At 51.6% G+C, this 57,671-nt stretch carries 58 protein-coding genes and 1 tRNA gene (1 of these 59 running past the window's edge); 5 read left to right on the top strand and 54 right to left on the bottom strand.

The window, feature by feature from the left end; translation table 11 throughout:
• The 40 genes from fliM to JW814_10155 form a co-directional block, all read right to left on the bottom strand.
• Positions 1-650, bottom strand: partial view of a flagellar motor switch protein FliM gene (gene fliM, locus JW814_10350; protein MBN2071845.1) — the 5' portion only. The gene continues 355 nt to the left of window position 1, outside the view; the window shows 650 of its 1,005 coding nt (coding positions 1-650); the start codon lies at positions 648-650; its stop codon lies off the left edge, out of view.
• 10 nt (positions 651-660) lie between these two features.
• The gene (locus JW814_10345; protein MBN2071844.1) at positions 661-1,167 is read right to left on the bottom strand and encodes a flagellar basal body-associated FliL family protein; all 507 of its coding nucleotides are present in this window, start codon (positions 1,165-1,167) and stop codon (positions 661-663) included.
• Positions 1,168-1,169: 2 nt separating this feature from the next.
• Positions 1,170-1,913 (bottom strand): flagellar motor protein MotB, encoded by a 744-nt coding sequence (locus JW814_10340; protein ID MBN2071843.1) that lies wholly within the window; start codon positions 1,911-1,913, stop codon positions 1,170-1,172.
• Positions 1,910-2,689, bottom strand: coding sequence for a motility protein A (locus tag JW814_10335; GenBank protein MBN2071842.1), 780 nt, complete (start codon positions 2,687-2,689; stop codon positions 1,910-1,912). The genes JW814_10340 and JW814_10335 overlap by 4 nt, the downstream gene beginning before the upstream one ends.
• 33 nt (positions 2,690-2,722) lie before the next feature.
• Positions 2,723-2,965: a flagellar FlbD family protein gene (locus tag JW814_10330; protein ID MBN2071841.1), complete on the bottom strand. Its 243-nt coding sequence runs from the start codon at positions 2,963-2,965 to the stop codon at positions 2,723-2,725.
• Positions 2,966-2,973: 8 nt separating this feature from the next.
• The gene (locus JW814_10325; protein ID MBN2071840.1) at positions 2,974-4,977 is read right to left on the bottom strand and encodes a flagellar hook-basal body complex protein; all 2,004 of its coding nucleotides are present in this window, start codon (positions 4,975-4,977) and stop codon (positions 2,974-2,976) included.
• A 50-nt stretch (positions 4,978-5,027) separates the two neighbouring features.
• Positions 5,028-5,675 carry a hypothetical protein gene (locus tag JW814_10320; protein MBN2071839.1) on the bottom strand — a complete coding sequence of 216 codons (648 nt, stop codon included), beginning with the start codon at positions 5,673-5,675 and terminating at the stop codon, positions 5,028-5,030.
• A gap of 11 nt (positions 5,676-5,686) precedes the next feature.
• On the bottom strand, positions 5,687-7,162 hold the full coding sequence (locus JW814_10315) for a flagellar hook-length control protein FliK (GenBank protein MBN2071838.1): 1,476 nt from the start codon (positions 7,160-7,162) through the stop codon (positions 5,687-5,689).
• Complete coding sequence (locus JW814_10310; GenBank protein MBN2071837.1) at positions 7,159-7,686, bottom strand: hypothetical protein; 528 nt, start codon at positions 7,684-7,686, stop codon at positions 7,159-7,161. The genes JW814_10315 and JW814_10310 overlap by 4 nt, the downstream gene beginning before the upstream one ends.
• Positions 7,687-7,946: 260 nt before the next feature.
• Positions 7,947-8,399: a flagellar FliJ family protein gene (locus JW814_10305; protein ID MBN2071836.1), complete on the bottom strand. Its 453-nt coding sequence runs from the start codon at positions 8,397-8,399 to the stop codon at positions 7,947-7,949.
• A 1-nt stretch (position 8,400) separates the two neighbouring features.
• A complete protein-coding gene (locus JW814_10300; GenBank protein ID MBN2071835.1) occupies positions 8,401-9,738 on the bottom strand; it encodes a FliI/YscN family ATPase in 1,338 nt (445 codons plus the stop codon).
• A complete protein-coding gene (locus JW814_10295; protein MBN2071834.1) occupies positions 9,689-10,366 on the bottom strand; it encodes a hypothetical protein in 678 nt (225 codons plus the stop codon). The genes JW814_10300 and JW814_10295 overlap by 50 nt, the downstream gene beginning before the upstream one ends.
• Positions 10,367-10,385: 19 nt before the next feature.
• Positions 10,386-11,429, bottom strand: a complete 1,044-nt coding sequence (fliG, locus tag JW814_10290; GenBank protein MBN2071833.1) for a flagellar motor switch protein FliG — start codon at positions 11,427-11,429, stop codon at positions 10,386-10,388.
• Between the two features lie 5 nt (positions 11,430-11,434).
• Positions 11,435-12,955 carry a flagellar M-ring protein FliF gene (gene fliF / locus JW814_10285; GenBank protein ID MBN2071832.1) on the bottom strand — a complete coding sequence of 507 codons (1,521 nt, stop codon included), beginning with the start codon at positions 12,953-12,955 and terminating at the stop codon, positions 11,435-11,437.
• A gap of 28 nt (positions 12,956-12,983) precedes the next feature.
• Entirely contained in the window at positions 12,984-13,271 is a 288-nt protein-coding gene (gene fliE / locus JW814_10280) for a flagellar hook-basal body complex protein FliE (protein ID MBN2071831.1), read from the bottom strand.
• Positions 13,272-13,293: 22 nt separating this feature from the next.
• On the bottom strand, positions 13,294-13,785 hold the full coding sequence (gene flgC, locus JW814_10275; protein ID MBN2071830.1) for a flagellar basal body rod protein FlgC: 492 nt from the start codon (positions 13,783-13,785) through the stop codon (positions 13,294-13,296).
• A gap of 24 nt (positions 13,786-13,809) precedes the next feature.
• On the bottom strand, positions 13,810-14,223 hold the full coding sequence (gene flgB / locus JW814_10270; GenBank protein ID MBN2071829.1) for a flagellar basal body rod protein FlgB: 414 nt from the start codon (positions 14,221-14,223) through the stop codon (positions 13,810-13,812).
• Positions 14,220-14,633 (bottom strand): hypothetical protein, encoded by a 414-nt coding sequence (locus JW814_10265; protein ID MBN2071828.1) that lies wholly within the window; start codon positions 14,631-14,633, stop codon positions 14,220-14,222. Before JW814_10265 ends, flgB begins: the two co-directional genes overlap by 4 nt.
• Entirely contained in the window at positions 14,620-15,585 is a 966-nt protein-coding gene (locus JW814_10260; protein ID MBN2071827.1) for a hypothetical protein, read from the bottom strand. The genes JW814_10265 and JW814_10260 overlap by 14 nt, the downstream gene beginning before the upstream one ends.
• Positions 15,586-15,970: 385 nt before the next feature.
• Entirely contained in the window at positions 15,971-16,291 is a 321-nt protein-coding gene (locus JW814_10255) for a flagellar biosynthesis anti-sigma factor FlgM (GenBank protein ID MBN2071826.1), read from the bottom strand.
• Positions 16,292-16,335: 44 nt separating this feature from the next.
• Positions 16,336-16,665, bottom strand: coding sequence for a hypothetical protein (locus JW814_10250; protein MBN2071825.1), 330 nt, complete (start codon positions 16,663-16,665; stop codon positions 16,336-16,338).
• Complete coding sequence (gene fliS / locus JW814_10245; GenBank protein ID MBN2071824.1) at positions 16,652-17,065, bottom strand: flagellar export chaperone FliS; 414 nt, start codon at positions 17,063-17,065, stop codon at positions 16,652-16,654. The genes JW814_10250 and fliS overlap by 14 nt, the downstream gene beginning before the upstream one ends.
• 19 nt (positions 17,066-17,084) lie before the next feature.
• On the bottom strand, positions 17,085-19,424 hold the full coding sequence (gene fliD, locus JW814_10240) for a flagellar filament capping protein FliD (protein MBN2071823.1): 2,340 nt from the start codon (positions 19,422-19,424) through the stop codon (positions 17,085-17,087).
• Positions 19,425-19,594: 170 nt separating this feature from the next.
• A complete protein-coding gene (locus JW814_10235) occupies positions 19,595-19,972 on the bottom strand; it encodes a flagellar protein FlaG (GenBank protein MBN2071822.1) in 378 nt (125 codons plus the stop codon).
• 96 nt (positions 19,973-20,068) lie between these two features.
• The gene (locus JW814_10230) at positions 20,069-21,460 is read right to left on the bottom strand and encodes a flagellin (GenBank protein ID MBN2071821.1); all 1,392 of its coding nucleotides are present in this window, start codon (positions 21,458-21,460) and stop codon (positions 20,069-20,071) included.
• 299 nt (positions 21,461-21,759) lie between these two features.
• Positions 21,760-23,154: a flagellin gene (locus tag JW814_10225; GenBank protein ID MBN2071820.1), complete on the bottom strand. Its 1,395-nt coding sequence runs from the start codon at positions 23,152-23,154 to the stop codon at positions 21,760-21,762.
• Between the two features lie 170 nt (positions 23,155-23,324).
• Positions 23,325-23,573: a carbon storage regulator CsrA gene (gene csrA, locus JW814_10220; GenBank protein ID MBN2071819.1), complete on the bottom strand. Its 249-nt coding sequence runs from the start codon at positions 23,571-23,573 to the stop codon at positions 23,325-23,327.
• A gap of 8 nt (positions 23,574-23,581) precedes the next feature.
• Positions 23,582-24,052, bottom strand: a complete 471-nt coding sequence (locus JW814_10215) for a flagellar assembly protein FliW (GenBank protein ID MBN2071818.1) — start codon at positions 24,050-24,052, stop codon at positions 23,582-23,584.
• Positions 24,053-24,079: 27 nt separating this feature from the next.
• Positions 24,080-25,639 (bottom strand): hypothetical protein, encoded by a 1,560-nt coding sequence (locus JW814_10210; GenBank protein MBN2071817.1) that lies wholly within the window; start codon positions 25,637-25,639, stop codon positions 24,080-24,082.
• A gap of 14 nt (positions 25,640-25,653) precedes the next feature.
• Entirely contained in the window at positions 25,654-27,021 is a 1,368-nt protein-coding gene (gene flgK, locus JW814_10205; GenBank protein ID MBN2071816.1) for a flagellar hook-associated protein FlgK, read from the bottom strand.
• Between the two features lie 23 nt (positions 27,022-27,044).
• Complete coding sequence (flgN, locus tag JW814_10200; protein ID MBN2071815.1) at positions 27,045-27,578, bottom strand: flagellar export chaperone FlgN; 534 nt, start codon at positions 27,576-27,578, stop codon at positions 27,045-27,047.
• Positions 27,579-27,589: 11 nt separating this feature from the next.
• Positions 27,590-28,054: a rod-binding protein gene (locus JW814_10195; GenBank protein MBN2071814.1), complete on the bottom strand. Its 465-nt coding sequence runs from the start codon at positions 28,052-28,054 to the stop codon at positions 27,590-27,592.
• Positions 28,055-28,067: 13 nt separating this feature from the next.
• The gene (locus tag JW814_10190) at positions 28,068-29,126 is read right to left on the bottom strand and encodes a flagellar basal body P-ring protein FlgI (protein MBN2071813.1); all 1,059 of its coding nucleotides are present in this window, start codon (positions 29,124-29,126) and stop codon (positions 28,068-28,070) included.
• 89 nt (positions 29,127-29,215) lie between these two features.
• Entirely contained in the window at positions 29,216-29,791 is a 576-nt protein-coding gene (locus tag JW814_10185; protein ID MBN2071812.1) for a flagellar basal body L-ring protein FlgH, read from the bottom strand.
• A 5-nt stretch (positions 29,792-29,796) separates the two neighbouring features.
• The gene (gene flgA / locus JW814_10180; protein ID MBN2071811.1) at positions 29,797-30,750 is read right to left on the bottom strand and encodes a flagellar basal body P-ring formation protein FlgA; all 954 of its coding nucleotides are present in this window, start codon (positions 30,748-30,750) and stop codon (positions 29,797-29,799) included.
• 12 nt (positions 30,751-30,762) lie between these two features.
• On the bottom strand, positions 30,763-31,551 hold the full coding sequence (flgG, locus tag JW814_10175) for a flagellar basal-body rod protein FlgG (GenBank protein MBN2071810.1): 789 nt from the start codon (positions 31,549-31,551) through the stop codon (positions 30,763-30,765).
• A gap of 55 nt (positions 31,552-31,606) precedes the next feature.
• Positions 31,607-32,305, bottom strand: coding sequence for a flagellar hook-basal body protein (locus JW814_10170; protein MBN2071809.1), 699 nt, complete (start codon positions 32,303-32,305; stop codon positions 31,607-31,609).
• A 227-nt stretch (positions 32,306-32,532) separates the two neighbouring features.
• On the bottom strand, positions 32,533-34,020 hold the full coding sequence (locus JW814_10165; GenBank protein MBN2071808.1) for a response regulator: 1,488 nt from the start codon (positions 34,018-34,020) through the stop codon (positions 32,533-32,535).
• An 80-nt stretch (positions 34,021-34,100) separates the two neighbouring features.
• Positions 34,101-35,981 carry a tetratricopeptide repeat protein gene (locus JW814_10160; protein MBN2071807.1) on the bottom strand — a complete coding sequence of 627 codons (1,881 nt, stop codon included), beginning with the start codon at positions 35,979-35,981 and terminating at the stop codon, positions 34,101-34,103.
• Positions 35,982-36,040: 59 nt separating this feature from the next.
• On the bottom strand, positions 36,041-37,099 hold the full coding sequence (locus JW814_10155; GenBank protein MBN2071806.1) for a class I SAM-dependent methyltransferase: 1,059 nt from the start codon (positions 37,097-37,099) through the stop codon (positions 36,041-36,043).
• 357 nt (positions 37,100-37,456) lie between these two features.
• Here JW814_10155 and JW814_10150 point away from each other — a divergent pair, with 357 nt between their 5' ends.
• Positions 37,457-37,960 (top strand): YfcE family phosphodiesterase, encoded by a 504-nt coding sequence (locus tag JW814_10150; GenBank protein MBN2071805.1) that lies wholly within the window; start codon positions 37,457-37,459, stop codon positions 37,958-37,960.
• A gap of 27 nt (positions 37,961-37,987) precedes the next feature.
• Here the strand turns inward: JW814_10150 and JW814_10145 are convergent, their stop codons facing one another.
• From JW814_10145 to JW814_10135, 3 genes are read right to left on the bottom strand one after another with little or no spacing between them, the layout of a single operon-like run.
• The gene (locus JW814_10145; protein MBN2071804.1) at positions 37,988-38,962 is read right to left on the bottom strand and encodes a sugar kinase; all 975 of its coding nucleotides are present in this window, start codon (positions 38,960-38,962) and stop codon (positions 37,988-37,990) included.
• A gap of 30 nt (positions 38,963-38,992) precedes the next feature.
• Positions 38,993-40,660, bottom strand: a complete 1,668-nt coding sequence (locus JW814_10140; protein MBN2071803.1) for a carbon starvation protein A — start codon at positions 40,658-40,660, stop codon at positions 38,993-38,995.
• Entirely contained in the window at positions 40,657-40,854 is a 198-nt protein-coding gene (locus JW814_10135) for a hypothetical protein (GenBank protein ID MBN2071802.1), read from the bottom strand. Before JW814_10135 ends, JW814_10140 begins: the two co-directional genes overlap by 4 nt.
• Before the next feature lie 55 nt (positions 40,855-40,909).
• Between JW814_10135 and JW814_10130 the strand changes: the two genes are divergently transcribed.
• Entirely contained in the window at positions 40,910-41,416 is a 507-nt protein-coding gene (locus JW814_10130) for an NUDIX hydrolase (GenBank protein ID MBN2071801.1), read from the top strand.
• Between the two features lie 17 nt (positions 41,417-41,433).
• Here JW814_10130 and JW814_10125 read toward each other — a convergent pair whose 3' ends face one another.
• The 7 genes from JW814_10125 to JW814_10095 all read right to left on the bottom strand — a co-directional run bounded on the left by JW814_10125 (position 41,434) and on the right by JW814_10095 (position 50,166).
• Entirely contained in the window at positions 41,434-42,480 is a 1,047-nt protein-coding gene (locus JW814_10125) for a thiamine biosynthesis protein (GenBank protein ID MBN2071800.1), read from the bottom strand.
• A gap of 57 nt (positions 42,481-42,537) precedes the next feature.
• A complete protein-coding gene (locus JW814_10120) occupies positions 42,538-43,434 on the bottom strand; it encodes an ABC transporter permease (GenBank protein MBN2071799.1) in 897 nt (298 codons plus the stop codon).
• Between the two features lie 20 nt (positions 43,435-43,454).
• Entirely contained in the window at positions 43,455-44,468 is a 1,014-nt protein-coding gene (locus JW814_10115) for an ABC transporter permease (GenBank protein ID MBN2071798.1), read from the bottom strand.
• Positions 44,465-46,084, bottom strand: coding sequence for an MBL fold metallo-hydrolase (locus JW814_10110; protein ID MBN2071797.1), 1,620 nt, complete (start codon positions 46,082-46,084; stop codon positions 44,465-44,467). Before JW814_10110 ends, JW814_10115 begins: the two co-directional genes overlap by 4 nt.
• 12 nt (positions 46,085-46,096) lie before the next feature.
• Complete coding sequence (locus tag JW814_10105) at positions 46,097-47,617, bottom strand: peptide ABC transporter substrate-binding protein (protein MBN2071796.1); 1,521 nt, start codon at positions 47,615-47,617, stop codon at positions 46,097-46,099.
• Between the two features lie 258 nt (positions 47,618-47,875).
• The gene (gene ccsB / locus JW814_10100; GenBank protein MBN2071795.1) at positions 47,876-48,685 is read right to left on the bottom strand and encodes a c-type cytochrome biogenesis protein CcsB; all 810 of its coding nucleotides are present in this window, start codon (positions 48,683-48,685) and stop codon (positions 47,876-47,878) included.
• Positions 48,686-48,699: 14 nt separating this feature from the next.
• A complete protein-coding gene (locus JW814_10095; GenBank protein ID MBN2071794.1) occupies positions 48,700-50,166 on the bottom strand; it encodes a cytochrome c biogenesis protein ResB in 1,467 nt (488 codons plus the stop codon).
• A 133-nt stretch (positions 50,167-50,299) separates the two neighbouring features.
• On the opposite strand from JW814_10095, the gene JW814_10090 reads away from it, so the two are divergent.
• Together JW814_10090 and JW814_10085 are read left to right on the top strand one after the other, a co-directional pair.
• On the top strand, positions 50,300-52,054 hold the full coding sequence (locus JW814_10090) for a DUF885 family protein (GenBank protein MBN2071793.1): 1,755 nt from the start codon (positions 50,300-50,302) through the stop codon (positions 52,052-52,054).
• A gap of 89 nt (positions 52,055-52,143) precedes the next feature.
• Positions 52,144-53,142 (top strand): DUF4097 family beta strand repeat protein, encoded by a 999-nt coding sequence (locus JW814_10085; GenBank protein ID MBN2071792.1) that lies wholly within the window; start codon positions 52,144-52,146, stop codon positions 53,140-53,142.
• A gap of 3 nt (positions 53,143-53,145) precedes the next feature.
• Here the strand turns inward: JW814_10085 and JW814_10080 are convergent, their stop codons facing one another.
• Positions 53,146-54,855: an amidohydrolase gene (locus tag JW814_10080; GenBank protein MBN2071791.1), complete on the bottom strand. Its 1,710-nt coding sequence runs from the start codon at positions 54,853-54,855 to the stop codon at positions 53,146-53,148.
• Positions 54,856-54,900: 45 nt separating this feature from the next.
• Complete coding sequence (locus JW814_10075; protein ID MBN2071790.1) at positions 54,901-55,794, bottom strand: right-handed parallel beta-helix repeat-containing protein; 894 nt, start codon at positions 55,792-55,794, stop codon at positions 54,901-54,903.
• A gap of 209 nt (positions 55,795-56,003) precedes the next feature.
• On the opposite strand from JW814_10075, the gene JW814_10070 reads away from it, so the two are divergent.
• The gene (locus JW814_10070) at positions 56,004-56,813 is read left to right on the top strand and encodes a rhomboid family intramembrane serine protease (protein ID MBN2071789.1); all 810 of its coding nucleotides are present in this window, start codon (positions 56,004-56,006) and stop codon (positions 56,811-56,813) included.
• A gap of 48 nt (positions 56,814-56,861) precedes the next feature.
• Here JW814_10070 and JW814_10065 read toward each other — a convergent pair whose 3' ends face one another.
• Positions 56,862-57,365 carry a DUF4446 family protein gene (locus JW814_10065; protein ID MBN2071788.1) on the bottom strand — a complete coding sequence of 168 codons (504 nt, stop codon included), beginning with the start codon at positions 57,363-57,365 and terminating at the stop codon, positions 56,862-56,864.
• Positions 57,366-57,588: 223 nt separating this feature from the next.
• Positions 57,589-57,671 (bottom strand) — tRNA-Leu (locus tag JW814_10060).

Below are 57,671 nucleotides of genomic sequence, written 5' to 3'. Positions count from 1 at the left end.
GGGATACAGAATGTGATCTCTCCCGTGAAGGAACCCATGTTTATATCAAAATGCAGGGCGATCACCCGCTCACTTCCGGCGCATATATTTACGAATTCAGGATTGTTCTCTATCCTTGAGACGCTCGGCTCGAGTTTTATGAACCTGTCTCCCCCGATTCTCAGGTCATCCAGAAGCCTTTTCATGATCCTCTGCGCCACATTTGACTCGATCTCGGTAAATTCGCGCTCTTCCCCGAGCGGCTCACCCCTTCCACCCATCAGCTTGTCTACGAGCGAGAAGACGATCGATGGATCTATCTTCATCACGCTCTGCCCTCTCAGCGGGGAAAGGTTCACGATTCCCAGGCAGGAGAGCATCTTCGTCATCCCTATGAATTCCTGGAAGAGCAGGTGGCTCGATCCACGGGGTGTGACAGTAATGGTACCGCGGAAATATGTCGAAAGCGTCATCGATGCCGCTTTTGAGAATCCATCGCTCAGAGTGGCCAGATTATTGATGAAACCCCTCGAAAGAGAGTGTGGTTTCGAAAAATCGTACGGTACCGCCCTGGCAGCTGATCCGAAGTCGAACGATTCGAGATCGATATATCCGCTCTTTATCGAATCGATCAGCTGATCCGCACTCTCCTGTGTAAGCACCTCTACCACGATCACTCCTCTACTGGATCACGAAATCCGAAAAATACAACTGGATAAGATCTCCGGACAGCAAAGAGGCGTTTATCCGCCTTGTCAATTCCGCCTTCAGCAGGTTCCGGTCCTCGAGCGAATCGATATCGCTGACGCTTTTCCCCGAGATCATGGCGATAACATCGTCCCTGAGCTGGGGAGTCCTCTCGGTGACCTCCGCCTTCACGTCGCTGTCGGGGACCTCAAGTCCTATCGTGACCTTCAGGAAGAAGAGCTTGTCCTTTTCCTTCAGGTTTATCACGATGTCGCTCATCAGAATGATCTCGCCTCTCGGGTCGGAATCCTCCACGACCTTCTCGACCTTCGGTTCGACATCAGTCGCTTCCGCCTGCTTGGGGGCAAGCATCTTTATCATCATGAAAGCTATTGCCGCCTGGAACACGATTATTATGGCGACCATGATCATAGGATTTCCGAGTAATGGTTTTTTCACCTTCTCCGGAGCTTTCTCTTCAGTCTTTTCCTCGTCACCCATTTTTATCCCTCCTGAATGGAAAAATGCCTGATATCCTGCTTTTTCAATTCCTTCTTATAGTCAACAAATATCTCGACACGCCTGTTCTGGCTCCTGTGTTCTTCAGTATCGTTTTCAACGAGCGGGCTGTATTCACCTCTGCCGATCGCGGTGAATTTCTTCCCGGGGATCCCGAACCTGTTGAGATATTTCAATACCTTCACAGCTCTTTCAGCGGAAAGCTCCCAGTTTGAAGGGAATTTCTCCGTATGGATCGGTACGTTGTCGGTGTGTCCCTCTATTCTTATATCGGCATCGAACTCAAGCAGGATATCGGCTACCCTCGCGAGAAGTTCAAGCCCCGATTCGTTCATCTCCGCCTCACCCGATGAAAAGAGCAGCGTATTTTCCATTCTTATCAGCATTCCCTCATCAGTCTCGACGATCTCGATCGATTCCTCAAGCCCTTCATCAATCACGTACGACTTGAAATCATCGAACTCTTTGACTATCCTCTTTACCTCTTCCTGGTACTTGCCGCTGAGATTCGGATTTTCAAGTTCCATTATCGAAGAATCAAATTTCATGACTCCAAGCGCTCCGAGCAGCGATCCCATCGCCTGTTTAAACTTCGATTCAGACATCGACGACATGCTTACAAGCATGACGAAGAAACATAGAAGCAGAGACATAAGGTCTCCGTACGTCACCATCCATGCCGGCGCTCCTCCATCTCCTCCACTGTCAGACTTTTTCTTCCTTCTCATTCCTTGTCGTCATCCTTCTCCATGCCAAGCCTGTCTTTCGGGGAGATGAACGATTTTAATTTCTCTCCGACGACTCTCGGAGTATCGCCCGACTTAATAGCCATTATCCCTTCGACGATCAGTTCCATCCTCTGGACCTCGCTCGTCGATCTGCTCTTGAGTTTTTCCGCCAGGGGAAGGCAGAAAAGGTTCGCCGCCAGGGCGCCGTAAAAAGTAGTCAGCAGAGCGACCGCCATGCCCGGACCGATCTTGCTCGGGTCGTTCATCTGGCTGAGCATCTGGACCAACCCGACAAGCGTCCCTATCATTCCAAAGGCGGGGAAAAAGGTCGCCATCGTCTTGAAGAGGCCCTGTCCTTCTTCATGCCGCGCTTCGACGGCGTTGATCTCGTTTGCCATTATCGTATTGAGCAGTTCCGATTCAGTCCCGTCTACTGCCAGCATGAGCCCCTTCTTCAGGAACTGGTCCTCTTCATTCTCAGCTTCCTCTTCGAGCGATAGCATCCCTTCTTTTCTCGCCTTCTCGGCGTACTTTATGATCACTCCTATCGACTCCGACAGGGATTTATCCTTGTGGAAAATAGTCTTCAGGGTGATGCTCGTCACTTTCATCATCGTCTTGAGAGGGAAACTTATTAGCGTGGCGGACAAGGCGCCGCCCACCGTCGTCAACAGCGACGGGACGTTGACGAACCCGGCGGCATTCCCTCCCATAATGATCGAGAATGCCACCAGTCCGAACCCGACCAGAAGGCCTATAATAGTCGCCAGATCCACTTCAGTCCCCTGTATCCTCTATATAACCCATTGTCAACTCTCGTTCCGGTCATGCCTGTTGTGATCGATTTTCTGTTCACCTGCAGGAATGGCGTACATCGGAAATCTGCTTCTGTATTCCATTACAAGATTCAACACTTCTTCCAGCTTCTCCCTTACCATCATCTTCCTGCCTGTCGTGAAGCTCAGGATCGTATCGGGGGTCTCCTCGATACTTTCGATAAGATCGGAGTTAATTATTATCTGTCTTCCGTCGAGTCTTGTAAGCTTGATCATCCTTCATCCTATTTCTTCAGATTGACAAGTTCTGTCAGCATCTGGTCGCCAACCGAAATGATCCTAGCGTTCGCCTGGAACCCTCTCTGCGCGATTATCATCTCGGTAAATTCGCCGGCGAGGTCGACGTTGGACATCTCCAGCTCACCGGGAGTTATCATCCCGCGAGCGTTCGTTCCCGCGAAGACAAGGTTCGGCATCCCGCTGTTCGGGCTTGCTATGAACATATTCTCTCCGACCCTGTTCAATCCGCTAGGATTGTTGAAATCTCCCATCGCGATCTGCGCGAGGTCCCTGTTCGTCCCGTTGGAGAACTGCCCGTTGATCACTCCGTTCCGGTCTATCGAGACTGTCTCGAGCGTCCCCATAGCCATCCCGTCCATATCGTTCATTCTTCCCGAGAAACTGGCATTGAACTGCGAGAGGCTCGATGTCGCTCCGATCTCTCCGGGATCGATCGTTATGGCGAGGTTTTCCGCCTCATTATGCAGATCGATCAGGATTCCTTCGGCCGTTCCGCTTATCGAGAAGGAGGAAAGAAGGCCGTCGGACGTGAATCTCGCGATGCCTGAACCGCCGGAGAGGATCTCGCCCACTCCATCTATCGCCGCGTCCCAGTTCCACGCGTTCTCGCCGTCGATCTTCGTAAAGGTAAGGGTAAGAGTGTGCGTCGTTCCGAGGGAATCGTAGATCATCGAAGTCATGTCGAACGATCCGCCGTCGGAAGCGTTCTGGATCGAGGAAAAAGAAAAGGCCGGCAGGTTTTCTCCCGCCGAAGAGATATCTATATTACTGATCTCCCTGTCAGAACCGACGTCGCCGGTGATGATCATCCTGCCCAGGTCATCTATCTCCACGCTGCCGAATGTGATCCTGAAAGATTCGTCGATCATCGCGGCGAGGTCACCAAGCGTTGTCACGCCTGGAACGAATTCGAGAGTGGATGAATCGATCTTGGTCGCTCCAAGGTCTCCGCCGATAGTCAGGTCGCCGCTTATCCCGACCGGAAGTCCGCCGGAATAGAGGTTCTCGAGAAGGTCATCCGAGGTCGCCGGAGCCCTGAGAGCGTCATTTGTAGTTCCGGTCTCACCGGCGAGGATCAGATCGTCATTCAGAAAAGCGTTGTTGAAAACGGTGTTCCCGCTGACCTGCAAAGAGAGGTTAGCGATCTGGTCTGTATTGGCCGTGACCTCGATCTGACCGTTCGCGTTCAGATCGACGGTGATTCCGGCATCCTCCGCCCCGAGAAACGCCTGGAGGCTGTCAAGGAGATCCTGTATCGAACTTCCCCGATCGATAGTGAATGATGTCTCGATATGGGTGCCTCCGACATCGGCCGAGATCATTATCTCCTCTCCTTCGCGAAGCCCCACCCTTGTCCCTGATTCATTGTAGAGTGACATCAGGAGATCGGAAGCCTGGGATGCCGCCATGAACGGTTCGCTCCTCGTTATCGTGCAGAGGGAATCCGATTCGACCGGCAGGTTCCCTGTCAGCCTGATCTCGCTCGTCGCCCTTGCCGGTACGATCATCGAAGTCGGGATCGCTATATCCTCGATCCCTTGTCCCTGCTGGATCACGCCGTAATCGTTGGCCAGGATCCCCTGGAGTTTGTACCCGTTCCCGGGATTTACCATGAAACCGCTGCCATCGAGAGTGAATGCCCCGCCCCTGGTGTAATGCTGCGTGTATCCATCGCTGAGGATGAAGAAACCGTCTCCTTCGATCGCGAGATCGGTCATGATCCCGGTGATCTGCATATTGCCCTGGGAAAAATCGGTGTCTATGCTTCCGACAGAGGAGCCGAGACCGATCTGCTGGGGGTTCGTTCCACCGATACCGTCGCTGGGCCTGGAGGCGCCGCTTATAGTCTGGGTCAACATCTCCCGGAACGTGACCCTGCTCGCCTTGAACCCAAGCGTGTTGATGTTGGCAATATTATTGCCTATCACGTCGAGCTTGAGCTGATGGTTCGTCAGCCCCGTCACTCCGGCGAATAATGATCTCAGCATTTTACTGTCTCCTTCCTTGACTGCCGGTTTCCGCCCGGCATCCTGTCCTTTTACTCGGAAATCTCGATTACCTGCGCCAGGTTGTACTCATGCCCCCCCACTGTAAGATAGGCGTTGCCGTCATAGAACTTCAGCGAGGTGACCCGGCCGTTAAGGAACGGCAGGGCCATTGCCTGAACTCCATCCTCTCCGGTGAATTCTATGCTGAGATAGAACTCGCCGTCTGATACGTCGTTTCCCTGATTGTCCTTCGCGTCCCATTCGATATCGATAAACCCTTTCTCCGTGACATCGACGTTGAGCGTGCGCACTGTCTCTCCATTTGAATCCGTGATCGTCACAAAAGCCGTCCCTGCCTTGTCGGTATAGAAACCGCTCCCCATCGACTCTCCTCCGGTGACATCGACGACATTGCTCTGGAGAATGACGTTTCGTCCGATAAGAGTCGTGGAAAGGGCGTTGTTCATCGATTGCGAGAGCATAAGCTCCGAATCGACCGACGCGTTGATATTCTCAAGCTTTTCCAGTGAACTGAACTGGGTCATCTGGGCTATGAACTCATTATTATCCAGAGGTTCCATCGGGTCCTGATGACTCAACTGGGCAGTAAGCAGTTTGAGGAAGTCGTCCTTGCCGAGGATATCATTATTTACTTCCGTTAAATGCTGGATATTCGAACTGGCGCCTCTGATAATCACGATATTCCTCCTTATACAAGGATATTTATTCCATTTTCATTCATCTGCCCGCGGTGATCCTGACGCGGCGATTTCCGCGCGGTCTCCTCACGGATTACGACATCTTCTTCCTGGAATAACGATCGGCCACCGTGCCCCGGATCCTCGACAGAGACGTCGAGGTTCTCCAGGACGTACCCTTCCTGCGAAATCGCTTCGCTAAGACGCGCCGTATCGCTATTGATAATATTCTTGACCGAAAGTGAATCGACTATTATCTCCGCTTCCACTTTCTTTCCATCCATCCTGACCTTTATCTTCATCTCCCCGAGTTCGGGCGGATCGAGACGGATACTGATCTCGCTTGAGCCTCCCGCGGGGCCGAGATGGACGATCTGTTCAACGATCCCGCTCTGAGCGACGGAAATTACCTGCGCGACCTGGACAGGCAGATGGACCTTCCCGGCGGCCGATTTTGCCGAAGAGAGTTGCGCCGCGCTGATATCATGCCGGTCTATTATCAGATTGTCGCTACGCTCGCGATTCCCGGCCGCTTCATCGGTCTTCACCGTTATTTCTTTTATTTCCCTCACGTCATTGCCAGCCGGCCTGTTTTCCTTTTCGGCATCGATATTCTTAAGAGAGGCGGCCTGCCCGGCCGTGGATACAGCATCCTGCCCTATCGCGCGAGGTGCCGCGGCCACGACATTTTTGACCTGCTTTTTGATCCTGCTCTCCTCTGCCGCGTTCTTTCGGTCCCTTATACCGGAAAGTTCTTCCGCACGAGGCGCCTGCCGCATGGCAGCTTCGAATATATACCTTTGCTCCAGGCCAGCCGTATCCGTTTTCGGAGTATTATGATCGAGATGTCTCTGGCCGGATTCCTTCGCGCCAGGTAAGGCGATCTTCATTCCAGCAGTCTCATCCGCCTCATCCATCGTGCGGGATGAGCCCGGCGGCAGATCCTGTTTTTCTGTTTCTACATTTCGCGAAGTATCACCCGTCAGCATCTCACGCCTCCTGCTTACCGGAATGGAAGGAGCAGTTTTCAGAGCTGACCTGTCATCGCGGACTGTCCGGGCAGCCTGTTTATCGACGGAGGCGGGATTTTTAATCACGCCTGGCCGGCGATCGAGAGCCTCCACTGTCACTGATTCAGCAACGCGGATCCCAGGGATATCCACCGCCCTCTCCGCCGGAGGGGTTAAAAGAGCGGTGGCTTCATTATCTTCCCGGCAAATCTTTTTCTCATCGACATGAGATGGGAGTTTTCCATCGATGATACCTTCCGGCACGGAGCGCTTTCGCGCGTCCTGCTCTTTTTTGAGACTGCCGGCAGAGAGGTTTCTCAGCTTCGATGAACCAGCGGCAAGGGGAGTGAGAAGATCGATAAATCCACCCGATCCGAATAGGCTTTTGCCGTTTTGCCGGGCGGTCGGGGCGAAAAGACCGGCCTTCTTGCCTGAAGCCTGTCCTTTGATCGATATTGGCTGATTTACAATGTTCATATCGTCGTATTCTTTCCCATCCTCCGGCTGATCTCGGCAGAGATCGACGGAGGGAGCGCCGCCATGAGTTTTGCCGCTTTTTTATCCTTCATGTTCGTTATGATCTTCTCGAGAAGATCGAGTTTCAGCGCCGCCGCTATCGGCGCGGCACTTTCCGCTTTCATCGAATCGTAGAGCTTGGCCAGCCTGGTGATCTTCTCCTGATCGCTTTCATCGAGTTTTCCATATGCTGTCTCTATCCTGGAAAGGTAATCCTGAAGCTCGTTTCTCATCTCCACGATGATCCTCTTCTCCATCTCCAGGTCATTCTGAAGAGAGAGTATCTTCGCCTTTTCCCTCTCCATGTTGATTTTCTGTGCTTCAAGCGCTTCAAGTTGAGTCTTGGCGATCGACACTTTTTCCGATTCGGTGACTATTTCCGCTTCGATCGGGTTGGGAGCGAATTTTAGAAATCCCATCGAATAGAGTGCGCCCATCGAGATCAGAACGAAGCTGAGGGCTGATATTGCGATTATGTCTTTCATTTTTACCTCGATGATGAGATATATCTCCGGCTTTCCGGAGCTTCTTTATACAATCTTTCAGGTGAGAATGACCGCAAGTGATATGCCACGGGGCTGTTATAGATACCGCTGAATATCGATTGATGTAACCGGATTATTTTAAAAATAGTTAAAGTCGCGGGGATCTTCTGCCGATAAGATATTGATAGGCCGTTCTGGCGGTCCTGAGGAAATTTTTACCCCCGGGGCGGGACGATTATTTCCTCTTTTTTTGTGGCATGTCATTTGTTTTTTTCATTCAGGTGGATGTGCACCAGGGCAAGATCATCCGATGTTTTCTGCTCTTTTTCTTCAGTATGCTTTCTGAAAGCCTTCATATTCTCGTCAACCACCTTTTCCCATATCCTGTGTGTAGTCGAAGCTTGAACGACTTCCACCCGCCGTTCCCTTTCCGTTTTCTCCGACACCTCGAGATTTTTCTGCCTTCTTCTGATGTTGTCTCTTAGAAACCTCGTTTCGCCTTCGAATCTCTCCAGGCTGGAGCGATCGATAGCGCCTGTGAGCCGCGCGGCGCACCTGCTGTTATATTCGTCCCTGGACGATCTGGCCGAATCAAGATCGCTCTCCCTTCGGAGCCTGTCCCTGGAAGCTTTCTGCAGATCGACGACCTTTAAAGTCTTCTTCTGCTCGAAGTACCTCGTTATCTTCTGAAGTTTAATCACTCTTTTTTTCATCTTACGCCTTCACCTGGTCGACGATCGACGAAAGAAGCGATTCAGCCTGTTCAAAGACGACCCTCTCTCCCATATCCTGGCGGAAATATTCATTCAACTTCCCGTTCATCTCCATGGCACTGTCTATTGCCGGATTGCTCCCCTTCTCATACGCGCCTATATTTATCAGGTCTTCAGCTTCCCTGTAGTCTGCAAACCATTTAAGGACCTTGTCCCTCCTCTTTTTCTGGTCCTCTGCCAGAAATACGGGAGCGAGTCTCGATATGCTCTCGAGGATATCTATCGCCGGGAAATGATTTGTATTGGCCAGGCGCCTGGAGAGGACTATATGTCCGTCGAGTATCGCCCTGATGGCGTCGGTCAGGGGATCGGCGCTGATGTCGTCCCCTTCGACAAGGACAGTATAAAAACCGGTTATGCTTCCCGTGGAGCCGTTTCCCGCCCTCTCGAGCAGGGCTGGTAGCCTGGCGAATACCGACGGGGTATATCCCCTTGCCGTGGGAGGTTCACCGACGGCAAGCCCTATCTCTCTCTGGGCCATCGCGTACCTGGTAACCGAATCCATCATGAAAAGCACATTCTTGCCCTGGTCGCGGAAGTACTCGGCGATCGCCATAGCCGTCTCCGCCCCCTTCACCCTCATCACGGGACTCCGGTCGGAAGTGACGGCGACGATTACCGATTTTTTAAGCCCTTCCTCCCCAAGGATATTCTCCACAAATTCCCTGACCTCGCGGCCTCTCTCACCTATCAGCGCTATCACGTTGACATCGCTGACGGCGTTGCGGCATATCATTCCCAGGAGGACGCTTTTCCCGACCCCACTCCCGGAGAATATTCCCATTCTCTGGCCCATGCCGCAGGGATGGATCGAATCGATCGCCTTGATACCTGTCTCGATCATATGGTTTATCGGTTTTCTTTCCAGCGGGGAGGGGGCGAGATTATCAAGAGACCTCCATTCTCCCGTCGAGATCTCTCCCTTTCCATCTACAGGTTCCCCGAGAGCGCCGATCACCCGTCCGAGAAGCGATTCACCGACCGGTATGCTCACCGGTTTGCTTCCAGGGTGGACTATGCTTCCCGCGCCTATTCCCTTCACCTGGCTGAACGGCATCAACAGGAGCCTGTTATCCCTGAAACCGACTACCTCGGCTATCAGATCCTCATCCCTGGCCCTCGTCTCTATCCTGCAGATATCGCCGACCGAGGCGCGGACTCCCACTGCCTCGACTACAAGCCCGACCATGGCGGCGACCCGTCCTGTCGATTGTATCGGTTCAGCCCTCTCAAGCGCCTGTTGAAGCCGGTTCCATCTCGCTTCTATCTGATTTTCCATGTTCACTCCGCAGGACTTCGGATAGCTGTTCGATCTGTCCTGAGATCGTCGCTCGCAGAGTCCCTCCCTCTGTCTCAATTATGCATCCTCCGCGTTCGATCTCCGGGTCCTCCTCGATGATGGTCTTTTCGAATATCGAGTGGAGAGTCTGATCGATCCCAAAAAGCTCCGATATCAGCCGGATATCTGAATGATTCAATTTAAGTTTTATAATTGTTTCTCTGTCTATTAGTTTCAGGCATGACTTAATGTGTTTTCCAAGCGTTTCGACGGTTTCTGCCGCCACTTCGCGCCTGATGACCTTTTCCGCGATCCCGACGGCGAGCCGGAGCAGCTCTCTCTCGTAGACGTTCTGGAAAGAATGTATCACGGCGGCGGCATTATCGACAAGCTCTCTCACTTCCCGCATCGACTGCTCTTTCCACACCCTCGCCTCTTCAAGACCCTTCTGGTATCCCTTGACATACGAAGCGGCCACGCACCTGTTCAAATGCTCTCCCGCGCACCGTTCATCCCTCCCCGGATCTGCCAGTCCATAAACCGACCTGTCACCCATCCCCGGCAGCAGTTCGAATTCACCATCTCCAAAGCCGGCATTGTACTGCCGGGCGCTCTGTTTGAAAGGCATCCTGCCCCTTTTCAGCCGATTATTCGACGATCACTGAAGTGGTTCCGCCTCTACCGGCGATTACTATCCTGCCTTCTCCCTCGAGGTTCCTGACAACGTCGGCGACACGCTGCTGCATCGCTTCGACCTCGACCAGCCTCATCGGCCCGAGATACTCGATCTCTTCCTTGAGCCCCTCGGCAGCCCTCTTCGACATATTGGAAAAGATCATATCCTTGATAACATCGCTTGACGCTTTCAGGGCTATCGCCAGTTCCTTGCTTTCGACTTCCTTGAGGACTTCCTGGATGCTCCTGTTATCGAGAAGCTCGATGTCCTTGAAGACGAACATGTTGTTCTTTACTTCCTGGGCGACATCGGGATCGATATCTTCGACCCCTTCGAGGATGTCCTGCCACAGCTCCGAATCTATCTCGTTGAGAGCGTCAGCGACAGACTTCGTCCCCCCGACCGACCCCCTGACTTGCTCGAATTCACTTGAGATATGTTTCGCAAGTACTTCTTCTATAGACTTTAACATCTCAGGATTCGGTTTATCCATGGTAGCGATACGGTATGCCACGTCAGACTGGATATCGGGAGAGAGTTTAGCCAGGACAGGTCCCGTCAGGGCGGGATCAAGGTTGGCAAGGACAAGGGCTATCGTCTGGACATGTTCGTTCTTGAGGAAATTCGCCAGGGTCAGCGGTTCGACCTTTCGAAGCATCTCGAACGAACTCCCCTCTCCAAAACCCATCACCCTGTTGAGCATCCTCTCCGTCTTTGTATCACCGAGAGCCTTTCTCAGCACATTCTCGGCAAAGCTCAACCCTCCCTGGGAGATATACCCCCTCAGGCTCATCATCTCGTAGAACTCCTCGAGAACCTTCTGTTTTTCCTCGGCGGTCACAGTCCCCGTCTGGGCGATCTCGGCGCTGAGCGCTTCGATATTATAGTCGGAGAGTTTCTTGAATATCTTGCTCGATACCTCTTCGCCGAGAGAGATAAGCAGTATCGCCGATTTTCTTAAGCCTGATATATCATCGGCAACTCTTTTTGCTTTCTGCGCCATCATCCGTTCCATTCTGTTTAGTCTTCAGCCATCCAGGTCTGAACCAGCTTGGCGACCTGCTCGGGATCATTACCTGAAATATCTCTCGTCCTCTCTTCCAGGGAGGCTTCATTCGACATCGGAGGGACCATCGCGCCCGATCCCGCTCCTCCCCGTACCACCGGTCCGGCCCTGAACGGGCTGAACCCATTGCTCTGCGTGAAAAGCTGCCCTACATGCTTTCTGAAGAGAAGAAACAGGAATACGAGGATCGCCATGACCGCGAGCTTGCCTACCAGCCCGGGAAGCCATTCAACCAGTGGCGTCTCGAAAGAGGTCGCCGGGTAATCGCCCGAATGAAACTGCAGGTTGACGATATTGATCACGTCGTTCCTCGTTTCGTCGAACCCCACCGCTCCCTTGACGATTCCCTCGAGTTCGTTCAGTTCATCCTCGGTAAGAGGTATATACTCGCCTCTCTGGCCTCCCTCTCCCTCTGCGTAATGGCCGTCCACCGTCACAGCCACGGTCAGATGGTCTATCCCTCCGCCGCTGTTGCCGATCGTCTCGACGGTCCTGTTTATATCGTAATTCGTCGTCGAATTCTCACTCCTCGATCCGTCGACGGTGTTGCTTTCTTCCGAGGAGTTCTCGCTTCTCACCACCGTCTGCGGATCGAATACCTCGCGGGTCGTCTCGATCGCCCTGAAATCGAGCTTCGCGTTGACCCTGACGACCGCTTTCCCGGAACCGAGGACAGTTTCGAGCATCTCTTCGGCCTTGCCGGCCAGGTAGCTCTCTATAGTCCTTTTTACCTCTATCTGGGAATTTATCATCCCCGCTCCGCTGTCGTCAGCGGAGCTCGAAAGGATATTGCCCGACTGGTCTATGATCGTGATCTTTCCGGCGTGAAGACCCTCGACGCTGTTCGCGACGAGATTTGTTATCCCGAGGATCTGCGATTTGCTAAGTTTCTGGGCCCGCTTCAATCTTACAACCACCGAGGCTGTCGCCTCCCTGCCCTTGTCCTTGAATATGCTCTCTTTTGGAAAGACGAGGTGCACCCTCGCCTTGTCGACAACGGTCAGCCCCCCTATCGTCTTGGAAAGCTCTCCTTCAAGCGCCCTCTTTAGATTAATATTCTGAACGAAATCGGTAACGCCGAGTTCCTGCTCGTCGAAGAGCTCCATCCCTGGAAGATCGGCCGGCATGATCCCGGAAGAGGCAAGGCTTACTCGAAGTTCAGCGACATTATCGGCCGCGACGAGGACCGTGGTCCCACCGCGCGTGACCTTGTATTCGACGCCTCTCTGTTCGAGTTCCTGCGTCACTTCTCCCGCGCTTGTCAGGTCGAGTTCGGTGAAAAGCACCGAGTACCCCGGCTCTCTTATCCAGATGGAAAAGACTATCAGACTCACTACCACCGCCAGGACAATGCCCGAAACGATGATCTTCTGACTGAAGCCGAAACTGTCCCAGGCTCCCTGCAGTCTTCCCAGTGTCTCATCCATTCCTGCCAATTTTCTCTCCCTCTTGTCGACGAACCTGTCGTCATCCACTTGCCAATATCTCTCGCCGGAGCGCCAGTTACATCCTCATCTGCATGAGTTCCCTGTAGGCATCGATCAATTTGTTCCTTACGGCGATCATAAGATCGAAAGCGATCCTCGCTTCCTCTCCGGCTATCATTACGCTATGAGCTTCGACAGGCTGCCCGGATATCGCCGCGTTCGACATCGAAGCGCTCCTTGTTTGAAGCATGTCGGTTTCGCTCACCATGGTCTTCAGTATCCTGTCAAATCCTCCGCTCTGCCTCGGTGCCTCCTGTTGATAGGTCCTGCGGATCAGGGGATTGTCTACCGGTCTGATTTTCATGACAACTGCCTTTCAAACCCTGTTATATATCAATAGCGTTATTGAACATATCCTTTGCCGCCTGGATAGCGGTCACGTTCGCTTCATAAGCCCTGGTCGCCGTGATCATGTCGACCATTTCATCGATGACGTTGACGTTCGGCATCGATACGATCCCTTTCTCGTCGGCGTCGGGATGGCCGGGATCGTATTTCAGAGTCAGCGGAGTCGTCTCGTCCCTGGTGATCTCACCCTCGGGCCTGCGCGACGCATTCGCTGAAGACCTCTGATCGATTTCGATCCCGATCCTGCGGGCGAAAATATCATTAAAATTTCCAGCAGCGAGGCTTCCTCCGGCCGGCTTATCCTTCACAGCCGTTATCGTGACCTCTTTGCGCCTGTACGGACCGCCCTCTTCCGTTCTCGTCGTCTCGACGTTGGCCAGGTTCTCGGCGATGACATCGAGCCTCATCCTTTGTACCGACAACCCCGCCGAGCTAATGCTCAAAGTCCTGAATATTCCTGTTCCGATCATTTCAGAATCCTCCTGCTATTTATACTATCTCGTTTTTCCGGCTATAGCCGATCGCAGCATATCGATCGTGCTTTTAGTCATTTTCGCCACCATCTTGTACGCCAGAGTATTCTTGGCGATCTCCGTCATCTCGTTCTCCATATTTACGTCATTCGTCCCGTTGAAATATCCCGAGTCTGTATTCCTCACCTCTACCTGACTTCTCCCCGCCACCGGGATCGGGATCGAGCCTTCCGGCTCGCGAACCGGGGTCATCTTCAATCTGCGCGATACGGCGCTGTTGAGATTCTCCTCGAAGAGTACTTTTTTCGCCCTGAATCCGGGCGTCTGGACGTTGGCGATATTTTCCGCGATGACCCTCTGCCTCACGGAATAGGCGTCGAGGGCTCTCCTGAAATCAGCAAGTCCCGTCCTTGGAAGAATATTCTTACTTATCATGACTGTTCTCCTGATAATATCCCGCTGTACCTTCTGCAGGCGTATTCTGCCGATACTCCCGCGCCGTAATTGACCGCCGACCTGCACCCCTGGGAGCTGAAAAGGATCTCGTTCTCTCTCTCGACCGAGAGGATCTTCTCGACGAGCGATGAGAGTTCGTCGATGATCTCGGCCATATCGGCCGAGCTCCTGGTCGATGAAAGATATCCCTTTTTCTCGTCCTCTATGGCATTCTCGATAGAATCGATCTCTTCCATGATCCTGTTCTTGCGTCTGAGAATGGAGATTATCTCAGGCATGTCATGGCCTTCTTTAAGAGCTTCCCTGAGATCTCCGGCCAGATCGAGTATCGTCAGGTAGTGTTCTTTTTCCTTCTTATAGCTGCTGAGCAATCTTTCATCTTCGATCATCTGATAGAATCTCCTTGTAACGGACGAAAAAATCTTTCCAGAAACACGATCCGGCAGATGACGGGTCATCGAGACATATCTGCGAATATTGTTCTTGCGCCTTATCCCTGTCATTTTTCAGCATCGATATAGACGGTTCCCAGGCTCTGGCCCTCTCCGTAAGCTGGCCGCATCCATAGATCCTTATCTTCTCCAGGATATCCTCTGCGTCCTCGTATCTGCCTTGCAGGACGGAAGATGAAAAGAAGAGTTCGAGCAGATACTTGGCATCTTCAGCTTTCCAGTCCGTAGTCACAAATCTTTCGACCAGCGTTGAGCAGACTTCGTAAGCCTCGTTATACTCTCCTTTTCGGATCAGAAGCCTGATCCTCAGTATCTCCGATTGCCGGGGATCGAGAAACCTCGCCACTCTCGTAAAACGCCTGTGAAGCCACCTGATATCGGTTCCGCGCATATAGAGAAGCTCTATCGCCGAGAGGAGCTCGGCGGCGGCATTCTTCTTCGTCTCGGAATCCCAGAGTTCGACTTCGGCAAGTAGCTGTATTATCAGCGAAGTGTCGGCCAGTTCTATCCCGGTCTGGAGCAGTCCCCTGTTGTTTTCCATCCTGAATATCCCTTCATCGTCGTTTCTCCGGAGGACTTTCCACCAGTCCCGGGCATTTTCGTACATTCCGATCACAGTGTAGCACTGCGCTATCCGGCAGACCCTCTCGTCTCCCGGCGTTCCGCTGACAGTGTCGAGCGGCATATATATTCCCATAAGCGAATCGAGCGCCTGACACGACCTGTCAAAATCGTTCAGGAGGGTTGATCTCTCTTCACCGCTGCTGCTTTTGAAATAGTACTCCGACGCCTTTGTCACGAGAGCGGCTAGCGGCTCAACGGCGGCGTCGGAACGCGACGCCCTGGGCAGCAGCAGCAGAGAAAGTGTTATGATGACCGTGATCTTCAATTCGCGCCTTTCATAGTTACAGACACGCAGATGGAGCGCAACGAATGTGCCACGGCAGAATAAGGCTGGTAAGAGGGATATTTCTTCCCAGGGAGGGAAAAAATCGCCTTCACGAGGTATATATCGTTATATAGATAAGTGTTCAGTCCCGCCGCGGCGCGTAAAAATAAGGCAAAAAAAACCGGGCTTTCGCGGCATTTATCGGACCGGAGCCGTCATCGGTAAAAGCCTGGCCCGGATGGAAGAAAAACGGCCAGTGCGGCGCCCGCGTCGGGGAACCCGCCGACAGCCCCGGACGGCCGGTCGAAAGGGCGCGCCGATATTGTGTTAAGATTTACTGTTTTACGGTGATAAGGTAATTGTTATCGGAGGCCGGACCACCAGTTTATCTGTCGGTGATCCGTTTGAGGTGCTCGGCAAGCCTGGCGACAGTCTCTTCCTTTACTTCATCGCTGTCGTAATAACCATCGGCGAGTTTTGCCTTGATCTCGGCTATCTTCTCTTCACGGACTTCCGTGATACTGTCGAGCTTCATCCATGCTTTCGATATCAGCTTGCCGGTCTTTGAAAGATCGTTCGTAGAGATCGTCGATCTCTTCTTTTCGCTCGATTCCATGACTGGAGATTCCTTTGTGGCGTTCTTCTCCACTTCTTTCTTCCCCGTCATATCGTCGAGTTTGTTATACCTGATATTATTGATCTTCATTCCAACACTCCCCTTTTCAGGGTATTCAAAAGCCCTGTTTTCTGTCAACAGCTTTGTCTGGCGATTATCGAGTACCTTTCGGTCGCGTCTTCTTTCATTCTGATCGCTCCGATCTCTTTCGACACTCTCGCCTTCTGGAGCGATAACCTCGCCCGGATGACAGCATCACGCTCCCTGATCTCGGTAAGGATCTTGTAGAGGATCCTTTCATCGATCCCCGAGCCTCCGAGATCAATCAGCAATTTCCTGCGTTCATCCAGTACTTCAGAGAGCAATTTCAGGTCCATTTTCGCGAGATCCTCTTCTATCGACGAGGTGATCTCTCTTATTTTATCGATTAACAGCTTGCAATCATTAGTGTTAGCTGTTTGCATCTTTTTCCGTTTCCCTCTTCTTCAATCCCGCCCAACCCGATCTCAGGTTCTGGGCGACTGGAAGAATATTATCTATTCTTTCGGCAGATCTTTCCATATCGGCCATTATTATCTCCCTGTACATATGAAAGCATAACGACCTGATATTCTTTGCGATCTCGCTTCCGTCATCTTTCGTTGAATGGAGCAGATGATGGGCGATGTCACGAGCACTACTGCAATCTTTATGCGCGCTTTCTCCATTTTCCAGTTTTATTTTCGCCTGGTTGAGAAATCTGATCAATCCATCGTAGAGAAGCGTTATCAGTGAAAGCTGATCCGCCGTCTCGATATTGATTCGGCTGTAAGCCTGGGCCACGTTTACGGGAGGTCCCGCAGCTGGTTCAAGAGTTGTCACCATAAAGTCCTGGCCTTCCCTTCTACTTGTTTGTTCTGAACTTCATCAATCCCTGCAACTGGTCGATCATACCGGTCAGGAACGATTCCTGGGCCTGGAATTCGGCCAGCGCCGTCTCAAGGTTCACGAATTGAGTGAACAGAGCCCTTTCTTTCAGATCGATCGTCGCCTGAAGGATCTCGATCTGTTCCTTCATCGAGGTCTCGACATCCTCAAGAGCTGTTTTCTTTGTAGTCAGAGCGCCATATTCGACGTCAGTCAGATCGGTGATGTATTCCGTCAACCTGGTTGCGATTCCCTTAGAGACGGTGACCGTACCCTGCGCCTGGCCTTCTGCAGCCAGCTGTTGAGCCGATATCGTCACAAGCAGCCTCAGGCCGTCAGTATATTCATTCCCTGATTTTCCCGTAAGATACTGGCCCGTTCCCGTCGCCTCTTCTCCGTTTATCGTTCCGGCGACATCGGTCCCCCTTGTCTCGATGCCTGTCGTCATACCGATCGAGGAATAAATCGAATTTTCCTCGACGACGCTGAACCTGATCATTGAAGACGACCCGTACTGGGTCGATGTGAATTCGAAATGACCTGTTCCTCCACCGTCATCGACGTACTCGACGATAATCGTCGACGCGCCGAGAGAATCGTCGCTGTTGATGGCATTCTGGACCGCGGAAGCCAGTTCTTCACCTGAGGTGTAAGTCCCTGAAGCAACGGAGATATCCGATGTCTCCTTGCCGTCGAGAATGATCTTTATCCTGTTGTTCGATGAATCGATTACAAGAGGCGCCCCGGAGGTGGGCGTCGTCATCGTGTTCCCCGTCTGGAGGGCCCGCCTGGCGGCGGATGTGATGTTCACTTCATATCCGTCAGCGCCAGAGAGATATGTCGGCACTGTCTTCGACGATGAATTCATGAACTGGATATCGGCGTCGGTCGAGGTCCCGCTTGAAGTAAAGAGCTTTACAACCGCTTCGGGGTCCTCATTTATCGCCGCGCCGAGAATGGAACTGTCAAGGGTCAGAGTCCCGTCATCGTTCGTACTGACTCCGAGAGCGGTAAGGTTGTTAAGGCTCTGCGGCAATCCCTGGACGACATCGGTGACCTTCTGCCTGACCGCCTGATTGAGCCGGATAGCGAATACCTCGCCAAAAAGAGAACCTCCTTGACCGAGGTCCTCATCATATTTAAAGTTATTGTTAAACAGTCTGATCACTTCATTGAACCGGTTGATGAACTTGTCGACATTCTCGACCATCTGTGAAGAATCGACTCCGACATTTATCGTCACTGAACTTCCCGCCGAAGCCGATATCAGTTCCAGGCTGACCCCGTCAATAAGATCCGTCACTGTATTTGTCGCGCTCTGGATCATTATCGGCGTGCCCCCGCCTGTCGCGCTGCCGAGGGTGAATTGCGCGTTCACGGCAGCCTGTATCGTCGCTGATGTGACGTCGACGGAAAATGAATCCCCTTCAACGACAGTTCCCGCCGCCAGGGATATCTGCAACCCGCCGAAGACATCGATCTCCGTCCCGGCTGCGTAGGAAGCAGGGATAGTTATCGTCCCGGAATTACTTCCTCCATCGGTATATTCAAGTACTATGGTATCGCTTCCAATGGTCCCTCCACCGCCCGAAGCGACAGTGAAGGTGAAAGAAGCGTCGAGGTTGCCTGTGTAATTACCGAGCGCCGAGGCGACAGCGCTTCCTGTCCATGTCCCTTCGACCGCCGTTCCTACCGACCCCATCTGGAGCCCGGTTCCTCCGGTGAGGTCTTCATCTATGACGATCCTCTGCGAGGCGCCCGTGTCGTCTCCCGAAATTATCAGTTTATATGATGGATCATCGCCGCCGATATTCACAACGACAGCCTGCACGCCGGCGCCAGAGTCATTGATCGCCACGGCGACCTTCTCAAGCGTATTGTTGCTCGAGTCTATCGTGATCTCCACAGGTGAAGATGTCCCGTTTGTTATCGTTATCGTTCCGGTCCCAACGCTTACCGCTTCCTTGTCGCTGAAGATACCCGACCCGATCTGGTGGCGCTGCGCCAGCTGGGAGACGCTGAGAGTGTAGCTGCCCCTGACGGCGGAAGACCCGGCCTGCGCGGTAATAATATCCTCGTTCGTAGATAAGGCGCTGAAACTGAGGAACCTGTCACGCCTGTAAAGATCCCTCGAATCTATCTTCAGCGCTTCGAGGTTCGCTTCAAGGGTCTCGTACGCTCCCCTGAGTTCGAGGTTACGCGATATCCTCTCCTGAAGCGCGTAGATCGGCCTTCTTTCAAGATCGATCAGCTTGCTGATTATATCGGCCGTATCAAGGCCCGATACCAGTCCGCTTATTCCTCCCACACCAGCCATAATATTCGTTCTCCTTTCAAATATCAGATGCTCTTCCGTTACTTATCATTATCGGACAAGGCGGTGGCAACTTTACTTTTAACTTGATAAAAACGGAAAAAAGGGAAAATTTTTCCCGGGGAGGGAGTTTAACGCGGAATATTCAACCGGCTCAGGGTCCGGAGACGCGATCAGATACCGAAATTCGCCTGTAGATACTTGACTAGCCTGGCGATCCGGTCGAGTTCTTCCGGAGGAGGGATCTCGCGGACGATCTCCTTAGTCTCCGCGTCCTGCACCCTGACATAGTATTTGTTTGTACCTGGATGCTTCTTATACGCGAGTTCACGCGTTTCGACAGAATGCTTTTCACTGACGCTGTGATCGACCTGCTGGACAGTGCTCTTTTTTTCCCTGTTCTCCAGCCTGGTCCTGTCTATCGCTTTCTCGAGGGCGGGGTTGAGTTTCCTTACCTTCAATTCAAATTTTTTCGCCTCGATGGCGGCTTTCTGCCGGGACGCGCTGTCTGAACCTGCTCTTACGGAAGGATCATTATATTTTATTTCCATCATGGGGCTCCTCTCACCCCCGGCGAATCTCCCCGGCCGGGCTGGCCGGGGAGTTCACCTTGTCGCATCATTCAGATGCGTACTTCGCTCACAGCATTACTGAAGAAGCTGAAGTACGACCTGAGGGATCTGGTTCGCCTGCACAAGCATGGCTGTACCAGACTGGAGCAGGATCTGGTTCTTTGTCAACTCGGCCATCTCGCTGGCGAAATCGACGTCACGGATGATTGATTCAGCCGCGACGAGGTTCTCTTCAGCGATCGCCAGGTTGGCGGCTGAACTGACGAGGGTGTTCTTCTGAAACACACCGAGTTCTCCTCGTTTCGCGGAGACCTGCTGGATCGCCTGGTCGATGATTTCGATCGAATCCTGGGCTCCGGCAGCAGTCAATACGCTGAGTTCACCGAGGTTATTGAAGCTGTTCCCCGTTACGTTCGTTCCGAGGTTCGAAGCTGACAGAGCGTTCAGAGCGATCGTGACCGTCTGGTTCTTGTTAGCACCGACCTGGAAGACCAGCGAATTGTCTATCACGGTTACGGATCCAGCGGCACCGGCAGCATGAGCTGTCGATATTGCGAGACCGGCTGTCGCCAGCCCGGTGTCACCCGTGAGTACGAGGCCGTTTCCCGTGGCAGCGAGTCCGCCGATAGTACCGGCGATGTCGACACCGTCGTCAGTTATGACAGTCGTGCCTACGCCAGTACTTGTCGTAGCCGCGGCAACGTTCGAAACGACTGAAGCAGTCTCATTGGAACCATAGCCGTCAGTGGTGATCGTAAGAGCTCCGCCGACCACTGAAGCTGTCGCTCCAGTCGAAGAGTTGTACGTATTGATCTCCGTGACGACCTGGGCCTGGGACAGGCCAGCGGCGAGAGATATGCTTACGCCGTTGACTGTAAGCGTCTCGGTAGCGCCTAGGACTGCCGTCTGGCCGGTACCTGCCGTGGCGTGAGCCTGCGCGGCGGCGGTGGTGACTACTAGGGCATAGGTGCCTTCGGTAGTGTCTACCGTCGCGTCCATGAATGTGACTTCAGAATCAGTTACAGTACCTGACATACCACTCGAACCGTCGAGAAGTTTCTTGGTACCGAACTGAGCCTGGGCGGCGATCCTGTTGATCGTCGAGATTGCGTTGTCGATCTCGTCCTGGTCCGCTGAAAGCATAACAGAGTCGTTGGCGCCGGTGTTGGCAGCGTGGATGGTCAGCTCTCGGATATTGTTGAGCAGGTTATGAATCTCGTTCATTGCCCCCTCAGCAGTCTGAATCATCGCGGTAGCTGTCTCGGCGTTTTCGATCGCCTGCTGAATACCACTGATCTGTGCCCTCATATTCTGTGAAATCACGAGACCGGCGGGATCGTCAGCACCCCTGTTTACGCGAAGACCTGAACTCAAACGTTCCAGAGACTTGGCGACTACCGATTCGGTATTCCCCAGGTTTCTCAGAGCGTTGATCGAGCTAAGGTTGTGATTGATCCTGAAGCTCATAAAAGCTCCTCCTTCCATGGTTGGATCGTTAAACCCATCCCTCCTGACATCCATGTCACACAGAGGCCTGAAAATGACCTTCATTCCAGGTCCTGCGCTCAAGAGGGTTCTCTCTCTTGTCAAGTGCTTCGGCCGGTCTTGAGGAATACTTGAGAATATTTTTTATTGAATCGCGACAATGTGAAAAAACCGGGAAAGAGTCGATCCCGGCGAAAAGAATCCGGGCCTCCCTGGATATATCCGGAGAGGCCCGTCGTTATCTGCTGTCCTGGTAAGCCCGGCGAGCTGCCGCCGGTAGATTACTGCTGAAGCAGCTGCAATACTACCTGCGGTATCTGGTTCGCCTGGACGAGCATCGCCGTCCCCGACTGAAGGAGTATCTGGTTCTTTGTCAATTCAGCCATCTCCTGCGCGAAATCCGTATCACGGATCACCGATTCGGCGGCGACAAGATTCTCTTCGGCGATCGCCAGGTTGGCGCTGCTGCTTTCCAGAGTATTCTTCTGGAACACGCCGAGTTCCCCTCGCTTCTTCGATACCTGCTGGATAGCCTTGTCGATGATCTCGATGGAATCCTGCGCCTGATCGGACGAAAGCACCGATATCTCCGAAAGGCTCGCGAAAAGATTCCCGATCACTCCAGTCCCGATTCCACTTGTCGACATACGGTTCAGGGTTATCGTCACCGTCTGGTTCTTGTTGGCCCCGACCTGGAAGACGAGCGAATTGTTGCTTATCGTTATCGAACCGGCAGCTCCGACGGCGTGATCGGTCGAGATAGCGACTCCTTCAGTCGCGAGACCGGAATCGCCCGTCAGGACTTTGCCGAGCCCGGTAGCTGCGAGTCCGCCTATCGTACCGGCTATATCGACTCCGGCGTCGGTGACGACTGTAGTACCGACACCCGTGCTCGTCGTCGCCGCGGCGACATTCGACACGACGGAAGCATTCACGTTCGCTCCATACCCCTGAGACGTGATCGTAAGCGTTCCACCGACGACCGCCGCCGTGGCTCCCGTCGAGGAAGAATACGTGTTGATCTGATCAACGACCTGGTTCTGTGTCATTCCAGAGACGAGGGCGACGCTCACGCCATTGATCGTAAGCGTCTCGTTCACTCCAAGGACGGCTGTCTGAGCCGTACCGGCTGTCGCCTGGGCCTGTTCGGCCTGCGTCGTGATCACGATCGCGTACGTACCGGAGATCGACGCTTCGGTGGCGTCGTAGAAACTGACTGTCGCGTCAGTCGTCGTACCGATCACGCCGCTGGAACCGTCAAGAAGCTTTTTCACGCCGAACTGCGTCTGGTCGGCGATCCTGTCGATCGTTGCGATCGCGTTGTCGATCTCGTCCTGATCGGCTGCGAGCATGACCGCGTCGTTAGCGCCGGTGTTAGCTGCGTGGATCGCCAGTTCCCTGATACTGTTAAGGAGCGTATGTATCTCGTTCATCGCTCCCTCCGCGGTCTGGATCATCGCGGTGGCTGTCTCGGCGTTTTCAATAGCCTGCCTGACGCCCGAGAGCTGCGCTCTCATACTTTCCGAAATTACCAGGCCAGCGGGATCATCCGCTCCCCTGTTAACCCTGAGGCCTGAACTGAGCCTCTCGAGCGACCTGGACACTGAGAATTCCGTCTTGCTGAGGTTTCTAAGCGCGTTGATACTGCTGATGTTGTGACTTATTCTGAAACTCATATCAACCTCCTCCTTCCATGGATAATGGTTGAAAACTTTCTCCCCGGCTTCCTTGCCTACCGGTCGAAACCGATTCCCTGACAGCGGTTCCCGCCGGCTGGAGAACTCGATTGATTAATCGCGAATTGATTATTTTCGGACATGAGTCCGACAGATCATCTCTTCATCTGCTACTGCCTCCTGCCGTTAAGTCTTTTCCCGATAATCGACTTTAAAGCTTTACTGCCTTCTTCTCTCTGCAGGAGGGCGTCGCGGTTCGACCTGAGGATCTCATCGAAGATCTCCTGCCGGTGAACAGTGACATCTTTAGGTGCCTGGATACCCAATTTCACCTGATCGCCATCAATATTAAGAATGGTTACGACAATATCTGTCGATATGACGATCTTTTCCTGTATTTTTCTCGTAAGAACGAGCATGTCAGCTCCTAAGCCGTACACCCGACTTTTTCTTTATCCTGCATCTGTTCCGCTTCGATCTGCCTGAGCGGCGTGGCTGTAGAATATTTGCCCGGCTCCAGAGCGATCTGGCAGCCTACGTGTCTGGAAGCGTTCACTATGACCGGGCCGAGCAGATTTCCAGTCACACTGCTCCCGCTGTCCTTGATTGTGACGATCGTCATTACGACGACTTCATCTTCCTTTTCTATCCTGAGAATATCCTTCAGATCGGGATCGATGACGAACGTGTAATCACCGTCAAAGATCGTCGGTTCCGATACTATGAACCCCACATCGGGTTCATCGATCGACTGCAACCAGTGAAATACCGATTCATCGGCAAAATCCATAAGGACGAACCTCTTCAGTCCGTCAAAACCGATCATGCCCTGCTCGAGCGTGATGATATCCTTTTCATCGAATTCAAGTTCGTCAAAAAGGCTCGATTTGATCTTCATAGCCACTACCTTCCTTTCCGTGTCCTGCTACCTGTAATAATCCAACAAACTGAGACTATAGATGGATGATGCTGTCTGAAGCGCCGCTTCATAAGCGATCTGGGCCTCAGCGAGATCTGTAAGCACCTGCGTCAGGTCGATATCCTCCACTAAGGAGAGATTAGCGAGCAGGTTTATCCTCGTATCCATCAACTGGTTCTTGATCGACTCCACCTGTTTACCGCGAGCTCCGACTGTCGCTTCGACCTGAAGAACATGGTCGGTGACAGCCTGCAGTTGCCCGATTATCGAATCGAGCGCGTCCGGATCATCATCGATCAACGCATTTCTGAGATTTTCGAGTGATCCGAAAAGTGAATACGGCTCATTGAGCGATGACGTTCCGAGGATCCCGAGATCCGCCGCCGTGCTGCCGGTCCCTGTCTCCTCGACGAGGATCTCGTAATCCGAGATCATGACGATGCCGTTTCCCGATTCATTAATGCGTACTTCCAGTCCCGGCACCGAAAGTCTTATCCTGTCGAGAAGTTCGTCGACAGTGACCGGATATGAAGGTGAAGTAAAATCAACATCACGGGAGACGCCGTTGATCGTGACGGTGATCCCCGTCATCAGTATGTCCGTCAGGAGATCCACATTCTCCACAAGAGTGTCTCCGGTCAAAGCCGGATCGAGAGGCGCGCTCAACATCAACCCGCCACTGCTTGTCCCGGCAATACCAAGATCGGACGCGGTCGTGTAGTTGCCGATATTCTCAATGACCATCTCTCCGGTATGATTCGTATCGAACAGCGTCAGGCCATTATCCGGATTTATGCCGCAGATGATCCCGAGACCGCAGCCATTGATCTGATCGATCATATCCTGTACCGTCTCGCTCTCCGTAAGGTCTATATCGGCTGATACTCCGGCGCCGGTCGTAATTCTGAAGATCCCTTTTTCTATTCCAGTGCCTGAATTCAGGTCATCGAGGAGGTCCGTAGAGGCCAGTATCGTGTTCATGGCGGCCGAAGACAGCCTCTGTTCTTCTCCAAGCACAAGAAAGTCACTCCCCGGTATGGTCACGTCGATAAGCCTCGTGGGACCTACCCTCAGCTTCATCGAATTATCGTCTCCCCTGTACTGGATCGTCCCGTTTACATCGATAAACGGTTCCACATTTACCATGTGCCCGCTGAATATATATTTGTTATGGAATTTTGTGTTCAGAAGATCCTTTATATCGCTGATGATCCCGGCAACTTCGATAGCGCCGCTCGCCCTTACATTCTCGCCTGAATCGGCCGTCGAGGAACGCATCTCGAGCGCTATGGACTTGGCGCTGTCTATAAGGTTTTTTACCGACATAAGCGTCGAGTCGGTAACATCGATAAACATCTCGGCGTCAGTGGCGTTTGAAGTATAAATGTCGTTCTGCTTTATGAGCGAATCGAAAGTCATCGCCTTGCGCACTCCGGACGGGTCGTCAGATGGTTTCTGGAAATTTTTCATCGACCCCGCCTTAATATTCAACATGGAATACCGTTCAATGCTGTTGGCGATATTCCTCAGCGGGCCCTGGCTCAACATCTGAAATGATATTCGCATAATCCTTCTCTCTATTACATTTCCAGAATCGTGTCTATCAACTCGCCGATCGTCGTCATGATCCTTGCCGCGGCCTCGTATGACTGCTGGTACCTGGTGAGATTGACGAGTTCTTCATCAAGATTCACTCCGGTTATGCTTTCTTTGCGCATCTCGAGGTTCGAGAGGATCATATCCTCATTGCGCAGCATACTTTCCGAGTTGGCGCTGTGTATCCCTATCGCGGAGATTATCGTCTCGAATCTTTCGTTAAGAGTAAGTGGATCTGTATCGGATATGCATGTATTGGCCAGGGCGACTATATCGTTCGCCAGGGAGTTATCCCCGACAGTACCGTCATATGAACTTGCTATAAGATCGGAGTTCGCGATTATAGCTTCACTGACCCTGATCGTACTGGCATCCGTTCCGGAAAAGAAATCATATCCGCTTCCATACGGCGTCCATCCCATGTTGTGAAGATCATTCAGCCTGGTGATAAAGCTGGAGGCGAGATAGTCGAGAGCCTGCCTGGCATCCTGGAGATAACCGTCTCTTGATTCCAGAAGCCCCGTGATCTCGCCCTCGGATAATGTCACGTTGACATTCTGTCCTCTGAGCCGTACCTGCATTTTCGTTATCTCACCGGTATCGTCCATATAGGCTTCGAAAGGCAGCGTTTCAGACCGGTGTATGATATTGACCCCGCCCGCGAAAACATCGACTGAACCAAACTCGTCTTCCCTTATGTCTATCCGCACGATCTTCGATAACTGCTTAAGAAGCCTGTCCCGTTCGTCCCTGTAATCGCCTGAAGAATGCCCCGCTCCCTCTGTTTCCACGATCATCGTATTGAGTTCTGCGATCGACGCGATAAGATCGTTGGCCAGAGCGACGCCCTCCTCGATCTGCTGATCGATGTTTCCTCCAAGTTCGTCAAGTGACTGATCGATGGAATTGAACATCGAGCACATGGTCTTGGCTGATTCGAGTATGTCTATCCGCGCTGAACCGCTTTCCGGATGGGACGCGAGCGTATTCCACGAGACGAAAAAATCATCGATGCAGCTTGCCAGGCCATTATCGCTCGGCTCATTGAATACGACTTCCAGATGAGAGAGAGTCGAGCTCTTCATCTCCCACCCGCCCATCGACGCCGTCTCTTCCCGGATCTGCCTCGTAAAAAACTCGGCCGTACTGCGCCTGACCGTATTGACCGTCACTCCATTACCGAGGATCCCTTTCGCCGTCACCGTTGGAATATTCGACTGTAGCAGTACTTCCTGGCGGGAGTACCCCGGATTATTGATATTGGAGATATTATGGTTCGTCGTCTGCAATGAGAACTGCGACGTAAAGAGACTTCTTTTGTTCATTTCCAGCATACCGAAAAGCGTTACCATAATACTTTACTCCAGTAAGACCGTTATACTTTTTCCTCTACAAGCAATGGATGACTTTTCCTGTTACCCTTCTTACCGTTCGCCGAATATCCTTCCTTCTCATCCGACACAAGTTCTGCCCAGAGTTTGTTCTGCTGTTCGAGGAGATCGAGCGAAAAATCGATAAGATAGATAGTGTTGTGATTTGATCGATAGAGCCTTTCACCGACCTTGATCAGTTCACGGCTCGTGTCTTTGAGTTTTGACGAAAGCTCCGGATCGACTTCCCTGCTGATCGCGCTGATCGTCACTGTCCCGACATCTTTTTCCAGATTGATGGCGATGTCGTCCATATAGGAATGTCTCGCGGCCTGATTTCTCTTGAGTACCTGCACGATCCTTTTCATCTTCTCGGTATTCACCGACAGATTTTCGATATCGTTCTTCATCAGGTATTCCTGTTCGATCCGGGAGAGTTCAAGAAGCTCCCTGCAGACCGACGCCTCTTCGTTCATCATCTCGCAGAGTTCCTCGACCCTGTCTTCAATATCCTTGCTTCCCAAGATCCTTACGGCCATCTTTCCTCGCCTCACTTTCTATCAACGGCTTTCTGGCCTTTGTAGATTTCATTCAATGAAATCATCCTGCTATTCGTATTTTGATCATTTTCAGATCCAATCTTCATAAAGCGATCTTTCTTTCCAAGTGGAAGGGCCTCTCGCCCGGTATTTCCCGGTAACGCTCCCGGAACAGTCGCCGCCTCACCACCCTGGCCGCGATTGAACCTGTCCACAAGGACTTCGGAAAGGCCAAAACCTCCCCGCTTCGTGAATTCGCTGGCAAATTCGCCCTGCATCATCTCTTCGTAGATCTTTCTCGGGAACGATTTCTCCACCATTCCCTCATCCGACACGGTAGAATGCATCAGTTGAAAAAACTGTCCGATCAGTATCGATTCAAAATCCCGGGCTGCTTTTTCCAGGCTTTTCGTACGCGCGGCGCCGGATGACTCTGCCTGAACCGGTCTGATCTGCGGATTCATCTGTATCTTCATCTCGCCATTCCTTTTACATGATCACCAGGTCGGCCTTGAGGGCTCCCGCGATCTTTAGCGCCTGAAATATCGCTACCATGTCTCTCGGAGTTATCCCGAGTTCATTCAGGGCTGAAGCTATATCGCTGACGGTATTCGATTTTCTTATCGCGAACAGCCTCGCTTCCTTGTCCTCTACCTTCGTCTCTATCTCTGGAACCACGATTGACTGGCCCTCGCCGAACGACATCGGCTGGCTCACTCCGTAGTTCGCCTTGATCTCTACCTGGAGATTTCCATGAGCGATCGCGACTTCGTCGATCGAGACGAGGCCACCGATCACCACTGTACCTGTCCTCTCGTTGATCACTACCCGCGCGACCTTGTCAAGAGTGACCTCCATCCTTCCGATATCAGCGATCATCGCTACCGGATTCAGCTCATACTCCGGTGGGACCCTTACTTCTATCGCCCTGGAGCTCACCGCGTAAGCGAGCTTTTTCCTGAGAGTGATATTTATGATATTCGTTATGTTCGTCACGGACTGGTAATCGGGATCGTCGAGAGTAAGAGTGAATTTGTTTCCTTTTGCCAGCTCGCATTCCTGCTCTTTCCTTACTATCGCTCCCTGTGGGACCCTGCCTACAGTGGAATGATTCTTTCGCAGGACATTTCCAGCTCCGGCATCGATATTGAATCCGCCGATTGAGACTGCTCCCTGCGCTATGGCGTAATTGGACCCGTCGAACGCTCTGAGCGGAGTCAGAAGAAGCTGTCCTCCCTCGAGGCTGTTCGCATCGCCGAGGGAAGAGACTGTGACGTCGAGCCTCGTTCCGACAGGAGTAAATGGCGGCAATTCAGCGGTGACAACGACCGCGGCGACGTTTTTCACCTTGATATCATCAGCTGATACTGTCATTCCGAGTTTTTCAAGCATGCTTACTATCGAATTTACTGTAAAGGCGCTCTTGCTCCCGTCTCCGGTGCCGTTAAGCCCCACAATCAGTCCGTAACCTATAAGCTGGACATTGTTGACGCCGGCTACCGAAGTCACATCCTTGATCCGGACCGTTCCGCAGACCCTGACGGGCATGTAAAGATGAAAGAGGATCAGGAGAAAGACCGTCAGAAGAACTCCCCTGTAATGATTCCTGATTGTTCCGTGCAATTTTTATACTTCCTTTAAAAGATCCAGTTTATGAGTTTCGTGAGGATCCCGGGTTCGTGCCCGGAATCAACTGTGCCTTTTCCGTCATACATGATCCTCGCGTCGGCTACGTAAGTCGACAGGATCGTATTATCAGTGCTGATATCCCTTGAACGGATGATGCCGCTGAGCGTTATCCTCTCGCGTTCCCCGTTTATATTGACCTCCCGGTTGCCCTCTATCAGATAATCTCCGTTTTCGAGTATCTCGGTTATTCTCACCGTCACCCGCGCGGAGAGCTGTCCAGCCCTCGATGTCTTGGCGTCCCCCTTGTACTTGTTCTCGCTCGTAAGCCCCCAAAGGGAGATAAAGTCAAGGCTGCCGACGCCCGGACCGCTTGTCGCTTCCGCTTTTACCTTGGTATCTGTCTTCGCGCTGCTTGAAGCGGATGACTGTTCCTGAATGATCACAGTAACGACATCACCGACCCTGTATCCCTTGAGGTTCGAATAGAGTGAACCCTCATCGCTGTCCCACAAGGGGCGCTGGGAATGAGCGACCGAACTTATCGTCACAAGGAAGAGAACCGCCACGATCATACTTTTCTTCATAATCTCTACCTGCCCGCTTCCGACCCCGGAGGGGATACCTTCGCCTTGTCTACTACCTGATACTTATCGATCTTTCCAGATGCCAGGTTCCGCACAAGTACCATGTCTCCGATCCATCCATCCTCAAGAGAGACGCCGTTCGCGCTGACAACCATGAGTCCCCTCGAGATCTCGACCTTGACTGTCTGACCTTTCATCACTACCGGAATGCGTTCGATGGCTTTGAGAGGTATCATATCGCCGCTCCTTATGTAGCGGTCTATACGCATTCCTCGTATATCAGCCGGGTCCGTCACTGGCAGCTCGCCGCAGACGGCAAGATCGGCCTCGACCCATTCGATATCACCCGTTTCGACAACTTCGCCTCTTTTAATATCCCTTGCCGCCACGGCACACCTGTCGACAAGATGGAACCTGCACCCCGTGGAATATCTTCTTTTAAAACCGTCTTTGCCGGTCAGAGTAAAAGAGACTACCTGGTATCCATGTATGTTCTTAGGAAAATCGATCTCAAGAGCGAGCTGGCCGGGAGGTGTCATTATCGATGATGGAAAGTTTACGATCTCCATTTCTATTCTTTCAGCGCCTTCGCTCCATTTTGATTCTTTGAGGGCGGAGGCCATATCTTTTTTCAGTAAGTCGAGAAGTTCATCGCACTTCTCAAACATCAACCGTTTTACCTGTACCCTCGTATTGCCAGTCAGCTCGATACCAAGGGATCTGACGCGGTCGGCGATGAAATTCCTTGAAAGGCTTTTCTGCGATCCCCAGGGCGGTGACTCGGCGATTACCGGATCGTCCGACCCTTTCAGAGGCTCGACTACGAGATCAGAAAGCTTCAGTAAAGTCATTTCGGTCACAACGATCTCCCGAAGCGTGTAGACTTCGGCCGAAGCAAGCGCGCTACAAGTAGAAAGCATTACCGCTACAATTATTAACGCCCCGTTTTTTCTTTTCATGGCAGAGATTCTCTATCGTTTAAGGTTGGCGGCTATACCAAGCATCTCTTCCGAAGTCTTCACCGCTTTTGAATTTATTTCATACGCCCTCTGGGCCGTTATCATCCCGATCATCTCTTCGATGACGCTGACGTTACTCATTTCGAGGAACCCCATCTGCATCGTACCAAGCCCCTCTTCTCCAGGATTGCCCAGTACCGGCGTACCGCTCGATACTGTTTCGACAAAGAGATTGTTTCCTATGCTTTTCAGCCCTGCCGGATTCTGGAAGCGCACAAGCTCGAACCGGCCAAGATCAGCGGGTGTTTCTTCTGCCTGAAGAAGGACTGAAATCATCCCGTCCCCCGCAATCATAAGGTCTGTCGTCTCTCGTGGAAGAGTCAGCGCGGGCTCTACCTGGAAGCCGGACGCGGTGACGATATTTCCATCGGAATCGAGTTTCAGGGATCCATCGCGGGTATAAGCGTAACTCCCGTCCGGAAGCAACACCTGGAAGAACCCGTCACCGGCGATCATCATGTCGAGTGGATTCTCCGTGTTCATCGAAGAACCCTGTTGGAACACTCTCGTCGTCGCCGACAACCTCACTCCATGACCGACCTGGTTGAATGAAGGTTCGGCAGAGCCGGTCAATCGGGACGAACCGGCCGGAGCGACGCTTTCATACATGAGGTCCTGGAATTCTACCCGGGATTTTTTGAATCCAGCGGTGTTAACGTTCGCGAGATTATTGGCGATATTGTCGATAAATATCTGCTGGGCCTGCATTCCCGACGATGCTGTCGATAGTGCTCTTATCATGACTTATTCTCCCTGATTATTCCTGTCATTGCCCTTTTTCCGCTTTCTTATCTTATCAACCGGTCTTTCCCACGGTCGATGTCAGCATATGTAATATCTCGTCTTCCGATTTAAGCGCTTTCTGACTGATCTCATACGCTTTAAGCGCGGTTATCATTTCCGTCATCTCCGAGATGACCTCGACATTGCTGTTTTCCAGAAATCCCGAGAGTACTGTTATTTCTTCAGGAGCCAGGTCTGTCGGTGAAATGTCGTCCGGAGCGGTAAGAAGCGAAGACCCCGCTTTCTCAAGACTGGAAGTCTCATCAAAACGGACGATCCTCAACTGCCCGGTGATGATTCCATCGACGCGGATATTGCCTTCTCTTGAAATTTCTATCTCGCCCGGAGGTATGGCGATACTGCCGGCGACAAGTTGTCCGTTGCTCGTGGCCAGATTTCCCTCGGAGTTGACTGTAAAGGATCCGTCTCTCGTGTACATCTCACCTTCATCCGTCTCTATGACGAAAAATCCATCACCCTGTATCGCGACATCGAGCGGCCTTTCAGTCCTCGTCAGCTGCCCCTGTGAGAAGGAAGTAGCGACTTTCACGATCGTATCGATCAGGCCGGAGTCGGTCTTCTGCTCCGCAAAGACAGCAAAATCCTTTTTGAATCCAGCTGAATTTATGTTTGCCAGGTTGTTGGCGATCATGTCATTTCTGGCCACCTGATTTTTCATCGCCCTGGCGGCCATCGATATTCCTTTAAGCATAGTTATCCTCCATTGCGCTTTATACACGGCAAGAGATATGCCTGTGGGACTATAGTCCCCCCCGAAAGCCTTTGAATACCGTATTGCTATTAATGAATTGATGTTACATGGACCACGCGGTCGAGGCGGCAAAAAACCCCGTTCAGTCCAATGATTAAGGGGGGGAAATATTTTCTGTGTTCCGGAGGAAATTACTTCAGGAATTTATTTCAAATGGAAGTTGTGAATCAGGCTTCTATTTCGACTGGAACGTCCGATTGGACAATCTCGCTGTCCCTGGCGCCCGGGATCCAAAGACTGAAGGAACTGCCTTTGCCTTCAATACTTTCTACTTCTATCCTGCCATTGTGAGCGTCTATGATCTCTTTTACGATCGCGAGCCCGAGACCTGTTCCCTTGATCTTTTTCTTTTCGGCATTATCGAGCCTTTTAAATCTTTCAAAGATTATCTCAAGCTCTTCCGGAGACATTCCTATCCCGTTATCTTCTATAGCTACACACACGCCTTCATCGAGCCTTCCGCACCTTACCGATACCGTACCGCCTTCATCGGTATATTTGATCGCGTTTTCAACGAGATTGATTATGACCTGCTCAAGCTTATCCTTATCGGCATTTATAACAAGCCGAGCGGGATTATTTTCATATTCAAGCGTTATATTCTTATTCTGAGCCAGAAGCTTTATGCCGGTCACCGTATTGCTGACCAGTTCCGCCACGTTAAAATCCACATTATGGAGTCTTACGAATTTGTTCTCGAACCTCGACACTTCGAGAAAATCATTAACAAGTTTTTTCAGGGCTTTTCCCTTGTCCTCCACTCCTCTTAGAAATTCTTCCTGGAGATCCGTGAGCTCGCCTGTTTTACCTTCCAGTATCAACTGGGTGTACCCCAGTACGACACTGATCGGAGTCCTCATCTCGTGAGCCATCATCGAGTAGAATTCGGATTTGAGTTTTTCAGCTTCCTTTTCAGCAGTGATATCCCTGAATACTATCGCTCCGCCGACATCTTCTTCCATGTCGATTCTGACCCGGCTAATATCGACGATATAATGCCTGATATCTATTCCGCCGTTATTGATCTCGATCTCCATGCCGGTCGCTTCCCTGCCGTTTTCGATGTGATCGCACAATTCCCTTACATGCTTCGAATCTGGCAGAACATCCTTTATCGATATCTGGTTGATCAGCTCGGGAATCAGTCTGAATCTCAGGGCGGCGATCCTGTTATAAAATACGAGCAACCCTTCCCTGTTCACTATGAGGACGAGATCGCTCAGTATGTCTATAAGCGTACCGAGCTTGCTTTTTTCGTCTATGATCATATTACGGTTTCGGCCCCACCTGAGAAGACCGGCGACTCTGGCGAGAACTTCAGCCTCATCGGAATCCTTCACTATGAAATCTTCAACGCCGGCTTCAAAGAATGCGACCTTGTTCTCTGTTTTATTGTCATCGGTGAATACAGCCAGAGGGATAAGCGATGTCTGTGGATAACGCTTGAGTATCGCGCTCGCTTCGAGGCCGTTCATCCCCGGCATATTGAGATCCATTATTATCAGGTCGGGGGAATACTCCAGGGCGGCCATCACTCCGGCCTGGCCGTCGTTTCTTAAAATCACGTCATATCCGTTTTCGATCAGGATACTTTTCATCCGCTCCCGTATCGTGCTCGAATCATCGACTACAAGTATCAATTCCCTGTTTTTCATCCAATATGCCTCCGCATTGCAATACTTATAATCTTTTTCGCACAAATCGCCGGATACTTTAGCGAATGAATGGAAAAATCCTAGGAAAAGGCGCTCTGGAGTTTTCTTAGACGGAACTCCACGAGCCTCCTCGATGATGGATCGATGATGGCGAGTTTTTCATATATCTCTACTGCCTTGTCAGGTTTATTCATCTTTTCACAGACGAGCCCGAGATTAAGGTAGGGATGAATATCCTGCCGGTTATTCTCGATCGCCCGCGTAAAGAATGCTATTGCCTCGGCATACCTGTCGCGTTTAGAGAGAAAACATCCAAAGGCATTGAGTGCCGCGCCGTTTTGACCGTCCTTTTTGATCACCGCTTTTAAATGCCTCTCCGCTTCGGCATCTATGCCGAGTTTACCCAGGATGATCCCCAGATTCACTTCGATCTGCATGTTATACGGGGACAACCGGTATGCTTCGGTAAAATATTCTCTGGCCCTTTCCAGTCTCCCCTGTTTTTCATTGAGGCAACCGAGCGAATTGAGTACTTCGGAATTATACGGATTCATCGATATGATCGATTCATAGACTTTCAAGGCCTCATCGATCTCCCCCTTCAGCTCAAAGACTTTTCCCGAAAGAAATGTCAGACCTTCATGACCGGGATATTCCGACAAAGCTCTCTCGACCACCTCGCCTGCTTTTTCAGCCATCTTCATCCGTGTGTATATATATATCGATTTCAGGTAGACTTTCAGATCGGTGCCGGGAAGAAACCTGATCTTTTCAAGCGATTCGACCGAGTCCTCCTGATTGCCCTGTCTGAACAGAATATCGGCATGGATCACATGAGACTGCGCCATGAATGGATCCAGCTCGAGGGAACTGGTAATATATTCAAGGGCTGAGTCGAGATCATCGACCATGATCGAAGAGGTCGCAAGGTTTCGTAGAATATTGGCGTTCCTAGGATCGATCGACAAACCCTTCTTCATCGCTTTCAAAGCTTCTTCCGGCTGCCTGTTCTCGTTATAAGCCACTCCGAGATTGTTATACAGATCGGGTTTTTCGCTATTGATCAGGACCGCCCTGGAAAAGGAATCGACAGCCTCATCGATCCTGCCCTGGCGCAGAAAAGCCAGGCCTTTCAGATTGAGGAACTCCCAGCTCTCCGGAACGATATCAAGGCCCTTGTCGATCAGATGAAGAGATTCTTCGGCGTTTCCGAGTCCGAGCATCTGTGAAGCAAGTTCGAATATATATTTGGAATTTCCCGGGTTGGCTCCGAGCTTCTTCTCTCCGAGGGAAAGATACATCCTGTGTTTTCTGTTCATCCTCTCGGAATCCTTCATCCTGCCATAATGGTGGATGATAATATCCTCGACCTTGATGATCGGGATCCCGGTGCTCGCGAGAGATCTCTCCACGTCCTCATGTACCTGACCTTCATACCTTACCAGCTCCGTGTTCCTGAACAGCCTTACCTGCTGGCTTTGAAAATACCCCAGCATCTCCCTGTTCATCCTGGCGTCATCGTCACAGCGCTTCCAGCCGAAAGTGTCCGAGTCGTTCGTATATGTCCACTGCTCAAACATGAAAGCCGCTTCGGGATATTGGCGGATCAACCTGGCGATCCTCGAATGATCCTTTTCCTCAATGATCTCGTCGGCGTCAAGGATCAATATCCACTCGCCCGAAGCCTTACTGATCGCTCTGTTTCTCGCCTCGCTGAAATCATTCCGCCATTCGCATGTAAATACACGTGCTCCGAGTCTTTCTGCCTTTCTGGCAGTATCATCGACCGATCCCGTATCGACGATTATGATCTCATCGGCAAGTCCCTTTACGCTTTCAATAGCATTCTCTATGAATTCTCCCTCATCCCTCGTTATCATGCAGCATGAGATGACCGCTTTCTTCCGGTTCCTTATCGATTCAAGGTCTATTATGATTTCGTTACTGTTTTTTCCTGACATCGATATACCTTTCACTGCCAACGCCCCGCCAGGACACATTGCAGGTTACTGTTTCCTTTTCACATCCCGGATTTTTTTATGGAAGTTACTTCCATCGAACCATTGTAATGCGCTGAAACGCCGTAATCAGTCACTTCAAACCCGCAGCGTTCAAGGATGTTCTTTAAAGAAGCGAAGGAAAAATAATTAAGATGCTCACAAACCCTCTTCATCGGGTCTTTGTCTTTCATCATGATCGAAAACGCGCTTTCAAAGTTGGGCGTCGATATCCATAACAGCCCTCCGGCGTTCAACGACCGGGCAGCTCGTTCTATCGCTTTCACCGGATCGATAATGTGTTCGAGGACATCTCCCATGCAGATGACGTCATATTTTTCAGAAGTCTCAAAAGAGGAAAAATCAGCGCATATGACCCTTACACCGAGCCTTTCAGCGACTCTTCCGGCGTGGGCCGGCCTTATCTCAAGACCAGAGGCATCAAAACCGAATTCGCCGGCCACGGCGATCATCTCACCCGCTCCTATTCCCACATCAAGGAATCTTTTTCCAGGAGCGCGGCGATAGAGGGTCGAGACCACCGTCCCCAACATCGGTATAAGACCGGGATTCGGTGATTGATATTGTTTGTTGTCTGAACCGGAAAGGACGCTCGTGAGATCGTCGGGCCGGGCGGAAGCAAAGAGGTGATTGCATTTCCCGCAATACAGCCACAGACGGACCGGATCAAAACCTTCGTTGAAATCAGCGTTGGTGACCATGTTATACGCCCAATGAGGTTTTCCCTCTCCCTCGCAGAGAGGACATCGATCGGTCTTTCTCATATCGTTCTTTTTATATCTGTAGTCATGGAAGGGATGGCTCTCGGCGGTGATCCGTGAAGCGAGACGGTAATCGATGATGAAGGCGTTGATATGGCAGTTATAGGAGAGAAGAGCCCTTCCCATACGGTTCTCTATCTCTCCAAGGCGAAAGAGAGCGACCGATTCTATCCCTTTTACCTCTATCAGTTTTCTGTACAGCATGCCGGCACCATTGTCCTCACCGGCGTCAAGAAGCCTTTCAGCCTCCTGAAACTGTTTGAAATGATCGTTTTCATTGATAAGAACCTTTTGCGTCACCATTATTCTCCCCGGGTTCTCTGTTTATAACGACAAGTCACAGATTGAATGACAACAAGAGATGTGCCATATTACCTTCTATTAAAGAGAGGGCAGGCCATATCTTTGCAATTAATCTTATCATGTTGTTTTAGTAGTTGTTACGCCCTGCCCCGATCAGCGCCCGATGCCTCCGGCGTTGATCAGGGTAAATAGATTCCTGTCTCCCGAATAAGAATTTCACGGTCGAAGGGAAAATAGTTCCTATCAGAAAGATTTTTGTTCTGATATATATTCAGTAACTGCGGCGGGCGAAAGGCAGGACCATTTGTCGCCCCTGTCGGTAAATAGCTGTTCGATCATTCAAAGGCGGATAAAATGAAACTTACTGTCGTCAGCGATTCTCACGACCACATTCAAAACCTTGACAGGGCTATGGAAATGGCCAGTCAGATCTATACAAGTCAGCTGCTCCATTGCGGCGACCTCTGCTCACCCTTCATGGTCGAACACCTTGCCCGTTTCCGTGGAGATGTCCATCTTGTCTTCGGAAACAACGACGGTGACAGGCTCACGATAGCGAGGTTGGCGGAAAAATATCCGAATGTAAATATCTATGGAGAATCCGGCATCCTGCGGACCGGCCCGGCAACAATAGCCTGGACTCACCTCCCGGAATTCGGCGCGGGCCTGGCCGCGACGGGTGATTTTGACGCCGTATTTTCCGGGCATACCCATAGAAGAAAATCAGTAAAGGCAGGAAAGACATGGCATATCAATCCCGGAGAACTGATGGGCCTGAGGGAAGCGCCAGGATTCGCCACCTTCGACCTCGAGACGTTTGAAGTGGAATATTACAACCTCTGGCAACCTTCCGGATAAGGATACCCGCTGGTCGATCGCCACATATCAACTTCCCGTCGAGCCGGGGTCGAATAGACCGCCGTGACCATTCGCCGCGAGAAACGAGAGCACCTCGTCGAGAGACGGGATCCCGGCTCTTCCTCCGGCAGCTCTGCATTTCATCGCCGCCACGGCGTTTGAGAAGACGCAGCACCCAGCCGTGTCGAGTCCCTGAAGCACGGCAAAAAGATAACTGCCATGAAAGACATCCCCCGCGCCGGTCGTATCGACAGCTTTTACATCAAAACCTCTGATCTCGATGACTTCACCGTCGACCAGGGCAAGACACCCCCCCTCGCCCACAGTCACGACAGCGGAATGAGGGCCGTATGAAGATAATTTTCTCAATGTCTGCGCGTGTCCTTCTCCGCGCGAGAACTGCCTGGAAAACGTTTCGCTTGTAATTATATGATCGCAGTAAGGAAGTATCTCCTCCACTCCCTCGCGCAGCGTTCCAGCATCGATAAGGACTTCTATCCCGTTCTCGCGGGCAAACCTGGCCGCGTGAAGAGCCGCCGCCGGTTCGAGGCTGTCGATGAGCAGCCCTCTGCTCTGGCCGATTATAGACGTGTCGACCTCGCCGGCTTCAAGCATCGAAATCGATCCCCTGCTCCAGAGTATCGTCCTCTCGGCAGTCTCTTCGTTCACCATTATGAACGCGAAATGCGAACAGCCGTCCTTTTCGATGACGATCCCGGAGATATCGATATTTTCTCCGGCAAGTTCCCTGGCCGACCTCTCTCCGAAGTCATCGTCACCGCGCTTTCCGATGAAAGCCGCGGTCAATCCCAGCCTCGCCGCCGTCACCGTCGCCGTAGCGGCTGGTCCGCCGCCCTGAACTGTCAGGCTGCTTAATTCGAGTTTTGTGTTTTCAACAGGTATACGCGGTACGAAACCTATATAATCGGTAGCTGAATATCCAAGACCTGTAATATCATATCTTTTCTTCATTTTATTTGACCAGAACATTCGCTCTGACATGGCATTATCCTGACCCCCGGCTGAACCGGCTCAAGCCTGCCTGTTTTCCCGCCCCTTCGAGCCCCCCCGGAATGCTATAAGGGATTCGATCACGAGCCAGACTACGAGAACAAGGATCAACACTCCTATTACAAGCAGAGGCCACTCCCCGTCGGCGAAATTCGACCTTATCCTCATCACCATCGCCGTCGAGGTCATGATCATCATCCCCACCATCGGTACCGCCGTATAGACGATCGGTTTTCCCAGCCTGTAAAGGAATAGTGAAACGGTCAACAGCCCGAGCGAGGCCAGAACCTGGTTCGTCGTCCCGAAAAGCGCCCATAACGCCAGTCCGGCCGGTTTACCGCCGATCGTCATGATACTGAAATAACCGATCCCGGCTATCGCGGCAAAAGCCGCTAAATATCTGTTCCTGAGAAGCCTGATACCGAGTCCCTCGCCGAGTTCCTCGATATTGTATCTTAAAAGCCGTGTACCTGAATCAAGTGTCGTCATGGCGAATCCGACCGCCATAACGACGATGAAACTTTTCGCTACTTCGATCGGAATACCTGTTTTAGAGACGAATACTCCAGCTCCATCTACGAAAGCCATCATCTTGGCGGTCAGCCCTGATGCCGCCTGCCAGGACGAATAATGCCCGTGCCATGCCGATCTCGTAACTCCCGATGTGCAGGCGAGGACGACGATCATCGCGAGGAGCCCTTCGGCAAGCATCCCTCCGTATCCTACGGGAACGGCATGCGTCTCTTTCATCAACTGCTTTGAAGTAGTTCCCGTCGCGACCAGGCTGTGAAACCCGGAGATCGCTCCGCACGCGATCGTGATAAAGAGAAAAGGAAAGAGAGGAGGAACACCGGTCGATTGATTATTGATTGCCGGCGCCGATATTTCAGGCCTGAAAATAAAAAGACCCACATACATCAATATCATACCTATGACAAGCTGGTAAGCGTTGAGATAATCCCTCGGTTGAAGAAGAAGCCAGACCGGCAGGACGCTCGCTATAAAAGCGTAAGTGATAAGCAGGTAGACCCAACCTGTCTGTCCGACGCCCGTGACAGGATAGTGGATCCCCAGCCATATTGAAAAAAGCATCAACACCAGGGCCACTATCGTAGCCATTGCCAGATTAACTCCCCTTCGATAGACTAGAAGACCGACGATGACGGCCAGGACTATCAGGACTGCCACGGGAACGACAGACTCTGGATGGTATGTATCGGAAAACAGGGTCGCTATGACCCTGACAAATGTCCCCATGCAGAGTGAAAGAGTAAAGAATATAAGCACGAGGAACAGCAGGTGCGCCCTGCGTCCCGCGAGCGACCTGGTGACATCACCGATCGAGTGCCCCCTGTTTCTGAGCGATACGAAAAGAGAGGTAAGGTCGTGGACTCCTCCCATGAATATCGAACCGAAAAGGATCCACAGAACAGCCGGAAGCCATCCCCAGATCACCGCGATCGCAGGTCCCAGTATAGGTCCGAGACCGGCTATCGAGGCGAAATGGTGTCCAAACAGAATAATCGGCCTGGTCGGCACAAAATCTATCCCGTCCTCCGATTCATAGGCCGGTGTCTTTCTTTCAGGATCGAGCGCGAGGATCTTTCTTCCGATAAATCTCGCGTAAACTCTGTAAGCAACCAGATAAGCTGCCAAAGTCGCGACAGCAACAGCAAGAGCGCTCATCATCTCCCTCCTGTCTTTTTCCTGACAGGCATTTTACATTGTTTCACGGGATAATTCAACTTTTCAGTCGCTCTTTTCAATGCCATTGAAACAGCTCCATCATTCATATATTTATGTGATACCGGAGTCCTGAACTCAACGAATCGATTGAGAATCGCTGATGATTCTATTAGTATGACATGATAGTGTTTTTTCATGACACTCCCCGGGCTCTGGAGACTGCCTGGAGAGAGAATCAAGGCGGCAGACCGGATGGCCAGAGAGAAAAGAATATTCTGCCCGTGGTGCGGCAACCGGCTCGGTAAAAAAATGGACGAAGGGAGGGTACGCGACTACTGCGAAAAAGAAGACCGCCTGATCTATGATAATCCCCTCCCCGCTTCGACTTCTCTCGTTTTCGACGGTAAGGATAATATCCTTCTGGTACTGAGGAACTGTGAACCGGGGATCGATCAGTGGGCCCTTCCGGGAGGTTTCGTGGAGACCGGTGAAAGCCCGGCTGACGCGGCGATGAGGGAACTGAGGGAAGAGACCGGCCTGACCGGGAGGGACCCTGAACTTATAGACGTCATATTCCAGGAAAGCCTCTTCTATGGCACTTCGATCCTCATCATCGGGTACCGTGTAGATTCATTCTCGGGCGAGATCATGGCGGCAGACGATGCCTCTGAAGCCCGTTTCTTTAAAATCAGCGGTCTTCCCCCCCTTGCCTTTGACAGCCACTCCAAGATGATAAAAAAAGCCCTGGAGAAAGAGTGAGAGACCTGTCCCTCTTATCATCCTGAAAGGATGTGAAATTTTTTGAGATCATCATCGCGGGCAGGCCTGACCTCGACTATCATCTCCTCGCCACCTGTCCTGAAAGAGACCCTCACTGAATCCTCACCGTTTCCCTTGCCATATCTCGCGGTGACAGAAGCAGCGGCGAGAATATCTTCATCGTCAGGATCTCCCTGCACCAAAACGGTAGGTCCTGGAAAATCCACGGCAGCGGCGAGAAGGGAATCTTTCCATTTGCTCTCGATATATTCATTTTCTTCCTGATTCCGTCCCACCACTATCTTTGTCCTCGGGGAAAGCCTGAGATGCCTTCCCGTCGAAAGGAGCACAGTGTCCTCGACGGTAAGTCTGCTGCCGCCATTATGTCTCGTATAATCGATGAATTTCTTCGCGTAATTCTCGTCTGTAAGGACGCATCCACCGGCGGGAGACTGATATTGATCGATTTTCAGCTCCTCGACCAGTTCCATCTGCCTCCTCCTCGTCCTTCCCTGGATGTCGAGAAGTAGCTCCCTGTCGATCAGACCGCTTTTTTCCGCATCCGTCGGAGGAAGAAGCCTGGCGCTGAGAGGCCTTAATAACAACCCTTCCAGTCCGCTCTCTTTTTCCACGGTCCTCATCGCTGAAAGGTGCTGGGACATAGGCCTCTGTCCGACAACTTCACCGGTATAGATAAGATCGGCTTTTCTGCTTATCATTATATCTCTGGCTTTTTTCAGGAGGAATATCCTGCAGTCGACGCAGGGATTGATATTTTTACCAAATCCGTGCTTCGGGCTTGACAAGAGGCCGAGAAATTCTTCCGAGACATCTATCACGGAGACGTTGATGCCGAAAAGAGCCGACAGCTCTTTCTCTTTTTCGTCGGCGATATCGCCGATGCTTTTACCATGATAGACGCGCCCTTTCATACTTCCCTGCGCGAACCCGTTAAGGAAATGCAACCCCTCTATTCTGGCTCCGGTCCTTGCCAGGACAAGAGTCGCGAGAAGGCTGTCAAGACCTCCTGATATCATTCCGATCGCGTAAGGTGTCCTTTCCATGATCACGCCCTGCTGCGCTGACCGAACGACAATATTCGATCAGACCCCAGAATACAGTCATTCGCCGCCAGGCGCAAGAGAGCGTTTCAATCCAGCTCCGATAAAATTGAAGGCGAGCGCCGCCATGAAAATCAGAAACCCGGGAGCAAAGGCGCTGACAGGTGATACCCGTAGAGACATCTGGGCGTTGTGAAGCATGTTTCCCCATGATGGCACGGGAGGCTGGACACCGAACCCGAGGAAACTGAGAGAGCTTTCTATCAGTATGGCGCTGGCGAATCCGACTACCGCCGAAACAGTGACCGGCATCGCCGCCTGCGGAAGAAGGTGTTTGAATATTATTTTCATATCCGCTCCACCAAGCAGCCTTGCCGCCGCGACAAATTCCTCTTCCTTCAACTGGATCAACCTCGATCTTACGACGCGCGATGTCTCCATCCATGTACCGCCGCCTATGACAAGAGGGATCAACCAGAGATGTCCCCGTCCGAACGAAGCGAGGACCATAAGAACAAGAAAAACCGGGACCGAGAGAAAAAGGTCTGTCAGGGATGATACGATCCTGTCGGCATATCCACCGAAATACCCGGCAAGACTTCCCATTATCATTCCGATCAGGGTCGATATCATCACCGTCAGAAAAGCCACAAGAAGAGTATATCTTCCACCATAGAGCAGCCGACTGAAGAGATCCCGGCCGAGATCATCCGTTCCCAGAAGATGTTCGGCCGTTGGAAGCGCGGAAATATTATCGAGATCAATATCGTTGCATCCATATGGAGTCATAAGGGGTGCGGCGGCAGATATCGTGATGATAAAGAGGATCAGGATCATCGATATCACCGCGATCCTGTCGTCGAAGAAGGAACTGCCCCGGCAAGACAGATTCCTTCCATTTCGCCCGGAACAGGCCGTCAGGCAGGAGATATATCCGGTTTTTTCCATTTCAGCCATTGCATATCCTTTTACCTGATCTAACGCCCCGGTCCCGTCCTAAGCGCCATTTGTCCGGAAGTATTGATAGACCTTCCCCGATCGACCTTGATCCGTGGATCCACCACTATATTGAGCAGATCACCGAGGAAATTGAAAAATATTATCAGAAGAGAGGAGATTACAATGATCCCAAGGACCCTGGTATAATCCTGGCGCTGAAGCCCTTCATAAAACAGCCTCCCCATACCCGGCCATGAGAATACCGTCTCGGTTATCACCGCTCCCGTAAAGATCGTAGGTATTTGCATAAGGACTACGTTCATCGCCGGAAGGATCCCGTTTCTCAGAGCGTGTTTCAATATCACTGTCCGTTCATTGAGACCCTTCGCGCGCGCGGTGAGGATGAAATCCCCATGGAAAGCCTCAATCAGCCCTGTCCTTAAATATCTGCTCCAGGAAGCGAGATATGTCAGTGAAAGCACTGCCGATGGAAGCACAAGGTGCCGCGTCCTGTCGAGCAGCGACCATTCCTCACCGATGCTCGACCTTCCTCCGGCCGGCAGCAATCCCGTTTTAAGAGAGAAGAGATATATCGCCATCAGGGCGATCCAGAAGACAGGTATCGATAATCCCGTTATCGAGACGATCGATAGCATATGGTCTATGACCGTTCCCTCCTTCAACGCCGAGACGATCCCGGCGATCCCTCCTATCACCAGGGCTATGACGAACGAAGAGATCATCAGTTCCAGCGTGGCAGGTATCCGTTCGATTATCATCTCTGATACTTTGCGGCCGGTGACATAACTCCTGCCGAAATCGAACCGTAGAAAAACCTGTCTGAACCAGCAGAGATATTGCGCCGCAATTGGCCTGTCAAGTCCAAAATTCTCCCTTATCCTGGCTATATCATCGCCATTTACCTTCGGGTTCGTGCTCATCACTCCGGTCGGACCACCGGGAGCGAGGTGCAGGAGAGAAAAAACGGCAAGAGATACAAGGACCACTACCGGCGGGACCAGGATCGCTCTCCTGAGGATGTATCTTATCATGACGTACCTCCGTATCCGGAGCGCCGCGAAACGGGTCTTTCCGCCGCCGCCGCGGGCGAATCATGATCCTTTGCCGGCCCGGGCAGTATCGCCTTATCTCCCCGCCTGGGGATCACCGTATCAATGCCGAGTTCTTTCTCAATCCTCTTCGACAGAGAAGCGGCGCTTTCGTACTCCCCGTGGACGAGAAATACCTTTCTGACTCCATCGATACCCGACAGCCAGCTTACAAGCTGATCCTGATCAGCGTGCGCCGAGAAAGAGGAGAATCTCATCACTCTAAGCGCCGGGGATATCCATTCTTCCCTGTGGGTCCTGCCGGATGAATACTTCAGAAGCAGAGGATCCGCTCCATCGAGAAGCCGCCTCCCGGCAGAGCTCGGAGGCTGCCACCCCACTATGCATACGAGGTTCTCCGGGTCATCGAACATCGCCGCGAGATGCCTGGGGGAATTCGCGTGATCGAGGTCCCCGCTTGAAGAGATAAAAATTGCGGGAGCATGTCTTCTCGCATGGACTTTCAACGAAGTCTTGCTTCTGACCTCTCTGAGATTTTCCGAGCGCAGGACTTCACCATGATAAAACGACCTTGCCCAACTTGAAAGATCGTCGATCCGACTCCTGTAGATATCGGAGATCTTTTCCGCCGTCGGGCTGTCAGTATAAACAAGGGTCCCGCGAGGGATGATCCCGTACGAACAGTAAAGATCTATCGCGGCTATTACCTCCTGCGTCCTTCCCAGCGTAAAAGCCGGTACAAGAACATCGCCACCTTCTTCGAGAGTCCGCGCGATGGCGCGAGCAAATTCGTCATGCCCACCCGGAAGATCGCTTCCTGTATTTCCCCTACCGGTTAATGGCCCTTTCCCCTCTTGATCGCCGGGATATTCTTTCAATAACGGCTTCTTTTCCCTTACCGTGGAACCGTATGTCGATTCGATGATTACATAATCAGCCTTTTCACAGGTCTCAGGCGGGGGGATCAGCAGAGAACTGCCTGAGCCGATGTCTCCGGAAAATACAACTTTTACCGTGTCAGGATGACTCGCTATCCAGATCTCTATAAATCCAGCTCCGATAAGATGCCCCGCCCTCCTGAACCGGAAAGATACGGGTCCCCTCTCCATGATCGTATCGAACGGCACCGGAGTGAGGCTCTCAATAGCCCTTTCGAACGAAGTTTTCGACACCTTCCTGCGCGAAAAACCCCTTCCCATCTTCAACATGATCGGAGTTATCTCCGCTGTCGCTCGCGTGCAGAAGACAGGTCCGGCAAACCCCCGTTCACAGAGACGCGGGATCAATCCGCAGTGATCGGAATGGGCGTGAGTAAGCAGGACGAATGACAATGAAGCGGCGTCGCCGGGAAGACCTTCCTCACCGGCACTTCCCAGTGCTCCGCAGTCGACCAGAAATCGTGTACCACCGGCAGTGACGAGGTGGCATGATCCTCCGACTTCCCTGGCCGCTCCGAGGAAATCGACAGTAACCTGTTCCGAGGCTGATCCGTTATGATAAATATAGATCGACACAGCCAGGCCTATGGAGAGGAGGATGAATTTCCTCTTCCATGTACCCTCGCCGGCAAGAAATGATCTTATTCGATAACGATCCACTTTAATGACCTTCTACCTTCGGAAATACCACTCGGAGGCGTTCCACGTATCTCCGGATTGAGTAGGATTGGGCCTGTAGTTGACGAGGCCAGCCGGCATGGCGTCGAGCTGCGTCACCCAGAGAAGCGCGATTACCGGCACTTCTTCAAGCAGTATCATATTCACTTCATCATATATCTTTTTTCTCTGCTCGAAACGGACAGTCCTGCTTCCCCCCGACAGCAACCGGGTCAATCTGCTGTTTCTGATCCTCGAATAGTTCTGACCGGCCGGCGGTATGAAGGCCTCCGAATAACTGCCTTCTTTCGTCGAGGGATCGGGAGGAGTGAGGAAAGCGTACAGCGCCATATCGAACTTGCCTGTATTGAGGATACCCCCCTCGTCGTAACTTCCGAAAAGGACTGTGGGATGATAATTGACGATCTCGAGCTTTATACCTATTTTCCCGAGTTGTTCCTGGAGGACTACTTCCGTCCTTTCCCTGTTAACCCTGCCGGCGGTAGTGGAGATACTCATCTTAAGCGGCCGTCCATCCTTTTCCCTGATCCCGTCGCCATCGCGATCGATCCACCCCGCCTCTCTCAAAAGATCAGCGGCTTTTTCCGGGTCGCAGGCGAATCTTTCCCTGCCAGCGTCAGTATAGTAGAGCGAGGATGGATGATCGTCTCCATACGCGGGTACCCATATCCCTTCATAGATCTTTTCAGAAAGAAGCCGGCGGTCTACAGCCATCGCGATCGCGCTTCTTACCTTTCTGTCGGAAAGGACAGGGCTGTCAAGGTTGAGATCGAGATGTTCGTTGAATAGAGCGACATTCCTGTAGACCTCGATCCCGGCAGTCTCCTTGACCGCTCTGAGCAGCATATTCGGAGCATTGTCAATCCCCATGATCTCCCCGGTCTGAAGCTGAAGCAGCAGAGAGTTTCCATCTGGAATAAATACTATTGTGATCTCGTCAAGAAAAGGTCCGTCTCCGTACCAGTCTCTGTTTGCCCTGACAGTTATATGCGACCCCGCGACCCATTCGTCGAATATGAATGGCCCTGAACCGACCGGGGCGCGATGGAAATCAAGCCCCTGGAATTCCGGTCCCAGTGAAGGAGCGAGCAGATGTGCCGGCAGGACTGATTCGTCGTAGAAACAGTCCCCCGTAAAATTAACATAGACTTCTCTGAGGTGGAAAATAACGGTATTCGGATCTGGAGTGTCGACACTTTCGACGATATCCCATCCCTGCCTCGTCTCTACATTTATATCGGGACAGACCATCACCCTCCAGCTGAATTCGACGTCGGCCGAAGTGACAGGCTTGCCATCGTGCCAGAAAGCGTCATCCCTGATATGATATGTATATGTCAGATAATCGGGAGAGATACCCCCATTTTCCACCGTGGGGATCTCCGTTATCAGATCGGGGATCAGCTCCATTTTTTCGTTATGCTTGACAAATTTACTGAAAATCAGATTGCAAACATACACTACGGCGACCATGCTGTTTACAGCTTCGTTGAGAATCTCCGGTTCCTGCTGCATGCCGATAACCAGCCGCCCTCCCTCATTTTTTACCAGTCCCTCACCTCTGCCCGCCGGTTGCCGGCCGTCAGACTGATCATTCCCAGGCGGACCACATGAAAAAGTAACTGCAGTAATAGCAATTAATAACGCGGACCAGCATCGCCCTGCCGTCATATACGCCTCCTGTCGCTGACAATAGATATTTTTTTCCATGAATACTCTATGCATGTGGCATGCCAGTACTAAAGTCACAAAAATCACTGGTTTAAAGTCCGGCTAGATGTAGGAATGCAGCCCGCCGAGAAACAGATTTCCGAGAAAACTGAGCATTATGATGCCGAGTCCCACGATCGACATCTTCGCCATCATCCTTCCCTTCCATCTTCCCCTGACATTCTGGTGCAGGACCAGCGTGTAGAAAAGCCATATGACTAGGGCGCCGGTCTCTTTCGGGTCCCAGCTCCAGAAACGCCCCCAGGCGTAGTTGGCCCATATCGCTCCGGCAAAGAGAGCGCCGATCGTAAAGACCGGATATCCTATCCTGATAGCTCCGGAAATGAGCTCATCGAGAAATCCGGTCGATACCAGGCTCTCTTTTTCGTTCTTCCCTCCTTTTCTTAAAAGCAATATAAGGGCCGCTCCCGAAGATACGAGAAAAGCTCCCTCCGAAGCGGCGGCAAGAGTGACATGTATGTAAAACCAATAGCTCTGCAGGGCGGGCATCAGCGCTGACGCGTTCTTGGGAAGCATCGACGCGATCACCAGGACCATCACGAGGACCGGGGAAACGATGACTCCGAGGATAAGCATCCTGTACCTGAATATCATCACGATCGCCCAGATCGCTATGATCCAAGACATCGTAAGTGAATATTCGAACATCGTCGCCAGGGGAGGATGCGAACTGACAGTCCACCTGGCCACAAGTCCCGCTGTCTGAAGGATAAGAGCTATTGAAAATATTACCAGGCCAGCTTTGCCGGCACTTTCCTTTTTCGATCCCGCGTAGATACTGAAAAGGATGAAAGATGAAATATAGAACCAGAACGATCCCCAGAAAAAACCGATGTCGACCTGTTGAAGCATTCATCTCTCCCTTTTCAAAGATCGATACTGACTGTCCTGGACAGCATATCCCTTATCTGTCCCTCTATCGCCTCAAATTTGCCGTGGCCGCCTACATTCCAGTTTCCAGCCGCGGCATATATTACTATCCTGTCCTTGCCAATACAGCCGTTTATGATACGGTGGTCGAAGATATAGAGCATAATCAGTCCGATGGAGGCAAGTATCATCCCCGCCCACAGGACCGGGGAACCGGGATTGGAGGTCATCTCCAGCCCGGTATAATATACCGGTTCGATATCTTCAAGGCCGATCGAGAGAAAACGGTCGAACTTCGCGTTGAATCTTGGATGAAGAGCGAACAGATAACCTTTCACGGACTTTCCATCGGCGTGAAGAATTATCTCCAGGGCGGGATTTCGCATCATCGAAGTTGCCGAATAGGGACCTTTTTCCCCCATTCTGAAATCAGGATAAAATCTCTCAGCCTCGATCGAAAAAACAGAATCGGCAGATACAGCGCTTTTTCCCGGAGTGAGGATCAGCCTCTCGCTCGATGAATCAAGGTGGACGAATCTGACCGCCGCCCTTGAAAACTCCTCGTCGCCTGTATAATAGGAGCTTTGATAAAGGCGGACTCCCTCGAAGGAAAAAGGCTTATTGACTTCGACTTCGGCTGTCCTTACTACATTTTCCTCACTGTCAATTATTGAAATAGTCGAAATATAGTCTCCCACCTGTCCTCCAGTAGAGAGCAGGATCCTGAAATCTTCGACGCGTATTGAAAACCCGCTTTTGTATAACGGGATAATATCCCCTTTTCTTCCATATACCATCTCTGACACGCCGGTTATGCTACCGGTCATCATGCCCGCCGTAATGACCACCAGGGCCACGTGAAATATAAAATTACCGAGATATTTCCATCTTCCCCTGACAGCGGAGAAAAATATCGCCCCATCGCCGTCCGACCTGGTGGTGAAAAAACCGTTTTTTTTCATGATCGAGGAGAGCGACCGGTATATCGGGTCTTTCAACTCATCTCCCTCATCGATATCGATTCCATGCTTTCTGGCAAAGTGGACCAGCGGGTCTTTGCGTCTTTCCCCCGAACCTAATGGATCGATATAAAGGATGCTAGTTCCACGTGACCCGTCAGGGATATCTCTTCTCATCCCCACGACGCCGGGTCTGAAAGATCTTAGAATAAAGCTTCTCCATCTCGTCGCGAGGCAAAGAAGGAGGACCAGGAGAAAGAGTATGAGGACACCGGTATACCAGAAAGAATGAAAGGGATCATAGACCTTCAGCCAGGTGCAGATCCTGACCGGGAACTCTCCCCACCTGGCGGTATATTCAGCAAGACGCAGATTGAAATCATTGGGAAAAAGCTCGGTAAGAAGCCAGCCTGCCGCCGTAGTGCCGAAAAGAACCGAGATGACCGATATCGCAAGCTTCTGGCTTATCACGGGATGTTTAATCTTTTCTTCAGACCGTTTCAATCCAGCCTCCATTCCGATCAGCGTAGCGGGTACAGTATATTTTATTTGCCCGGTTTATGGAAGGAAAGATATTTACTTAAAGGCGGCAAGCAGTTATATACCTTAATATACAATCAATGGACAGGAGAAAGAGATGTCTGACAGATATATTGATTCCGGAAGATCGCGTGAGCGCTGGTTCCCTGTCCTTTTTATCGCTTTACTGCTGCCGAACCTTTCCCTCGGCTGCGGAGATGATGCGCAGGTCAAGGCGATGAAAGACAGATTCGAGTCGATAAAAAAAGAAGCCGTCTCTCTGTACCTGCAGCTGCACCCGCTGAGATGTTCCCGCCTGGGGATGACTTCGGCGGATTCTCTTCTCTTTACATTTTCGAAAGAGGAACTCTCACATCAGACCGGACGGATAGAATCCCTCCTGGAGCTTTTCAGTGGCTTGAGCGCCTCCGGGCTTGGCGAATCTGAGATGGAGGAATCGTCCATTATTCTCTTCTGGCTTAGAGGGGAAGCGTTCGCGTTGAAGAAACTCCGGAATCATGAACATAATCCACTCCTGTATTGCTGGATGATCGATGAAGCCCTTTTCGGGATTCCCTCCCGTGGAGCTGCTCCTCCTGAAGAAGAATATGCCGCTTACCTCAAAAGAATAGACCAGATTCCACTGTTGCTCGACAATGCCAGATCGAATCTGCGCAATCCAGCCGAGCTGCACGTGGCAAGAGCCATAGAAAGGCTATCTGTCACTCTTGAAGGGTTCGAGGGACTTCAGCAACACATCGAGAGAAGATATGGCAGTCTGCCCGGATCGATCAGTTCTGTCGGCCGATCGGTCTCGGAGTTCAGGGATCATCTCAGGGATACTGTCCTCCCCGATGCTCATGGAAGACATATAATGGGGATCGAGGATCTTTCAGACCTTCTCAAGTATTCGGAACACCTCGACATCGATATAGACCAGTTTATCACCGAAGCTGAAAAAAGTATCAGGAAACAGCGGTCACAGCTCGCGTCGATAGAAAAAAACCCTCTCCACGCGATCGATAAGAAGGACTCGCCCCTCGGCGCACCCGAGATGCAAGGTCCGCCGGATCCGGAACCTTCGGAGGGAAAGGACCCCCATGAGGAAATAGAGACGATCCGCCTGAAAATCCTGGAACAGATCGCCGGGCAGAATATATTCGGCCGTTCCTTATCGGGAGATCCGGAGATCGTCTGGACAGACCTTCCCGCCCTGCCTGAAGACCTGCCTGTCGATCCATACCTCGTCGTCCCCGAATATGTGCCTGACAATATGACCTGGACAGTATGCGGACTTGAAAGCGGCAGGAGTAAAAATGTGCTGCTGCTCATCGACCGGCGCCTCGAGGATCTCGATTATCCGGGGATCCTCTACAGGCTTATCAGTACCATGGAACCGCTTTACAGGGCAAAATACAAGCTCTGCCGCGAGGATTCTCCCATTAAGAGGATTTTTGTTTCAAGGCTTTACCTGCTTGCGTGGAAAGCGTTGAACTACAAGGATATCACGACACTCGATCCCGACCACAAACTCAGCATACGCAAGTTGTACCTCGAAGAAAAAAATCTCGAACTCGCCAGGATGCTGATCACCCTGAGACTCCACTCTGGAAGAAGCACTGTTGATTCGAGCGTAGAGTTTCTGATGAAGGAACTCGGCATGACGAAAAAAGAGGCGGCAATGGAAGTCGCCATCGCTTCAGCGACACCATCAGTGGGATATCCCGGTCTGGCGGTCATGCTTCTTGATGATATGTCAAGAACAGCCTCATCGGTAAAACGTGATAGAAACCCCCGTAACAGGATCCGCGAGATGATGCTTGAAAACATCGGTCTACCGCTTCCGATGATAACCGGCAAGATCACGGAATGAAACAATAGCTGGACGAATGGCGTAATAGAATCAGGGCAGATCCGATGGACCGGATCCCCGGTGACGATACATTCAGACGGAGGTCTATTATGATGAGAAATACTCTTGGATCATTGATGATCGTGATCATCACAGCGCTTGCTTCATGCGGCGCGCAGGGACGCGAGATCGAAAGGGATTATCATAAGACATATGATGTCTCTCCGGGATACGGCCTGCGTCTTAAAAACGGTGACGGAAACGTCTTCATTAAACGCTGGGACAAGGATGTCCTAGATATAAAAGTGGAATACCTCGCGGAATATAAATCAATAGGCGCGGGCGAGAGGGATTTCAAGGTCAACTTCAGGACAAAGAATGACATTATCGAAGTGACCGAGGTCGAGACGAGCACGCCGGTCATCGGGTTTCATATCTTCAATATAAAAGAGTACAGCTATACTATCTTTGCGCCCGATTACCTGACTCTCGAGATAAACGGAGACGATGGCGAGATATATATTGACGACTGGCGCGCAAATATCGAGATCTCATTAGATGACGGCGCCGCTGTCCTGAGAGGTATTGAATGCGATCAGACTATCATCAGTATCGAGGATGGCGAACTCAATATCGGGGATCACAAGGGTAATCTTGAAATCGATTATGATGATGGCAGAATCGAGATATTCAGATGTTCCATTCCCGAATGCATCATTCGCGGGGAAGACGGCCCTCTGAGTATACGTGACACCAAGGGAGATTTCGATATAGAACTCGATGATGGTGATGCCGATATATACAGGCTGCTGACTGAAAACCTGCATTACCAGGGTGGCGATGGCGATCTCGAGATGGAAATCCTCAGGATTGATGATATTGATATTGATATAAGAACGGACGATGGCGATATAGATCTCGATCTCGAAGAGGGCATATCGGCTAAATTCTCGATAGATGTCGATGACGCGAGGATACGGATCGATCTCCCCTCCGGAACGATTATCGAAAAAGATGAGAACTGGGTCTCCGGGAAGCTCCGCGATGGAAAAGGAAGGATACGTATACGGACTTCGGATGGAAATGTCAATTTAAGAGAGATCCGATGACCGTCATAATCCGGGCCGGTCCGACCTGTAGACTATTTCTCCTCCTATGACAGTGGCGACCACCTCTATCCGGGGAATCAACTCAGGTTCGATCTTCATTATGTCTTCGGAAAGAACGACAAAATCTGCCAGTTTCCCCTTTTCGATCGACCCACGGTCCTCTTCCTGGTGGACGGCCCACGCCGCATCGAGAGTGAAAGCACGCACCGCCTCTTCGATATTGAGACATTCGCATCCTCTCCATCCGCCTTCCGGCTTATGCTCCAGGTCCATCCGCGTGACGGCGGCATAGATACCGAGCATGGGATCTATTGATTCAACTGGAAAATCTGAACCGCCCGGTATCCTGCATCCCGCCGAGATGAGGGTCCGCCACGCGTAGGCTCCCTTGATCCTTTCCGGTCCAAGCCGGTCCCGGGCCCATCCCATATCCGAAGTACAGTGAGTGAACTGCATCGAGGGGACTACACCAAGCCTCGCGAACCTCCCTATATCGTCGGGAGACAATACCTGCGCGTGCTCGATCCTGTCTCTCATATCCTCGAGACCATCGGCGTTCCTTACCTTTTCGAACTGATCGAGTACCATCCGGTTTCCCCTGTCTCCGATGGCATGTACTGCGACTGGAAAACCCTTGCTGTGACAATTTACGATCCCGCGATAAAGTTCGCCCGGGTCTGTGACGAGCAGTCCCCTGTTTCCCGGATCATCAGAATAATCATCTATCAGGGCAGCGCTTCTCGCTCCAAGCGATCCGTCGCTATAAAATTTTACGCCTGCTACTTCGAAATGATGGCCAGCAAATCCCCTCATCGGGCCCTCATCGAGCAGACTGTCCAGAGATACCTCGTTGTTCTGGTAATATACCGTCAACCTGACAGGAAGTTCTTCCGCTATGTACATCTCCCGGTATATCGAGGCCGTTTCGGCCGAGATCCCCATTTCATGCACGCCTGTCAGGCCGACCGACAGGCATTCCAGCGCCGCTTCCCTGTAAAGCCTCTTTTTCTCATCCCTTCCCGGAGAGGGGATCTTCACTCTGACCAGTTCCAATGCTTCATCTATCAGCAGACCCGTCGGCTCTCCGTCACTGCCATGGATGATCTTCCCTCCTGGAGGATCTGGAGTATTCCTGTCTATACCTGCAAGGACCAGGGCCGGCGAATTGACGATTGCCGCGTGCCCGCACACCCTTACCAGAAAAACAGGATTGCCGGGAGAGATCTCGTCGATCTCTTTCTTTCCCGGGAAATGCTGATCGCTCCAGTCGTTCTGGTCCCATCCACGCCCTTTTATCCACTCTCCCTTTTCAAGTCTTCGAGCCCTGTCCGACACCATAGCGGATATTTCGACCAGCGACGACGTGCCGGTCAGATCGATCGACTCCCGGCCAAGAGCATATCCGTTGAAATGAGCGTGCGCGTCGACCAGGCCGGGAATGACGCACAACCCCTTCAGATCGTATCTTTTCGTCGCCGCGTTGCATAATCCCGCCAGTTCCTCGCTGCTGCCCGCGGCGATGATCCTGTCGCCACTTATCGCGACTGCCTCTACGACATGGCCAGCTGCTTTCATCGTATAGAATTGTCCGTTATAATACAGACTTTCCACCCTTTCACGCTCCTTCCGATGCGGATCAGCCGCCATTGCCGTCTCTGCCAGGCGGGATAAAATGAGCCCCGCGCAGATCAAGATCCATATGGATCTTCCCATCACATGCTCCTTCGGTTTTGATTCCATGATCGAGTGAATATGACACTACTCCGTATACAACTGCTTGATAACGCCCCAGGTCGATTCCCTGACAGCCACGCCGGAACATCCAGGCGCGGAAGTGAAAGCACCCAGATTGACACCGCAGCTGTTATTCGCCGCCCAACACGGTGAATCGACATGAAGATAGTAAAGGCCCGGTGAATCGCCAGCTTCATAACAGAAACGAGGCATCTCGAAAAAATCACCAGCGCCCTGGGCGCATCCATCATAGTCGACCGTATTCTCCCATAAATCGTTACAAGTGATGATCGATGCCCCGCCCGTGCAGGCGATGCCGGTCTGCTGCCTGTAGAGGATATTGTTGCTTATCGAGACATTCCCCCCCGATACGCTGATACCTGTCCCTCCCTCGACTATTGTCATGTTTCTTACGGTAATACCGCTTCCTCCCTCGATACTGACTCCCGTATCACAGCTCTCGATCAGGTCGAACGATATCTCGGGGGCAGACGATGTGCCGGTGACTCTTATTCCCGCAACCGATCCGGAGAGAACAAGGAAACTGACCATCGGAGAACAGTCATCCACAAGTATGCCTGTCTCAAAACCGGTCGGCTTGATCCCCCATATCGCGCATGTGAAATTCACATTTCTCAAAGTGAGGCATGTGCCGATGCCAGGTTCGGGAGATTCAATGACGGGGATCCCATCACCCGATATTATCCAAATGTTCTTTCCATCTATTACCAGTCCAGTTTCGTAATACGTTCCGCCGTTCACCCTGACGCGGTCCCCTTCCACTGTCGAATCGATCGCTGCCTGGATCGTCGGAGCATCGCCCGATCCATCATCGTTGACTGTCCATATCTGTTGAGCGCCGGCGGATGAAAAGGACGAAAGGATCAACAACAGCAGTAACAAGTTCTTCAACGTCATGACACACCTCTTATAAAGGATATTTGTTCGATTATATCATATTATTCAAACAGGGGTCGAGTCGAAATCGAAGGCGGAAACATGGTGGTCTCCCCTTTCGAAGAGGGGCTGATCCCGGGCTTATCACAAAAATATCGTTATACTTGCCCGCACGGCCATGATACATTATTATCCTGTTATGTCAGGAACGAAAGGAAACGGAAATTAGTATGCAATACCAGTACCGAAGGAACCCATATTCAAACCTTTTTGGAAACAGCGTCGTAAACAAGATAGTAATAGCCAACGTAATAGTCTTTTTCCTGCAGATAATACTGTCAAGGACCGGTTTCCAGGATTTCTTCGCTCTCTACCCCAGAGATGTCATCTTCAAGGGGTATATCTGGCAGCTGGTCACCTATATGTTCCTTCATGGCAGTCTTTCCCATATCTTTTTCAATATGATCGTCATCTGGATGTTCGGCACTACTCTCGAGCAGGTATGGGGAAGCCGCCGTTTTCTTAAATATTACTTCATCTGCGGCCTGGGCGGCGCTGTCTTCAGTTTTATCTTCTCCTTCAACGTTCCAGTGATCGGTGCCTCTGCGGCTGGATACGGTATCCTCCTCGCCTACGCCGTTCTCTTTCCATATAACCAGATATATATTTGGGGGATCATCCCGATAAGGGCCAGGACTCTCGTCATCATCCTCGGAGCGGTCTCTTTCGTCTTCGGAATAGCCGGCGGGGGAATAATAGCCCATTTTGCCCATCTTGGAGGAATGGCCGCGGGACTTATCTATCTCAAGAACGATCACAGAAGCAGAGGATTTTTCTCCTGGCTATCGAGATTATGGGACAGATTCCCGCTGAAGATCAGCTTTGAAAAAGACCAGGATGACAAACGAGGCGCGGCGGCGAATGACGCCGATAAAATCGATTCGATCCTCGACAAGATCTCGGAGAAAGGTTATGAGAACCTCTCGGAGACCGAAAAACGGATCCTTGAGCGCTATTCGGACAAGGGAAAAGACCTCTGATCACAGTCATATCGACCAGCGACTTCCGCAAATCCAGACCGATGCAAGCTATTGCGTAAGGGATTTGACCGCGTAGGCGAGAGCTTCCTTTTCCTCTTCACTGAGGTCACGAGTAGGGTTCCCGTCCTTGACCTCGAGCGCGTACGCCCGTGTCGAGTTTCTTCCGACAAGGTTGGTCAGGATCAGTCCGTTTTTCTCAAGAGTCAGAAAGCAGATCGAATAACTCTGCATGCCCCCGATATCTTCGAAAGCGTTGAACTTGACTATACCAGTACCTCTGTAACACCTGTCGAGACTGCTGAATATTTTTCTGATCTCCTCGGAATGCCCCCTGATGTATTCACGGTTCTCATCGACACCCTTGAGAAGTTTCTCAAGAGACTTCTCGGTACCGGAACTCTTGTGAAATTGAGCCATTTCGCCGAAAGGTTTTCTCATCCTTCTTATTTCCAGCAGCATGAATATTACAGATGCCGCGAGAAAGAGCGACAGTATTGCCGATGAGAGCACGATGGCATTGAGATTCTCGGCGATCATTCCATTTAGATCCAACTGAACAGCCTCCCCAGGGTAAAGTTCGATGAGACCGAGACTACTTCACGAAGCGTCTGTATGTAAAGAATTATTTCCCTGCCGGAAGATAAGAAGAAATATCAACTCTCCATAACTGCAAGGCCGATGCCGGTCTGCTGCCGGAAAAGAAAAAAGGCACGTACCGGAAGGGAAGATCAGCGTTACATGCTCCCCTATCCCCGAACGGGCCCTTATAAAAAAATGCCGAGGGCGGGACTTGAACCCGCACGAGATCTCTCCCACTACCCCCTCAAAGTAGCGTGTCTACCAGTTCCACCACCTCGG

The sequence above is a fragment of the Candidatus Krumholzibacteriota bacterium genome (assembly GCA_016932415.1).
Classification (GTDB): Bacteria; Krumholzibacteriota; Krumholzibacteriia; order Krumholzibacteriales; family Krumholzibacteriaceae; genus Krumholzibacterium.
Note: the sequence above shows the minus strand (reverse complement) of the source record. Positions and strands in the feature narration are given on the sequence as shown.

What these genes read in the sequence shown, in the direction of transcription:
- JW814_10120 (MBN2071799.1), bottom strand. Translation starts at nt 43,434, where the DNA reads ATGGCTGAAATGGAAAAAACCGGATATATCTCCTGCCTGACGGCCTGT.
- JW814_10340 (MBN2071843.1), bottom strand. Translation starts at nt 1,913, where the DNA reads ATGAGAAGGAAGAAAAAGTCTGACAGTGGAGGAGATGGAGGAGCGCCG.
- JW814_10295 (MBN2071834.1), bottom strand. Translation starts at nt 10,366, where the DNA reads ATGCCTTTCAAACAGAGCGCCCGGCAGTACAATGCCGGCTTTGGAGAT.
- flgK (MBN2071816.1), bottom strand. Translation starts at nt 27,021, where the DNA reads ATGGTAACGCTTTTCGGTATGCTGGAAATGAACAAAAGAAGTCTCTTT.
- JW814_10210 (MBN2071817.1), bottom strand. Translation starts at nt 25,639, where the DNA reads ATGCGAATATCATTTCAGATGTTGAGCCAGGGCCCGCTGAGGAATATC.
- fliE (MBN2071831.1), bottom strand. Translation starts at nt 13,271, where the DNA reads ATGAAAATCAGACCGGTAGACAATCCCCTGATCCGCAGGACCTATCAA.
- fliD (MBN2071823.1), bottom strand. Translation starts at nt 19,424, where the DNA reads ATGGCTGGTGTGGGAGGAATAAGCGGACTGGTATCGGGCCTTGATACG.
- fliG (MBN2071833.1), bottom strand. Translation starts at nt 11,429, where the DNA reads ATGGAACGGATGATGGCGCAGAAAGCAAAAAGAGTTGCCGATGATATA.
- JW814_10080 (MBN2071791.1), bottom strand. Translation starts at nt 54,855, where the DNA reads ATGGGAAGATCCATATGGATCTTGATCTGCGCGGGGCTCATTTTATCC.
- csrA (MBN2071819.1), bottom strand. Translation starts at nt 23,573, where the DNA reads ATGCTCGTTCTTACGAGAAAAATACAGGAAAAGATCGTCATATCGACA.
- flgG (MBN2071810.1), bottom strand. Translation starts at nt 31,551, where the DNA reads ATGATAAGAGCACTATCGACAGCATCGTCGGGAATGCAGGCCCAGCAG.
- JW814_10265 (MBN2071828.1), bottom strand. Translation starts at nt 14,633, where the DNA reads ATGATCGAAGATGAAAGATTGCTCAGCAGCTATAAGAAGGAAAAAGAA.
- fliS (MBN2071824.1), bottom strand. Translation starts at nt 17,065, where the DNA reads ATGGTGACAACTCTTGAACCAGCTGCGGGACCTCCCGTAAACGTGGCC.
- JW814_10085 (MBN2071792.1), top strand. Translation starts at nt 52,144, where the DNA reads ATGATGAGAAATACTCTTGGATCATTGATGATCGTGATCATCACAGCG.
- JW814_10215 (MBN2071818.1), bottom strand. Translation starts at nt 24,052, where the DNA reads ATGAAGATCAAATCGAGCCTTTTTGACGAACTTGAATTCGATGAAAAG.
- JW814_10315 (MBN2071838.1), bottom strand. Translation starts at nt 7,162, where the DNA reads ATGAACATTGTAAATCAGCCAATATCGATCAAAGGACAGGCTTCAGGC.
- JW814_10310 (MBN2071837.1), bottom strand. Translation starts at nt 7,686, where the DNA reads ATGAAAGACATAATCGCAATATCAGCCCTCAGCTTCGTTCTGATCTCG.
- JW814_10305 (MBN2071836.1), bottom strand. Translation starts at nt 8,399, where the DNA reads ATGAAAAAAAGAGTGATTAAACTTCAGAAGATAACGAGGTACTTCGAG.
- JW814_10150 (MBN2071805.1), top strand. Translation starts at nt 37,457, where the DNA reads ATGAAACTTACTGTCGTCAGCGATTCTCACGACCACATTCAAAACCTT.
- JW814_10190 (MBN2071813.1), bottom strand. Translation starts at nt 29,126, where the DNA reads ATGCCCGTCAGGGTCTGCGGAACGGTCCGGATCAAGGATGTGACTTCG.
- JW814_10105 (MBN2071796.1), bottom strand. Translation starts at nt 47,617, where the DNA reads ATGCAGCAGGAACCGGAGATTCTCAACGAAGCTGTAAACAGCATGGTC.
- flgN (MBN2071815.1), bottom strand. Translation starts at nt 27,578, where the DNA reads ATGGCCGTAAGGATCTTGGGAAGCAAGGATATTGAAGACAGGGTCGAG.
- JW814_10130 (MBN2071801.1), top strand. Translation starts at nt 40,910, where the DNA reads ATGGCCAGAGAGAAAAGAATATTCTGCCCGTGGTGCGGCAACCGGCTC.
- JW814_10125 (MBN2071800.1), bottom strand. Translation starts at nt 42,480, where the DNA reads ATGGAAAGGACACCTTACGCGATCGGAATGATATCAGGAGGTCTTGAC.
- JW814_10090 (MBN2071793.1), top strand. Translation starts at nt 50,300, where the DNA reads ATGTCTGACAGATATATTGATTCCGGAAGATCGCGTGAGCGCTGGTTC.
- JW814_10255 (MBN2071826.1), bottom strand. Translation starts at nt 16,291, where the DNA reads ATGAAGATCAATAATATCAGGTATAACAAACTCGACGATATGACGGGG.
- JW814_10140 (MBN2071803.1), bottom strand. Translation starts at nt 40,660, where the DNA reads ATGATGAGCGCTCTTGCTGTTGCTGTCGCGACTTTGGCAGCTTATCTG.
- ccsB (MBN2071795.1), bottom strand. Translation starts at nt 48,685, where the DNA reads ATGCTTCAACAGGTCGACATCGGTTTTTTCTGGGGATCGTTCTGGTTC.
- JW814_10170 (MBN2071809.1), bottom strand. Translation starts at nt 32,305, where the DNA reads ATGCTTAAAGGAATATCGATGGCCGCCAGGGCGATGAAAAATCAGGTG.
- JW814_10160 (MBN2071807.1), bottom strand. Translation starts at nt 35,981, where the DNA reads ATGTCAGGAAAAAACAGTAACGAAATCATAATAGACCTTGAATCGATA.
- JW814_10185 (MBN2071812.1), bottom strand. Translation starts at nt 29,791, where the DNA reads ATGAAGAAAAGTATGATCGTGGCGGTTCTCTTCCTTGTGACGATAAGT.
- JW814_10325 (MBN2071840.1), bottom strand. Translation starts at nt 4,977, where the DNA reads ATGCTGAGATCATTATTCGCCGGAGTGACGGGGCTGACGAACCATCAG.
- JW814_10165 (MBN2071808.1), bottom strand. Translation starts at nt 34,020, where the DNA reads ATGAAAAACAGGGAATTGATACTTGTAGTCGATGATTCGAGCACGATA.
- JW814_10345 (MBN2071844.1), bottom strand. Translation starts at nt 1,167, where the DNA reads ATGGGTGACGAGGAAAAGACTGAAGAGAAAGCTCCGGAGAAGGTGAAA.
- JW814_10070 (MBN2071789.1), top strand. Translation starts at nt 56,004, where the DNA reads ATGCAATACCAGTACCGAAGGAACCCATATTCAAACCTTTTTGGAAAC.
- JW814_10115 (MBN2071798.1), bottom strand. Translation starts at nt 44,468, where the DNA reads ATGATAAGATACATCCTCAGGAGAGCGATCCTGGTCCCGCCGGTAGTG.
- JW814_10225 (MBN2071820.1), bottom strand. Translation starts at nt 23,154, where the DNA reads ATGAGTTTCAGAATAAGTCACAACATCAGCAGTATCAACGCGCTTAGA.
- JW814_10145 (MBN2071804.1), bottom strand. Translation starts at nt 38,962, where the DNA reads ATGTCAGAGCGAATGTTCTGGTCAAATAAAATGAAGAAAAGATATGAT.
- JW814_10075 (MBN2071790.1), bottom strand. Translation starts at nt 55,794, where the DNA reads ATGACGTTGAAGAACTTGTTACTGCTGTTGTTGATCCTTTCGTCCTTT.
- JW814_10195 (MBN2071814.1), bottom strand. Translation starts at nt 28,054, where the DNA reads ATGAAGATACAGATGAATCCGCAGATCAGACCGGTTCAGGCAGAGTCA.
- JW814_10230 (MBN2071821.1), bottom strand. Translation starts at nt 21,460, where the DNA reads ATGAGCTTCAGGATCAATCACAACCTTAGCTCGATCAACGCTCTGAGA.
- JW814_10135 (MBN2071802.1), bottom strand. Translation starts at nt 40,854, where the DNA reads ATGAAAAAACACTATCATGTCATACTAATAGAATCATCAGCGATTCTC.
- flgB (MBN2071829.1), bottom strand. Translation starts at nt 14,223, where the DNA reads ATGATAAGTAAGAATATTCTTCCAAGGACGGGACTTGCTGATTTCAGG.
- JW814_10330 (MBN2071841.1), bottom strand. Translation starts at nt 2,965, where the DNA reads ATGATCAAGCTTACAAGACTCGACGGAAGACAGATAATAATTAACTCC.
- JW814_10300 (MBN2071835.1), bottom strand. Translation starts at nt 9,738, where the DNA reads ATGGAAAATCAGATAGAAGCGAGATGGAACCGGCTTCAACAGGCGCTT.
- flgC (MBN2071830.1), bottom strand. Translation starts at nt 13,785, where the DNA reads ATGATCGGAACAGGAATATTCAGGACTTTGAGCATTAGCTCGGCGGGG.
- JW814_10250 (MBN2071825.1), bottom strand. Translation starts at nt 16,665, where the DNA reads ATGCAAACAGCTAACACTAATGATTGCAAGCTGTTAATCGATAAAATA.
- JW814_10235 (MBN2071822.1), bottom strand. Translation starts at nt 19,972, where the DNA reads ATGGAAATAAAATATAATGATCCTTCCGTAAGAGCAGGTTCAGACAGC.
- flgA (MBN2071811.1), bottom strand. Translation starts at nt 30,750, where the DNA reads ATGAAAAGAAAAAACGGGGCGTTAATAATTGTAGCGGTAATGCTTTCT.